This is a genomic window from Streptomyces sp. NPDC093111 (assembly GCF_040683955.1).
In the GTDB taxonomy this organism is placed as follows: domain Bacteria; phylum Actinomycetota; class Actinomycetes; order Streptomycetales; family Streptomycetaceae; genus Streptomyces.
The window spans coordinates 56727-114397 of the sequence record NZ_JBFBNW010000017.1; the positions used below are offsets into that span (position 1 = coordinate 56727).

Annotated in this window: 42 protein-coding genes and 1 pseudogene (2 of these 43 cut by a window edge); 33 read left to right on the plus strand and 10 right to left on the minus strand. The window is 74.3% G+C overall.

Annotated features, from left to right (window positions below; all coding sequences use genetic code 11):
- The 9 genes from AB0Q96_RS28430 to AB0Q96_RS28470 form a co-directional block, all read left to right on the plus strand.
- On the plus strand, window positions 1-723 hold the 3' portion of the coding sequence (locus tag AB0Q96_RS28430; RefSeq protein WP_365330328.1) for a hypothetical protein. The gene continues 399 nt to the left of window position 1, outside the view; 723 of the gene's 1122 nt are visible here — the last part of the coding sequence; its start codon lies off the left edge, out of view; it ends in the stop codon at window positions 721-723.
- Window positions 720-2093, plus strand: coding sequence for a hypothetical protein (locus AB0Q96_RS28435; RefSeq protein WP_365330330.1), 1374 nt, complete (start codon window positions 720-722; stop codon window positions 2091-2093). The genes AB0Q96_RS28430 and AB0Q96_RS28435 overlap by 4 nt, the downstream gene beginning before the upstream one ends.
- 67 nt (window positions 2094-2160) lie before the next feature.
- Window positions 2161-2751 (plus strand): SLATT domain-containing protein, encoded by a 591-nt coding sequence (locus AB0Q96_RS28440; protein ID WP_365330332.1) that lies wholly within the window; start codon window positions 2161-2163, stop codon window positions 2749-2751.
- Between the two features lie 310 nt (window positions 2752-3061).
- Entirely contained in the window at window positions 3062-5725 is a 2664-nt protein-coding gene (locus AB0Q96_RS28445) for a DUF6603 domain-containing protein (protein WP_365330333.1), read from the plus strand.
- Window positions 5722-9285, plus strand: coding sequence for a hypothetical protein (locus AB0Q96_RS28450; RefSeq protein ID WP_365330335.1), 3564 nt, complete (start codon window positions 5722-5724; stop codon window positions 9283-9285). The genes AB0Q96_RS28445 and AB0Q96_RS28450 overlap by 4 nt, the downstream gene beginning before the upstream one ends.
- A 12-nt stretch (window positions 9286-9297) precedes the next feature.
- Window positions 9298-13926: a hypothetical protein gene (locus tag AB0Q96_RS28455; RefSeq protein WP_365330336.1), complete on the plus strand. Its 4629-nt coding sequence runs from the start codon at window positions 9298-9300 to the stop codon at window positions 13924-13926.
- 2 nt (window positions 13927-13928) lie between these two features.
- Entirely contained in the window at window positions 13929-15653 is a 1725-nt protein-coding gene (locus AB0Q96_RS28460) for a hypothetical protein (RefSeq protein WP_365330338.1), read from the plus strand.
- Window positions 15650-16603, plus strand: a complete 954-nt coding sequence (locus AB0Q96_RS28465) for a WD40 repeat domain-containing protein (protein ID WP_365330340.1) — start codon at window positions 15650-15652, stop codon at window positions 16601-16603. The genes AB0Q96_RS28460 and AB0Q96_RS28465 overlap by 4 nt, the downstream gene beginning before the upstream one ends.
- A gap of 133 nt (window positions 16604-16736) precedes the next feature.
- Entirely contained in the window at window positions 16737-18095 is a 1359-nt protein-coding gene (locus tag AB0Q96_RS28470; RefSeq protein WP_365330342.1) for an Ig-like domain-containing protein, read from the plus strand.
- A 39-nt stretch (window positions 18096-18134) separates the two neighbouring features.
- Here AB0Q96_RS28470 and AB0Q96_RS28475 read toward each other — a convergent pair whose 3' ends face one another.
- The 5 genes from AB0Q96_RS28475 to AB0Q96_RS28495 form a co-directional block, all read right to left on the minus strand.
- Complete coding sequence (locus AB0Q96_RS28475; RefSeq protein WP_365330344.1) at window positions 18135-19355, minus strand: neprosin family prolyl endopeptidase; 1221 nt, start codon at window positions 19353-19355, stop codon at window positions 18135-18137.
- Between the two features lie 392 nt (window positions 19356-19747).
- Window positions 19748-20668, minus strand: coding sequence for a peptidoglycan-binding protein (locus AB0Q96_RS28480; RefSeq protein WP_365330346.1), 921 nt, complete (start codon window positions 20666-20668; stop codon window positions 19748-19750).
- A 31-nt stretch (window positions 20669-20699) separates the two neighbouring features.
- Window positions 20700-21656, minus strand: coding sequence for a penicillin-insensitive murein endopeptidase (locus AB0Q96_RS28485; RefSeq protein ID WP_365330348.1), 957 nt, complete (start codon window positions 21654-21656; stop codon window positions 20700-20702).
- 211 nt (window positions 21657-21867) lie between these two features.
- The gene (locus tag AB0Q96_RS28490; RefSeq protein ID WP_365330350.1) at window positions 21868-22941 is read right to left on the minus strand and encodes an N-acetylmuramoyl-L-alanine amidase; all 1074 of its coding nucleotides are present in this window, start codon (window positions 22939-22941) and stop codon (window positions 21868-21870) included.
- 274 nt (window positions 22942-23215) lie between these two features.
- Window positions 23216-24487: a DUF2690 domain-containing protein gene (locus AB0Q96_RS28495; RefSeq protein WP_365330351.1), complete on the minus strand. Its 1272-nt coding sequence runs from the start codon at window positions 24485-24487 to the stop codon at window positions 23216-23218.
- A gap of 381 nt (window positions 24488-24868) precedes the next feature.
- Between AB0Q96_RS28495 and AB0Q96_RS28500 the strand changes: the two genes are divergently transcribed.
- On the plus strand, window positions 24869-25594 hold the full coding sequence (locus tag AB0Q96_RS28500) for a peptidoglycan-binding protein (RefSeq protein WP_365330353.1): 726 nt from the start codon (window positions 24869-24871) through the stop codon (window positions 25592-25594).
- Between the two features lie 69 nt (window positions 25595-25663).
- Here AB0Q96_RS28500 and AB0Q96_RS28505 read toward each other — a convergent pair.
- Window positions 25664-26430, minus strand: a pseudogene (locus AB0Q96_RS28505) (transposase); the annotation flags it as partial.
- 94 nt (window positions 26431-26524) lie between these two features.
- Here AB0Q96_RS28505 and AB0Q96_RS28510 point away from each other — a divergent pair.
- Window positions 26525-27076 (plus strand): hypothetical protein, encoded by a 552-nt coding sequence (locus AB0Q96_RS28510; RefSeq protein ID WP_365330355.1) that lies wholly within the window; start codon window positions 26525-26527, stop codon window positions 27074-27076.
- 110 nt (window positions 27077-27186) lie between these two features.
- On the opposite strand, the gene AB0Q96_RS28515 is transcribed toward AB0Q96_RS28510, so the two are convergent.
- A complete protein-coding gene (locus tag AB0Q96_RS28515) occupies window positions 27187-28023 on the minus strand; it encodes a LysR substrate-binding domain-containing protein (RefSeq protein ID WP_365330461.1) in 837 nt (278 codons plus the stop codon).
- 94 nt (window positions 28024-28117) lie between these two features.
- Here AB0Q96_RS28515 and AB0Q96_RS28520 point away from each other — a divergent pair, with 94 nt between their 5' ends.
- From AB0Q96_RS28520 to AB0Q96_RS28550, 7 genes are all read left to right on the plus strand, one after another.
- Window positions 28118-28630, plus strand: coding sequence for a cupin domain-containing protein (locus AB0Q96_RS28520; RefSeq protein ID WP_365330357.1), 513 nt, complete (start codon window positions 28118-28120; stop codon window positions 28628-28630).
- 95 nt (window positions 28631-28725) lie between these two features.
- Window positions 28726-28893 carry a hypothetical protein gene (locus AB0Q96_RS28525; RefSeq protein WP_365330359.1) on the plus strand — a complete coding sequence of 56 codons (168 nt, stop codon included), beginning with the start codon at window positions 28726-28728 and terminating at the stop codon, window positions 28891-28893.
- Between the two features lie 383 nt (window positions 28894-29276).
- Window positions 29277-29927, plus strand: a complete 651-nt coding sequence (locus AB0Q96_RS28530; protein WP_365330361.1) for a TMEM175 family protein — start codon at window positions 29277-29279, stop codon at window positions 29925-29927.
- 162 nt (window positions 29928-30089) lie between these two features.
- The gene (locus tag AB0Q96_RS28535; RefSeq protein WP_365330363.1) at window positions 30090-30674 is read left to right on the plus strand and encodes a TerD family protein; all 585 of its coding nucleotides are present in this window, start codon (window positions 30090-30092) and stop codon (window positions 30672-30674) included.
- A 34-nt stretch (window positions 30675-30708) separates the two neighbouring features.
- Complete coding sequence (gene tatA / locus AB0Q96_RS28540) at window positions 30709-31002, plus strand: twin-arginine translocase TatA/TatE family subunit (protein ID WP_365330364.1); 294 nt, start codon at window positions 30709-30711, stop codon at window positions 31000-31002.
- Between the two features lie 83 nt (window positions 31003-31085).
- Entirely contained in the window at window positions 31086-31289 is a 204-nt protein-coding gene (locus tag AB0Q96_RS28545) for an antitoxin (RefSeq protein WP_365330366.1), read from the plus strand.
- A 274-nt stretch (window positions 31290-31563) separates the two neighbouring features.
- Window positions 31564-32463, plus strand: coding sequence for a GNAT family N-acetyltransferase (locus AB0Q96_RS28550; RefSeq protein ID WP_365330368.1), 900 nt, complete (start codon window positions 31564-31566; stop codon window positions 32461-32463).
- A gap of 59 nt (window positions 32464-32522) precedes the next feature.
- Here AB0Q96_RS28550 and AB0Q96_RS28555 read toward each other — a convergent pair whose 3' ends face one another.
- Entirely contained in the window at window positions 32523-33098 is a 576-nt protein-coding gene (locus tag AB0Q96_RS28555) for an EF-hand domain-containing protein (protein ID WP_365330370.1), read from the minus strand.
- 240 nt (window positions 33099-33338) lie between these two features.
- Here AB0Q96_RS28555 and AB0Q96_RS28560 point away from each other — a divergent pair, with 240 nt between their 5' ends.
- From AB0Q96_RS28560 to AB0Q96_RS28570, 3 genes are all read left to right on the plus strand, one after another.
- Window positions 33339-33902, plus strand: a complete 564-nt coding sequence (locus tag AB0Q96_RS28560) for an SMI1/KNR4 family protein (protein ID WP_365330372.1) — start codon at window positions 33339-33341, stop codon at window positions 33900-33902.
- A 122-nt stretch (window positions 33903-34024) separates the two neighbouring features.
- Window positions 34025-35533, plus strand: a complete 1509-nt coding sequence (locus AB0Q96_RS28565; RefSeq protein WP_365330374.1) for an MFS transporter — start codon at window positions 34025-34027, stop codon at window positions 35531-35533.
- Window positions 35530-36111: a TetR family transcriptional regulator gene (locus tag AB0Q96_RS28570; protein WP_365330376.1), complete on the plus strand. Its 582-nt coding sequence runs from the start codon at window positions 35530-35532 to the stop codon at window positions 36109-36111. Before AB0Q96_RS28565 ends, AB0Q96_RS28570 begins: the two co-directional genes overlap by 4 nt.
- Before the next feature lie 11 nt (window positions 36112-36122).
- Here AB0Q96_RS28570 and AB0Q96_RS28575 read toward each other — a convergent pair whose 3' ends face one another.
- On the minus strand, window positions 36123-38306 hold the full coding sequence (locus tag AB0Q96_RS28575; RefSeq protein ID WP_365330377.1) for an FUSC family protein: 2184 nt from the start codon (window positions 38304-38306) through the stop codon (window positions 36123-36125).
- A 159-nt stretch (window positions 38307-38465) separates the two neighbouring features.
- Here AB0Q96_RS28575 and AB0Q96_RS28580 point away from each other — a divergent pair, with 159 nt between their 5' ends.
- The 11 genes from AB0Q96_RS28580 to AB0Q96_RS28630 all read left to right on the plus strand — a co-directional run bounded on the left by AB0Q96_RS28580 (window position 38466) and on the right by AB0Q96_RS28630 (window position 56890).
- Entirely contained in the window at window positions 38466-38978 is a 513-nt protein-coding gene (locus tag AB0Q96_RS28580; RefSeq protein WP_365330379.1) for a GNAT family protein, read from the plus strand.
- 744 nt (window positions 38979-39722) lie between these two features.
- Window positions 39723-41780, plus strand: a complete 2058-nt coding sequence (locus AB0Q96_RS28585) for an AfsR/SARP family transcriptional regulator (protein WP_365330381.1) — start codon at window positions 39723-39725, stop codon at window positions 41778-41780.
- Window positions 41781-42028: 248 nt separating this feature from the next.
- Window positions 42029-44284: a TOMM precursor leader peptide-binding protein gene (locus tag AB0Q96_RS28590; protein ID WP_365330383.1), complete on the plus strand. Its 2256-nt coding sequence runs from the start codon at window positions 42029-42031 to the stop codon at window positions 44282-44284.
- Window positions 44285-44379: 95 nt separating this feature from the next.
- A complete protein-coding gene (locus AB0Q96_RS28595; protein ID WP_365330385.1) occupies window positions 44380-46359 on the plus strand; it encodes a TOMM precursor leader peptide-binding protein in 1980 nt (659 codons plus the stop codon).
- A 41-nt stretch (window positions 46360-46400) separates the two neighbouring features.
- Complete coding sequence (locus tag AB0Q96_RS28600) at window positions 46401-48029, plus strand: nitroreductase family protein (protein ID WP_365330387.1); 1629 nt, start codon at window positions 46401-46403, stop codon at window positions 48027-48029.
- 12 nt (window positions 48030-48041) lie between these two features.
- Window positions 48042-50879 (plus strand): lantibiotic dehydratase, encoded by a 2838-nt coding sequence (locus AB0Q96_RS28605; RefSeq protein ID WP_365330389.1) that lies wholly within the window; start codon window positions 48042-48044, stop codon window positions 50877-50879.
- Window positions 50867-52033, plus strand: a complete 1167-nt coding sequence (locus AB0Q96_RS28610; protein ID WP_365330391.1) for a lantibiotic dehydratase C-terminal domain-containing protein — start codon at window positions 50867-50869, stop codon at window positions 52031-52033. The genes AB0Q96_RS28605 and AB0Q96_RS28610 overlap by 13 nt, the downstream gene beginning before the upstream one ends.
- Window positions 52030-53136: a M50 family metallopeptidase gene (locus tag AB0Q96_RS28615; RefSeq protein ID WP_365330393.1), complete on the plus strand. Its 1107-nt coding sequence runs from the start codon at window positions 52030-52032 to the stop codon at window positions 53134-53136. Before AB0Q96_RS28610 ends, AB0Q96_RS28615 begins: the two co-directional genes overlap by 4 nt.
- A gap of 21 nt (window positions 53137-53157) precedes the next feature.
- Entirely contained in the window at window positions 53158-54147 is a 990-nt protein-coding gene (locus AB0Q96_RS28620; RefSeq protein ID WP_365330395.1) for an ABC transporter ATP-binding protein, read from the plus strand.
- A gap of 2 nt (window positions 54148-54149) precedes the next feature.
- Entirely contained in the window at window positions 54150-54905 is a 756-nt protein-coding gene (locus AB0Q96_RS28625) for an ABC transporter permease (RefSeq protein WP_365330397.1), read from the plus strand.
- Window positions 54906-54967: 62 nt separating this feature from the next.
- The gene (locus AB0Q96_RS28630; protein WP_365330463.1) at window positions 54968-56890 is read left to right on the plus strand and encodes a TOMM precursor leader peptide-binding protein; all 1923 of its coding nucleotides are present in this window, start codon (window positions 54968-54970) and stop codon (window positions 56888-56890) included.
- Between the two features lie 90 nt (window positions 56891-56980).
- Here AB0Q96_RS28630 and AB0Q96_RS28635 read toward each other — a convergent pair whose 3' ends face one another.
- A complete protein-coding gene (locus tag AB0Q96_RS28635) occupies window positions 56981-57151 on the minus strand; it encodes a thiazolylpeptide-type bacteriocin (RefSeq protein WP_030757923.1) in 171 nt (56 codons plus the stop codon).
- A gap of 210 nt (window positions 57152-57361) precedes the next feature.
- On the opposite strand from AB0Q96_RS28635, the gene AB0Q96_RS28640 reads away from it, so the two are divergent.
- Window positions 57362-57671 carry the beginning of an amidohydrolase gene (locus AB0Q96_RS28640; RefSeq protein ID WP_365330465.1) on the plus strand. 920 nt of this gene lie beyond the right edge of the window, so only the first 310 of its 1230 coding nucleotides appear in the window; it begins with the start codon at window positions 57362-57364; its stop codon lies beyond the right edge, outside the window.

Here is a 57671-nt window from a genome sequence, read left to right on the forward strand (position 1 = left end):
GCCGGCCACCACACCTGGGTGAGCGGAGGCGCCCCGCGCGACCTGCTGGCCGGCGGCGACCCGCACGAGGTCAACGACCTGGACCTCACCGGCACCGCACCCGCCGGGGCCTTCACCGAGACGGCCCGGCGCGTCCTGGACAGCGAGGGCACCGGGGCGGAACACCCCCAGCGGTTCAGCCCCGACACGCTCGTCTGCACGGTCCTCGACCCGGTCGCCCGCACCGCCGGGCCGGGCCTCGACTACCGGGGCCTCGGCCTCGCCGGCACGGTCCTCCCGGCCACGGGCACGGATCTCCTCCAGGACAGCCGGCAACGCGACCTCACCGTCAACACGCTGCTCTACGACCCCCGGAGGAACCTGGTCCTCGACCCGCTGGGCCGGGCGCTCGACGACCTCGCCGACGCCCGGGGCGGGCGCCGGATCGTCCCGGCCAACACATCGGCCGATCCGCTGGTCCGTGCCGAAGTCCTCCTGCGCGGGCTGAAGTTCCGGCTGCGCTGGGCCGGCGCGGACGTGGACGACGAACCCCTGCGGGCATGGGCGCGGGCGCTGCCGGCCGATCTGCTCTCCTCGCTCGACGAGGAGGCCTGGCACCGTCTCGCGACGCTCTGGACCCAGTGCGTCCCCGACGCCGGCGCGCCCGCCGTGGACGAGGCCGTCCGGCGACTCGGCCCCGTCGCCGTCGCGCTCCGCGCACGCTGCGAGGAGGCCGCGTCATGACGACGCCACCCCCCGAAGGGCACGCGGGGACCCCGCACCGCCCCCTCAGCGACTGGATCGCCCGGGTCCGGCCCGGCGCGCCGGGGCAGCCGCCGTCCCTGGGCCGCATCAACGACGGGGACGAACGGGCCGACGCCCGCGCGATGCCACGGTTCGCCACCCGGTCCTGGACCCGTACCAGCCTGGTCGTCGAACGGGCGGGCTCGCTCAGCCGCTCCCTGGCCCTGCGGGCACCCGACGGGACCACCGTCGTCGAACTCGACGACTTCGGCGCGCCCGTCGGCGTCTCGGAGCGGGGCGCCGCGCTGATCTCCCGTCTGGAGGAGCAGTGGGCCGATCCCCCGGCCGGTGCCGACGTCGTCGACGGGCTGCGCGCCGAGAGTCTCCCGCTGCGCTACTTCCTTCTGCACCGCCTCGGCCGCGAGACCGCACCGCCGCCACGCCTCTTCCACTGCCTCCCCTGGGAACGCGTCGACGCCGCCGCCCGCTCCGCCGCCGCCCTGCTGCGCGCGGAGACGGACACCGCGACGCCCACCGCCCCCGCCCCGCCGCCCGACGGCGAGCTGCGCCACTGGTTCACCCCGGCCGCCTCGTCGCTCGCGGGCCCCCTCCAAGTCCTCGAAGCCGGTCTGCGCACCGGCCGGACCGGCCCCTGGTACGGGCGGGAGGCCGCGAGCCTGCTCGGCGGCCTGCTCGCCGCGCGACCCGAGCGGCTGCCCGCCACCACCCGGCGCGCCCTCGCCGAACTGGCCGACGCGCTGGGCGAGTCGGACCGCGCCCTGCGCCACCCGGCACGGCTGGCGGCCACGTGGCTCACCGGCGTGGGGCCGATCGCACCCGTCACCCTGCGCAGGAACCTCGACTCCGACTTCGCGCTCCAGGCGTCCTCCGGCGAACAGCGCTCCGGTCAGGGCGAGTTCCTGGAGGCGTGGCCGGTCGCCGCCGCCCTCACCGTCACCGGCGGCGGGCTGCTCCAGGTCGAGCTGGAGATCGAGGATCATCCCTCCCCGCCGGTCCGGCGCCGCACCGACGGGCCGCTCTGCCAGCCGGTGACCGTACGGTCCCTCGGCGGCGCGGACGCCGCGTCCGCCACGCCGATCAGCCGGTACTGGATGCTCCTCACCCCCTCCGGCGGCACCCTCCAGGGCTTCGTCGCGGTGCCCGTACCGTCCGGCTCCTTCGAGGTCGACCTCGACGCACCCCCCGTACCCCTGCGCTTCCTCGACCGCGTCCCGGCGGGGGAACTGGAGGCGTCCCTCCCCGCCAACGAACGGGTCACGCTGACCCAGTGGCACACGGTGATCGACCCCCTGGACCCGCACCACCCGGCCCGCACCGCCCTGACCGCCTACACGGAGCGGCGCTCCTGACCTCAACTCACCTGGGTATGGCGGCGATTGAGCCTCATCGGCAGGAATCCGCCGGTAGCGTGACCCTGTGGACATTGAGGATCCGATCGACCCCGGCCCCGATACCGGCCCCGGCCCCGGCCCGGATACCGGCTCCGGCTCCGGCTCCGACACCGACACGCGCCGCCGTCGGGCCATCGCGGCCGAGTTCCGGCGGATCGAAGAGAGCGCCATGTACAGCGCGCAGTCCCAGTTCGAGGAGACGAAGCGCTGGCGTGCCGTGAACCTCCTCCTCGGAGTCCCCGCCACCCTGCTCGCCGCCGTCGCCGGCACCACGGCCCTCCTCGACTCCGCCGGAGCGACCACCGCCGGCATCCTCGCCCTGCTCTCCTCCGGCCTGGGCGCCGTCCTGACCACCGTGAACGCACCCCAGCGCACCGCCCAGGCGGCGGCATCGGCCAACTCGTTCCTGGAGATCCAGACAGCCGCCCGGCAGCACCGGGAGATCGACCTGGACCACTGGACCCCGGAGGAGGCCCGCCAGGCCCTCACCGCCCTGACCGCGCGGCGCGACGAGGGGAACGCCAAGGCCGAGGTCCCCAGCCGCCGCGCCTACCGCAAGGCCCAGGCGAACCTGAGGGCGGGGACGCAGACGTACGAGGTCGACGGCGAGACCTGAGCGGCGCCGGCGATCGCGCCCCCAGCCGCCCCACCACCCCACCACCCCACCACCCCACCGCCCCACCACCCCACCACCCACCGTGCGCACCGTCGCGTGCGCCGAGGGGGCGCGCGCCCCTGCCGGTCGGGTGAAATCCGTACCGGACCGGCCGCACACCGCGGTTCACGGCGGTGTGCGGCCTCTCGCCCGGCGCTAGCGTCGGGGCGTTCCCGATCCCTATCCGCCCTGGTGGTGGTCCCCTCCGTGGACCGCGAGCGGAGAACGGCGCCGGTCAGTTGAACGCTCCCGACACCCCCACGGCCTCCTGATGCCGACTCCCCTGCAACAGCTGGCGGACGAGCTCCGCGCGGGGCTCGGCCCGGTCCTTCCCCGCCTGCCCGGTCTCGCCGACGCCGCCGCCAGGCCGCTCGTCGCGCAGGCCTTCGGCCTTCCGGGCTCCGCGCTCACGCCCGAGGCGCTGCTCGTACGCCTCGCGGTGCCGGGCGCCGCGCCGCGCGGGGACCTGTGGCCGGTCCTCGTCGACCTGCTGGGGACGGCGGTCCGCCAGGCGGCGCCGACGTGGTCGCTGACCGTCCCGGGCGTCCTCCAGGTCAGCCCCACGCTGGTGAAACCGCTCGCCACGCAGCTGCCCGAGACGATCGCCCTCTCCTTCGACCTGACCGGCGCCCTCCCCCTCGTACCCGGTCTCGCCGTACGCGACGGCCTCGGTCTGACCCTCTCCCTCTCGTCGACGGCGCCGGACGCCTCCACGCTCTCCTTCCGCGCCGACGGCGTCGAGTTCTCGCTGATCGACAGCGAACTGCTCAAGCTGCTCGTCCCCGGCGGTCTCCAGCTGAAGGGCAGCCTGGCGGCCGTGCTGGGCAAGGACGGGCTGCGCCTGGCCGGCGGCGGCCAGGGCAAGGGGGTCGCCCTTCCCCTGAGCAAGGCGCCGCCCGGGCTGCGCGCTCCCTCGCTGTACGTGTCCTCCCGCGATGGCGGGCTGCGGCTCGACGCCTCGTTCCGCGCCTCGCTGCTCGGCCTCGCGGACGCGGCGGTCGACGGCGCGGGGCTCGAAGTCCGCCCGACCGGCGGCGGTTACACGGCGACGCCCGTGGCCCCGAAGGGGGTCGGGCTCACGATCGCCGCCGGTCCCGCCCGGGGCGGCGGGTTCCTGGGCGAGCAGGACGGGCAGTACCGCGGCGCGCTCGCGCTCAGCCTGGGCGTCGTGGAGGTGCGCGCCTTCGGGATCCTGGACACCCGTCCGGTGTCGGTCCTGGTGTCGCTGAGCGCCGAGTTCACCCCGGCCATCGAGCTCGGTCTCGCCTTCACGCTGAACGCGGTGGGCGGGATCCTCGGCATCGGGCGCGCTCTCGACCGGGCGGGCCTCGCCGAGGTCGTCCAGGCCGGGCATCTCGACGACCTGCTCTTCCCGGCGGACGCCGCCGCGGCGGCGCCCCGGATCCTCGCCACCCTGGGCTCGGTGTTCCCGGCCCGGTCCGGGAGCACGATCGTGGGGCCGATGTTCCGGGTCGGCTGGGGCCGCCCGGTGTCCTTCCTCACGGCGGACGTCGGGGTGGTGCTCGAACTGCCCAGCGGCGTGGTGGGCATCCTCGGCCGGCTGCGGGTCGCGCTGCCCGCCCCCCAGGCTCCGGTGATCGATCTGCGGGCCTCGGTCGCGGGGGTCGTCGACGCCGCGAACGGCCTGGTCGAGATCACCGCCAACCTGGCCGGTTCCCGGCTGTTGACCGCCTCCATCGAGGGCGGGCTCGCGCTGCGGGCGAAGAGCGGCCAGGACGCGACGTTCATCCTCACCGCGGGCGGCTTCCACCCGAGGTTCACCCCGCCCGCGGGCTTCCCCACACCGAAGCGCCTGACGATCTCGATCGCGGACAGCCCGCTGCTGCGGATCGTGTTCACCGGCTACTTCGCCCTCACCCCCGGCACCGTCCAGGCGGGCGCGGAGCTCTCCGCGGTGATCGGGTCCCGCAGCACCGGGGTGTCCGGACGGCTCTCGTTCGACGCGCTGGTGCGCTGGGAGCCCAGCTTCGGAGTGCAGCTCGACCTGGGCGGCTCCTTCGCCCTGCGCTTCGCCGGCGAGACGCTGTGCTCGGTCGGGCTGCGGGTCCACGTGGACGGGCCGACGCCCTGCTGGCACGTCGCCGGCCGGGCCAGTGTGTCCTTCCTGTTCTTCGACGTCAGCTTCCCCTTCGACGAGCACTGGAACTGCACGGGCGCGGTCACGGCCCCACCTCCTCCGGACGTCTGCCGGCGTCTGGAACAGGCCCTGGACGATCCGCGCAGCTGGGAGCCGGTCCTGCCGGACGGGGCGCGCACCATGGTGTCGCTGCGCGCCGACGACGCGGCGGGCGGGCGCCTGCTGCACCCGCTGGGCCGGCTGCGGTTCAGCCAGCGCACGGTGCCGCTGGGCGTCAAGGTGGTCCGGTTCGGTCCTGGGCGGCTGCCCGCGCCGACCTCCTTCGACGTGAGCGTCGCGTTCTCGGGAGGCGCGGGGACCGCGGCGCCGGTCCAGGAGGACTTCGCGCGGGCCGACTTCTTCGATCTCACCGACGACCAGAAACTGACCCAGCCCGCCTTCGAGAAGCTGCGCTCGGGCAGTGAGCTGACCCCGCCGACGCCGACGGTGACCGCCCCCCGGTACACCGTGCCGGTGGAGTTCGAGACGAAGTGGCTCGGCGGCCCCGTCCCCACACCGGCGGCTCCCTGGCCGATCTCGGACCCGGCGCTGACGGCCGCGCTGCCCTTCGGGGCGGTGGGCCGCAGCCTCGTGCACGAGCTGCGCACCCGCTACGTGACCCCGCCGATCGCGCCGGTCGTGCACGCACGGGCGTACGCGATCGTGTTCGCCGGATCCCTCAAGGACGCCGGGTTCGCCCGGACCACCACGTTCACCGAAGCCACCGCCGCGCTGCGGACCGTATCGGGCCGGTCCGCGCTCCACCAGGTCGTGCCCGCCTACGAGGTGCTGCCATGACCGCGTACACCTTCGCGTCCTGGGACCGGGCCGGGGCCGCCGCCTCGCTGACCGACCCCGACGACCTGGTCCGCACCACGCCCGTCCGGGGCGCGCTCGCGGCGACCGCCTCGGTGAACGGGCGTCCCGGGCGCCCGGTTCCGGTGCCCGCGATGCAGGTGTACGGGCCGGGCGACGTGCGGGCGGTCGACCCGAAGGAGATCGTGCGGCTCTTCCCGCTGCCGGGCACCCCGGACGCGGAGACGACGCGGTTTCCGATGGTGGAGTTCGAACGGAGCGAACTGCCCTGGCTGTTCACGCCGCTGGCCCCCGGGCCAGCGGGTGAACTGCGCCCCTGGCTCGCCCTGGTCTGCGTGCCGTTCGCGGCGGGCCGGCCCCAGCGCCGGCCCGGCACGCCGCTGCCCGTGCTCGCCGTCCCGGGCGGCGAACTGCCCGATCCGGCCACGCTGCACCTGTGGGCGCACGCCCAGACCCTCCCGGGGTACGAGAGCGACCCCCGGCGGTCGGTCTCCCGCGTGCTCGCTCCCCGCCGGCTGCTGCCCCACACGGACTACACGGCCTGTCTGGTGCCCGCCTTCGAGGCGGGGCGGCTGGCCGGGCTGGGCCAGGACACCACGGGCGCGGGGCTCGCGCCCGCCTGGGTTCCCGGTGCGGACACGCGGGAGCTGCCGGTCTACTTCTCCTGGACGTTCTCCACCGGCGAGGGCGGCGACTTCGAATCGCTGGCGGACCGGCTGCGGGCCCGCCCGCTGCCCGCGCACGCCGGACGCAGGCCGCTCGACGTCGGCCGCCCCGGGCTGTTCGCCACCGGCCCGGGTCCGGTCGTCCAGGAGGTGGAGAGCGCCCTGCGCGCCCCCGGCGCCACGACGCGGGACCCCTGGCCCGTCGGCCCGCAGAGCGCGCGGTGGCAGGAGCGGCTGGCGGAGGCGCTGGTCCCGGTCGCGGACGGCCTCGGCGACGAGGACCCCGACGTCCTTCCCCCTCTCTACGGCGGCTTCCACGCCTTGCGGAAGCGGGCCGACCCGGCGTCGCCCGGCTGGCTCGACACGCTGAACCTCGACCCGCGGTGGCGGGTCGCGGCCGGTCTCGGCGCCCGGTCCGTGCAGGCCGAGCAGGAGCAGCTGATGGCGTCGGCGTGGCGGCAGCTCGCCGACGTGCGGGCGGCGAACCGGCTGCTCGACCTGGCGCGGTTCGCCCGGCTGGTCTCCGGCCGCCTGCATCTGCGGCATGTGCGGCCGCTCTCCGCCGACGAGGTGCTGCGGCTGGCCACCCCGGTGCAGAGCCGTCTCGCGCTGACGGCGGACGCCACCCTGTGGTCGTCGATCCGCACGAGTCTGCTGCCGAACGCCATGGCCACCACGGCCTTCCACCGGGCGGTGCGTCCGATGGGCGCCCTCAGCCGGCGGGTGGGGCTGATCGCCGGGCGGGCGGTGGACGCGCCCGAACCGCCGCCGTTCGCCTCGGTGCTGACCGGGGTCGCCGCCTCGCCCACCGGGCTCGCCGTGCCCCGGCGCGACCCGGACGGCGCGGTGGCCTTCGCCGTCGCTCCGGAGCGGGTCGTCGACGACACGGAGCGGCTGGCGGCCGTACGGAAGGTCTTCGCACCGCAGGACGGGGCGCCGGACGCCTGGCGGGCGGTGGCGGCCGAAGCGGCCGGGCGGGCCCTGCGGCGGCGCGTCACCACCGAGCAGCTCGCCGCCACCGAGCCGCTGCCCGCGGTCACGCTCAACCGCGCCTTCCGGCTCGCCGCGCTGCCCGAGGCCGCGGCCCCGGACGACTTCCTGGCGCGGACCAAGGTCACCCCGCACGGCGATCTGGTGTTCCCCGGCGGCCGGACCGGTCCCGGCGGGCTCGGGCTGTTCACCGAGGAGCCGGATCCCGGGCGGCCCCCGGGACGGTTCACCGGCTTCTGGACCGGGCCGTGGACCGGCCCGCCGGGCGACCCGGAGCCGGCGGGCGACTGGAAGGGCTCCTGCGACGGGACGTGGACGGCGGGCCGCGGCCTCTCGGGCCGCTGGAAGGGCGCCTTCTCGGGCCTGTGGAGCGACCTTCCGGGGCAGGACGGCGGGGACCCCACCTGGTTCGCGGTGTACACCGGCACCTGGGAGTCGGACGCGGAGCGCGGCACGTGGCGGGGGGTGTGCACCGGCACCTGGAACCCGGACAACATCACCTCCGACGGCGTGTTCACCGGGACCTGGCGGTCCGACTCCCGGCACGGCACGTTCCGCGGCGACTGCCCGGGCACCTGGGACTGGAACGAGGATCCCGCCGGCAGCGCCGGGGCCTGGTGGGCGGACTGCGGGGGCGTGCTCCTGCTGACGGGCGAGGGCCCGGGGCCTGAGCAGAAGCCGTGGGAGCCCGACGCCCTGCCGGGACTGGCCGACGGGTGGCAGCGGTCCGGAGGGCTCGGCCTCGGCCTGTTCACCCACCCGGGGCCGCTCACCCGGGAGAACGGTCTGCTGCCCGTCCCCACCGTGCTCGGCGCCGGCCCCGGGGACGTCAAGGACATGGTCGTCTCGGCCCACGACCGGGTCCTCCAGCCCTCCGACGCGCCCACGATCCCGCCCCGGGACGCCTTCCCGGCTCAGGACACGCAGCGGCGGATCGTGGATCTGACGGACCCGGCGGTCACCGTACCCGCGGTGGTGAAGGCGCTCGTCGAGGTCCCGGCGGGCGGCGCGCCCGACGTCCCGGTGCAGTGGGCCCCGGTCTTCCACGACGCCATGTGGCCCCCGCTGTCCGCACAGTCCAACGAGTGGCTGTTCGGCGGGCTCGACCACGTCCCGTCGGACACGGCGGTCCTCGCGCTGACCAACGCCCCCTTCGTCGCGGCCTACATGGTCGGCCTCAACCACGAGTTCGCCCGCGAACTGCGCTGGCGCGAGTACCCGACCGACCAGCGCGGCACGTACTTCGCGTCCTTCTGGGGGTACGGAACGGACCTGCCGGAGCTGCACACCTGGGCCCGCGAACTGCCCCTGGGCGCGCATCTGACCGCCCCGCCCGACCGGGTCGTCCTGGTGCTGCGCAGCGCACTGCTGCGCCGCTACCCCGGGTGCGTCATCTACGCCGCTCCCCTGCTCGGCACCGAACCCGACGACGCGCACGCCCAGTACCCGGTCTTCCGCGGCGGCCTGGATCCCGACACCGCCATGGTGGGCTTCGCCCTGACCGAGGCCCAGTTGCTGGCGTCGCCGTGGTGCTTCGTCATCGCGGAGCAGCCCACCGAGCCCCGGTTCGGTCTCGACGATCCGCCGGAGGCCGCGCTCACCGAGCCCCCGGCCCCCGGGCTGTGGGGCCGCGCCTACGCCCCGCCGCCCAACACCCCCAGCACGGCGGACGACTGGAACAACCTCGACTGGAGTCACCTCTTCGACTCCAAGGAGGCGTATCTGGCCTCGACCCACGCCCCGGGGAACCTGCGGCCCAACGTCGCCTACGGCGGGCTCGTCTGGGGCGCGAGCGCCGCGGGTACCGCCCGCCAGTGTTTCCAGCAGCCCGTCAGGGTCGTCCTGCCCGCCGCGCGACTCCTGGCCCCCGAGGCCCCTGCCCCCTGAGGAGAACGACAGATGACCGATCTCGGCGCGCTGCGCCGGGCCGTGGCCGAGGCCGAGGAACGCCGTTCCCTCCTCGGTGCCGAGGCCACCGCCACCGAACGGCGGTCGGCCTTCGCCCGCATCGAAGCGGCCCGGCGGGCTCTGCACGAGGAGGTGCGCGCGTTCTCCGAGAAGGGCTTCGGCTCCTTGCTGGCGGGGCTCGATCCCGAGGTACCGCTGATGCTGCTGCCCGTCCGTCTGGAGACCCGTCTGCGGACGGACGGGCCGGGCCCGGACGAACTGCTCGTACGGATCTTCCCCGACGACGTCCACACCGAGTCCCACGAGCCGCGTCCCACCGACGGCGAGGTCCAGCAGGCCCGCCGCTACTGGCGGACCGTGTGGCGGGCCGGGCGTGCCGACAACGCGGACGGGGACCGGGCGAGGCTGCTGCTCGCCGCCTGGGGCCAGCTGTGCGGCACGCTGGGCGCGCAGCGGGCGCGGATGCTCGTGCGCCTGCTGACCCCGGTGGCGGACACCCGGCCCGCGACGCCGCTGCCCGACGCCGACCCGTGGCCGGAGCCGACCTGGCCGGAGGTCCCGGTCCGGGGGCGCGGCTGGAACCGGGCGACGACCGCCTCGACACTCCCCGACCTGTTCCTCGTACGGGCCTACCAGGGCGGTCTGCTGGTGGGCGAACAGCCCGGCAAGCCGGTCCCCGACGTGGTGCAGCTGGGCCCCGACCCGGACGCCCGGCCGGCCTCGGGCGGGCCGCACATCGATCCCGGGCTGCGGTGGCTGACCGAGTACGGGGCGGCGGAGGACAGCGGGCTCGCCGTCACCGTCCGGCTCGACAAGGACGGCTACGACCGGGACCGCTCGCCGCTGCTGACCCGCGTGGTCGCGTTCGGCGTCCGCGGCTCCCTCGACGCCGAGGCGTCCGCCGCTCGGCTGGAGAAGCTGCTGTCGGGCCGCGACGGGGACGGCGAGGCCGCGTTCGTACCGCTGGGCACGCCGACCAACAACCGCCCGGACCACGAGGCCGCCCCGCCGCCGCCCCCGGACGTCGACCTCCTGCTGGGCGCGGCCGCCCCCGCCGAGCCGCCCGGGCCGTGGGCGAACTCCACCCGGGCCGCCGCCGCGTTCGGCGTCCCGGCGAAGACGCTGGCGGCCCTGCCCGGCGCCGACGAACCGGAGCAGGCCGACGCCCGCAACCTGCAACTGGCCCTGTGGAGCGCCACCGGGGACTTCTTCCTCGACGAGCTCCTGGAGAGCGACCGGGGAGGACAGGAGCTCGGCGTCGACCGGGCGTGGCTGCGCCGCCACTTCTTCGAACACGTACGGGCCCGTGGGCCGCTGCCGGTGCTGCGCGTCGGCAAGCAGCCCTACGGCGTGCTGCCGGTCACCGCCACCGCGCACTGGCGGCTCGATCCGCAGCACGAGCCGTCGGGCCTCACCGGACTCCACCGCGTCCTCGGCGTCGTACGCCCGTTCTGGGAGGCGGGCGCCGGCACGCTGCCCCGGGTCGGCGGCCCGGACCAGCCCGGCGATCCCCTCACGCTGGCCAAGCCCGAGCGGGACACCCTGCGCGCCCTGGGCATGGCCCCCGTGTCGCGGTCCCTGTCGGTCCGGCCCGTGCAAGCGGGGCTGAACGCCTGCTTCAAGGACCTCGGGCTGGGGCTCGGCGCCGGCTTCGGCACCACCTTGGGCTGTGTCTCCGGCACGCCGGAGGACCGGCAGTCGAGGGCCCTCGACGCGGCCCTCGGCATCCCCTACCGGCCGCGGATCAGCCACCACGTCAACGGCGTGGCGGGCCGGCTCTGGCTGCCGTACGTCCGGCGGACGGACCTGCCCGCGGGCGTCGACCCGGCGACGGCGCTGAGCGGCTTCCTCAACGAGGTCGTCGAGCGCTTCGAGCTGCCCCTGCTCACGGTCACCAAGGAGACCGCGCACACCGTCCTGGAGGCGCTGCTCCGGCATGCCGCCAACCTGGAGTACGGGCGGGCCGCCGCCGGCGCCAGGGAGCCGGAGGTCGTGGGGCCGCGGCTGCGGTTCGCCGACACCTGGCTGAATCCCGCCCACGCGGCGGGCACGATCGGTGCGGCCGGTCTGCTCGCCCGCGCCTTCACCCTCTCGTCGGTCATGGCGCTGCCCGCCGGCGGGTCCGCCGACCGGGCGACGACGGTGTTCCAGGCCGTCCTCGACTCCCGCGTGGCCCTGGCCGGACAGGTCGTCGAGGCCGCGCGGAGCCGCAACGGCGTGCTCCTCCTGCTGGGCACCGAACGGCCCTGGAGCGTGCGCCTCGCCGAGATCGACGCCGCCCTCCAGTACCTGGCCGGCCGGGTGAGCACCTGGAGCAGGCGGGGCGAGGACCCGTTCGCTCCGATGGAGCGGCTGCTCGGCGAATGCCTCGACCTCGTCTCCCACCGGCTCGACGCCTGGATCGGCTCGCTGGCCACGGCCCGGCTCCAGGCGCTGCGCTCCCCCGACCGCCGCCCGACGGGGATCCAGCTGGGCGCCTACGGGTGGGTGGAGAACCTGTCACCGCGCACCACCCCCCGCAGCGCGGGCTGGGTGCTCGCGCCGTCCCTCCCGCAGGCCGCCACCGCGGCGATCCTGCGCAGCGGCTGTCTGTCGCACCCCACCGATCCCGGCGCCTTCGCCGTCGACCTGTCCTCGCGGCGGATGCGGGTGGCCCTCGGCGTCCTCGACGGGGTCGCCCAGGGCCAGCCGCTCGGCGCCCTGCTCGGCTACCGGCTCGAACGACGCCTGCACGACGCGCGGGAACGGACCGACGCCCCCCTGGAACTGGACCGGTTCATCGCTCCGCTGCGCGCGAAGTGGTCGGTGCAGAACGCCCAGCACACGGGGGCGGGAGCGCAGGAGTTCATCGGCGCCCACGACGTGACGGACGGCGCACGGCTCGCCGAGGTGCCGGTGGACGACGTCGTCACCGTGCTGAAGACGACCTCGGGCGGGCCGCCGATGAACGCCAAGGAGGAGAAGGCCGTGCGCGAGCACCTGGGCGCGCTCCGCGAGGACCTCGACGGCGTCGCGGACCTGCTGCTCGCCGAGAGCGTCCACCAGCTCGCGCGGGGAAACCCCGACCGGGCGTCCGCCACGCTGGAGTCCCTCGCGGCGGGCGGGCAGCCGCCGCCGCGGCCCCAGGTCCTCGACACGCCGCGGCGGGGCGTCCCGGTGGGGCACCGCGTCCTGGTCGTCGTACCGGAGGGGGCGGCCCGCGCGACGGGCTGGGACAGCGGCCCCCAGACCGCCCGGCCCCGCGCGCTGGCCGAACCACGGCTGGACGTGTGGGCCGGGCACCAGCTGGGCGCCACCGGCCGGATCCGGCTGCGGGCGGCGTGGCTGCGGCCGGGCCAGGATCCCGGGGCCCCGGGGGCCACCGTCACCGAGCACGCCTGGCCGCTGGCCCGGTACTGCGCCCTGGACGTGGTGGCCCTGGCCGCCGCGGGCCGGCTGCGGGCGCTGCTCGCGCACGAACTCCTCGGGCAGCGCCCGTCGAACGTGCCCGCCGACGCGGTCCCCGTCCTGCGTCCCGGCCGGGCCCAGGACTGGGCCTCCTCGGTCCTGGACCTCGCGCAGGTCGAGGCGCTCGGTACGGCGGTCGCCCAGGTGATCGGCATCGGCCGGCCCGGCACCGCGGCCGATCTGGCCTCCGCCTACGACGTGCCGCAGGCGGCCCCAGCCCCGGACCCGGAGTTCGCGGCCCGCGCGCAGCAGGCGCGCACCGGCCTCCAGGCGGCCGTGGACGCCGCCGACCTGAACGCGCTCGCCGCCTACGGGGTGACGGGACCGCCGTCCGGGTCGGCCGGGGAGCCGGCCGAGCAGCTGGCCGCCGCCCTGCGCACGGCGCGGGAACGGCTCGAACTGGCGCGGCAGGAGTCGGAGCAGGGCGGGGCCGGGGCCGCCGCCTCGGTCCTGGAAGCGGTGTTCGGTCCCGGCTTCCGGGCCGTGGGCCTGTCGACGCCGCCGGATGCCGCGGCGCTGGACGCCTCCTTCGGCACCGGTCTGGACCGCGGCGGCGACGCCCGGCTCGTGCCGGGCGACTGGGTGGAGCGGATGGGCACGGTCCGGCCGGGCACCGGCGCCCTGGCGGATCTGCTGCTGCACGGCGAGGCCGCCGGGACGGGAGCCGGGTACGCGCTGCGGATCGGGCAGGTGCCGTTCACACCGAACGACCGCTGGGTGGGCGCCCTGCGCCGGCCCGAGGACGAGGAGCGGCCCGCAACCGGCCTGCTGGTGCACGGCCCCGACCGAGCGCCGGCGGCCGGGAGGTCCGCCGTGCTCGTGGTCGACGCGTGGTCGGAGCTGATCCCCGCTCAGCGGCACACGGCCGGCGTCACGTTCCACTACGACGCTCCCGGGGCACGCGCCCCGCAGGCCGTGCTGCTCGCCGTACCACCGGTGGTCGGCGCGCCCTGGACGCCGGACCTGCTGGACGCCACCGTCCAGGAAGCCTTCGACCTGGCGAGGCTGCGGCTCGTGGACCTGGACGCGCTGGGCTGGCTCGGGCGCTATCTGCCGGCCGCGTATCTGCCCGAGACCGCGATGGGGACGGCGCCCGGCGTGAACATCAAGGACCTGATGAAGCGGACCGATCTGAAAGCCGTCGTGGCCCAGCTGATCGAGAGGGAGTCCTGACGGTGTACGACCTCATGCACTTCGGCCAGTACCACCGTCTGGAGCCGGTGGTGCGGCCGAGCGGCACCGGCGGCCAGCTCGACGAGGCCCTCTCCGCGGGGGTGGCCGACCCGCTGTTCCTGCTGGCTCGGCAGTGGCAGCTGGCGGAGTTCGCGGGCGAGGACGGCGGTTCGCCCGTGTGGTGCCGGATCGGCACCGAGAGCACCCCGCTCGACGCCTTCCGCCCGTCGGTCGACGGGACGGGCGTCCCCCTGACGAAGGGGGTGCCGCTGGAGTACCTGGCGGAGGCCGGGGCCTCCGAGAGCGAGGCCGCGAAGGGGCTGCCGCTGCGGGACGCGGCCCGCGCCGGCCAGCGCTTCCTCGCCACCCTCCGCACCCAGGACCTGGCCGACTCCGTGCTCGACCGGATCGACGCGGCCGTACGGGACAAGGCGCCGCTGCCCGAACCCGCGACGCCGGAGAGCGATCCGCTGGCCCGCGACCCGGCCGGGCGTGCCCTGCGCGAGGTGCTCGCGGGGCGGACGCCCGACGGGGCGGCACTGGCCGGGCAGCTGGCCGGCGGCTGGCGGCCCCCGGAGCTCACCTCGGACCAGCGGGCCGCCTTCGACCGGGCGGCCGAGCTGTGGCTGGACTGGTTCGCGGAGCGCCACCGGCCGCCCGTGCCGTCGAGCTGGGCGCGGGAGCGTCTGGAGCACCGCTTCGCGGTGACGGCCGCGCCGGGCGGCCGGCCGGTGACCCTGACGGCCCCCGAGTACCCGGGCGGCGCCGCCGAGGCGTACCACTTCGACCTCGACACCGGAGGAACCCCCCTGCCCGCGCCGGCCGCCGGGGCGACCGCCGGCCTGCTGCCGACCCGGGTCACCTACCCGGGCATGCCGGCGGAACGCTGGTGGGAGTTCGAGGACACGACGGTCAACCTGCCCGCCGTCGGGGCGGGCGCGCCGGACCTCGCCCGGCTCCTCCTCGTCGAGTTCGCGAACATCTACGGCAACGACCACTGGATGATCCCGGTGGAACTGGACACGGGGGCACTGCACCGGATCGCCCTGCTGACGGTCGTGGACACCTTCGAGGAGACGACCGCGCTCGACCCGGTCTCGGACCCCCGCTGGTCGGTGTTCCGGCTGACCGACAGCCACGACGGCGCACCCGGGCCGCCGCTGCTCCCGCTGCTGCCGACCGCCTCGGCCCGGCTGGAGGGCGTCGCCGTCGAGGAGGTGCTCTTCGCCCGCGACGAGATGGCCAACCTCGGGTTCGCGATCGAACGGACCGTGCGGAGCGCCACCGGCAGGCCACGGGTACGGGGCGACGAACCGCCCGACGAGGACCCCCCGTTCCCGCCGCCGGCCGACCCGTCGGCGCTCTCGTACCGTCTGCTCACCCCGGTGCCGGCGCACTGGATCCCGCTGGTCCCGGTGCCGCTCGCGCAGGGCTCGGCCGCCGTGTGCCTGCGGCGCGGGCAGATCCCGCGGTTCGGGCCGACGGGCGACCGGCTCCCGCAGGTCAAGGCGGCGGGACGGATCCTGGAACCGGAGGTGAAACGGGTGTTCTTCCGCGACGAGGAGGTCCCCCGTTCGGGGGTGACCGTCAGCCGGGTCCCGGTGGTGGCCCGCGGGGCGGACGGCCGGGTGTACGAGTGGATCGGCCGGCGCGTCCGGGCCGGGCGGGGCGAGGCGTCCAGCGCCCTCGCGTTCGACGGGGCCGTACCGCCGAAGGAGCCGCGATGAGGGCCTACGGGTTCCTGTCGGTGATCGCCCTCGCCGCCGGGGACGCGGAGATCGTCGGGGTGGACATCAACGGACGGATGCTCCGCTGGGACCGGCTCACCGGGAACGTCCTCGGCGGCCCCTTCCAGCTCCACCTCCGCACCATCTGGGGGATGGTGCTCACCCCCGACGACCGGGAGGTCGTCACCGCGAGCAGCGACGGCACCGTGGGCCGTTGGGACCGCACGACCGGCCGGCCCCTGGGCGAGCGCTTCACCGCCCACGCGGCGCCCGTCCTGGCGCTGGCCCGCACCCGCGACGCCCGGGAGCTGATCACCGCCTCCCTGGACGGCACCGCACGCCGCTGGGAGCGGACGACGGGCACCCCGCTCGGCGCCCCGCTGCGCGGACACGTCCACGCGGTACGGGCGGTGGCCCTCACCCCCGAGGAGGACCGGATCGTCACCGCGGGGCAGGACGGGACGGTACGGCTCTGGGACCGGGAGTCGGGCGAGCCGGCCGGAACGCCGCTCGCCGGCCACACCGGACCGGTCCAGTCGCTCTCCGTCGGCCCCGACGGCCGGGAGCTGGCCTCCGGCGGACAGGACGGCACCGTCCGCCGCTGGGACCGCGGTTCCGGCCGGCCCGTCGGCGGCCCGCTCGTCACGGGCTCACCGGTGCGGGCGGTGCTCCTCACCGCCGACGGCGAGATCACCGCGGGCTGCGCCGACGGCACCCTGCACCACTGGGACCGGACGGGGCAGCGCGTCGGCTCCGTCATCCCGGCCCACCAGGCGGCGATCTGGAGCCTCACGGCCACCCGGGACGAGTCCGAGCTCCTGACGGCCGGGTACGACTCGCAGATCCTGCGGTGGCGGCACCTGACCGGAACACCCCTCACCCCCGCGCGCACCACGACCCGGATCGAGCTCGTACCGCGGCTGGAGATCCACGGCACGACACCCTTCTAACGCCCCGGCACGGCCCGTCGGCGCCCGTCGGCGCCCGTCGGCGCCCGTCGATGCCCGTCGATGCCCGTCACCTCCCGTTGTACCCGTCCGTCCCTCCGCCCTTCCGCCCCTCCGACCCCTTCCGGGAGAGCCGATGCCGGCCATCGCCATCGACACCTCGCAGTTGACGTTCCCCCTCGTGTCGGTCCCCGGGTCCGGACGGGGGTTCGTCGACGGGTCGGCCGACCCGCCGCCGGAGCTCCCTCTCCCCGCAGGCACGGGCTACCGCCTGGCACTCGCCGACGGCACGAGGTCCGGCCTCGCCTTCGACGTACGCGAAGACGGCACGCTCGACTTCGCCGCCGAGGACGACGCGTTCCTCGCCGGCCGCGGTGGCCGCCGCCTGACCGTGCGGGGGCTGCCCGTCACCGTGGACGCCCGGGCCCTGGCCCTGCCCCTCGCCCTCGATCTGCCGGGGGCCGCGCCCCTGTCGGGCGACCGGGTCCACACGCTGTGGCTGCTGCCCTCGGCCGGGTACCGCCTGCGGGTGGAGGCGGGTACCGCCGACGGCGGACTCGGCTTCTCCGTCTCGCGCGACGGCACCGTCCGGCTCGACCGTGAGTCGGCGGCGGGCGGCTGCGGGGTGGCGGTGGGGAACGCGCTCACGGTCCACGGGCGCACGATCACCGTCGACGGGCGGGCGCTCTCCCACGGCCTGCTGCCGGTCGGCGTGCCGGACACCGGCGGGGGCAGCTACCTGCCCCGCGACCGGGTGCACCGGCTCACACTGCTGCCCGCCACCGGGTACGGGTTCCACGCGGGGCCCGGGCTGACCGCCGACTTCGCGTACACCGTCCGCCCGGACGGGACGGTCGACTACGAGGAGTCCTGCGACGCCTTCCTGTCGGGGCGCGGCACGGACCGGCTCGTCGTGGGCGGGTTCGCGGTGGCGCTGTCGGCGGCCCGCGCGGACAGCGATCTCGTCGGCGTCACCGCGCTGGACGGCACGCCCCGGACCCCGCGCGAGCTGGCCGCGGTCCTCGCTCCCGCCGACGGGTACCGGCCCCGGACCGCGCACGGCCTGTGCGGCGGGTTCCGGATCGGGCGCGACGGAGGGATCGCCTTCGACCCGGCGGGCGCCCGCTCCTTCGTCCTCCGCCCGGCGGGTTCAGAGCCGTACGGGACGGGGGCGGACGTGGTGGGGACGGACGTGGTGGGGGCGGACGTAGCCGCTACGGAGGCGTACGCGGTGGTGGGCCAGGTGCCGCTGACGGTGCGGATCGCGCCGGCCGTCGCGGGCGGGCCTCCGCCGCGGGGCGGCGTGACCTTCTCCGTGGCCGGGCGCGTCCTCGCCTCCGGACGCCTGGACGAGGTGGGACTCGCGACCTTGTGCTTCCCGGACCGACTGACGGGCGATCACGAGCTCGTCGTCGCGTACGAGGGGGACGAGGAGCACGCTCCGTGCACCGCGACGGTCCTCCTCCGGGGCGACCGGCCCTCGCACGCCGACTGACGCGAGGACCGGCGGGCCGCGGGACGACGGGCGGTCCTGTCACTCGACGCCGCCCGGTCCTCCCCAGTAGAAGTTCGATCCCCAGGTCGTCGCTCCGCTGAAGTCGACGGAGATGTCATAGGCGTTGGGGTTGGTCACGTGGGTGAAGCCGGCGAACGGCGTCATCGTCCCCGCCGCGTCGGACTGGTAGGCCAGGTTGCGCATGTAGGCCGCGCGGGTCCAGCCCTCGAAGGGGAAGTGGCCGCTGCCCATCTGGGTCCAGGTGGGCTCGGGGTGGAAGGCGACGTCGTCGATGATCTCGCCGCCCCAGTCCACGATCGCCGCCTGGTCCTGGAGGCCCGCGGCGTTGAACAGGCTGGTGGGGTAGCCGCCCAACCACTCGTTGCCCACGCGGATCCACCACTTGCCCGAGTACAGCATGACCTTCACGGCCAGTTCGTACTGGGCACCGCCGTAGACGCTCTCCGCCATCCGGACGCCCGGGTAGACCGTGCTCGACAGTTGCTCCCAACCTCTGACCTCGTTGTTGTAGCCGCCGATGAAGTCCCCGTACAGCTTGTAGTTCTTGGTGGTGAAGAAGATGAACAGGTGCGGGTACCAGTCGCCGTACTTGTCGTAGTAGACCTGCGAGCCGACCTCTACGGTCTGCAGATCGAATCCGGCGCCCGAGCCCCGCGTCTCCCACAGCTGGCCCAGGGAGAACTCGTTCGACCACTGGACGTAGGGGCGCCAGGTGTTGATGAACCCCTCGGTGCCGAAGTTCGTGACGAACTGGAGGGCGTGGGCGTACTTGTGCACCGGTTCCGCGGCCGCCCTGGGCGAGAGGAGGCCGGAGTCGTCGGGCGGTGTCAGCCGCTTCGCCCGGCCGCTCTTCGACAGGTAGTCCTGCAAGGTGCCGGTCGGGGTGATCCGGTCCAGCGGCTTGCGCAGCATCGGAACGGTGCCGGGCGGGCCCGACTCGGCATCGGGCTCGGCCAGTTCGAAGGGCTGGGGCCGCGTGGGCCGGTCGGGGTCGTAGGGCGGCTCCGGCGCCTCGATGTCGGGGGGCTCGTCCGGATACTCGACGGGGACCCAGTCGAGTTCGTCGCCGGAGCGCGTCGTGGTGCGGGTGATGACGTTGCGCTGCGCGTACTGGTCCTTGAAGTACTGCCGGATCTCGTCGAGCCGGTCGGCCGCCGCGCGGTCCACCTCACGGCCCGACCGCACGCGTGGCGGCGGGTCGGGAACGTCGGGGTTGCGTTGGATCCTGCCCGATTCCATCGTTCTCTCCCTCGTGTCGCGGAGATGACCTCATGGTCGCGGAGAGAGCCTCGGATCGCGGAGCCGGCCGAGGCCCGTACGTCCGGAGGTTGATGGCCCGGCACCCTGCGCGGACGGGCCCGGCTCACGCCGACGGCGGCCCTGCGGCAGGGCGACGGTGTCGGTGCGGTGCGACGGGAGGAATCGGTGCGGGGAGCCGGCCGTCAGCGGCGGACCCTTCCTTCTGCCCCCTCTTCACCGTACGCGCGAATCGGGCCACCGGCATCGTGAAGACCACGGTCCTTGTTCCCGGAGGTACCTTCCCGTCCTGTCGGCCAGGTCGACGAACGGCCGACGCCCGTGGTGGTGGGCGTCGGCCGTGTCGTGCACGTGGAGGGGGGTGGGCCGGGTGGCTACTGCCAGGCGCAGTGGACGTGGTTGCCCTCGTCGAGCGCCTCCGTGGCGCCGTACGCGCGGCAGGCGCTGACGAAGGTGGCGTTGCTGACGGACATGTTGTCCGCGTCGAACGCGATGCCCCTGTAGTGGTTGGAGTTGGACGAGTGGTCACCGCCGGCGATCTCGGTGACCAGGAAGGTGTAGCCCCGCTCCGTGGCCAGCTTCAGCATGCCGTTGAGCATGGCCGTGGAGAGCCAGACCTCGCGCTCGCCGACGTCGCTGTAGTTGCTGGTCTCGGCGGTGGTGCCGTTCTTGGTGTCGGTGATGTTCGCCTGGGCCGTGGAGTCGTTGTCGACGACGCCGCTGACGTGGTACGTCAGCAGCGAGATCCGGGAGTTGGCGTCGATGGACGCGGCGAGCTGGGCGCGGCTGGTGCCGCCTCCGCCGCTGCCGGAGCCGCCGACCAGGGCGTTCCAGGTGTTGGCGCCGATGATGCCGTCGGGAGTGAGACCGTGCTTGGACTGGAAGTCCTTGGCGGCGTTGGTCGACGCGGTGCCGAAGTCACCGTCGACGGCGAGCCCGTATCCGTACCGGTTCAGCTGGGTCTGGGCCGCCTTGGCCGCGCTGCCGGTGCTGCCGCTCCGTACCGTGTCGACCAGCTTGGGCCAGGTCAGCGGGCCCACCGAGCCGTCGGCCGTGAGGCCGTTGGCGGTCTGGAAGGACGTGACCTTGGACTCGGTGGCGGGTCCGAACTGCCCGTCGGCGGTCACGGCGTGCCCCCGGTGGGTGAGCAGGTGCTGGACCGTGGTGACCTGCGGTCCGCTGTCGCCGTTGGCGATGACGGGCCAGGTGGCGGCCGACGCGGTGCCCGGACCGAGCAGGACGGCCACCATCGCGGCGAGGACCGCGGCGATCAGCGCCGGGAGGGTTCTGCGCATTTCTCTCCTTCGCGTGCTGCGCCGACCTGCGTCAGCGGTAGCGGATGTGCAGGTGGTTGTCGTGGTTGGGGTACTGCGTGGTCAGGCCCTCGGCGATGAGCGTCGGGTCGTTGAAGTAGACCAGCTCGACGTGCCCGGGGGCCGCCGCGCGGATCGCCTGCACGAGCCGGCGGGTCGCCGCCCGGTCGTAGGTCCCGGACTGCCAGGTGATCCGGCCGGCGGTGCACTGGGCCGAGTCGGTGCGGATCGGCCAGATGTCGATGTCGAGCCCGACCTCGTGGCTGGCGTGGCCGGGGATGTCGCCGCCGTGCTCGAACCCGGCGTCACCCATCGGCACCCTGCCCTGGCCGGTCGAGGCGAAGGAGGACGCGGCGGATTCGAGCTGGGCGACGGCCGCGGCGGTGGCCCAGTTCGCGGAGGCGTTGCCGTCCGGGTTCTGGTCGCAGAGGGTGGACGCGAAGGTGACGAGCTCGTAGTGCCAGACGAGATTGCGCCAGGTGTCGGGTCCGACGACGCCGTCCGCGGAGAGACCGGCGTGGCTCTGGAAGGTCTTCACCGCCGTGACGGTGGCGGGCCCGAAGTCGCCGTCGACGGTGAGCCCCGCCGCGCGCTTGGCGTTGAGCAGGTACTGCACGGCCTTCACGGCGGACCCGTTGTCGCCCTGGCGCACCGTGACGACCAGCCGCCCCCAGGTGTCGGGTCCGACGACGCCGTCCGCGGGGAGACCCGCGGCGCTCTGGAACGCTCGGACGGCGGACGCCGTGCCGGAGCCGAAGACCCCGTCGGTGGCCACGCTGTGGCCGCGCGCGCCCAGCAGGTGCTGGATGGCGACGACGTCGCTGCCCCGGTTGCCCGAGCTCTGCAGGTGGAAGACGGCGCCGGAGAACGCCTGGGCCGGCGCACCGGCCTGGACGAACAGGGCCAGGATCATGGCAAGGAACAGGGCGGTCCGGGAGCTCTGCCTCCGCAGACCGGATGATCGGAACATGGCGCGATCCCTCTCGTGACGGAAAGCATGGAAAGTTTTCACAGGGGCGTCCGCCGCACCGCGAGGAGCTCCTCCCGACGCGTCGTCCGAAAAACCGTTCGGCGGGTGATGTGCACGGGTTGCCGTACGTCCTCCAGCGGGGCCGTGCACGTGGCGTACGCGGCTCCGAGGGCGCGGGGACGGGCGCTCCGTACGCGAGGACGACGGGGGTTCAGGCGAGGAGACGGCTCCAGGTGCGGGCGTCCGCGACGCCGTCGACGGGCAGGGCCACGGAGGTCTGGAAGGTCCGGACGCCCGCTTCGGTGCCGGATCCGAAGCTCCCGTCGACGACGAGGACCTGACCGTGCGCGTTGAGCTGACTCTGCAAGGCCCTCACCGGGTCGCCCTGCGCGCCGTTGGCGAGCGGGGTGGCGAGCTGGTGCCAGGTCTGGTTGCCGGCGACACCGTCGACCGAGGCCCTGTTGGTGGTCTGGAAGGCGCGTACGGCGTTCTCGGTGGCCGACCCGTAGGACCCGTCGACCGCGAGCGTCGCGCCACGGGAGCCGAGCAGGTACTGGAGCGACGTCACCCGCTCCCCCGTGTCACCGGGACGTGCCGTCGTCCAGCCGCTCCACGACGGGCTGCCGCCGATGCTGGCGGCGACGTCCGCCCTGAGCTGCGGCAGCATCGCGTAGAGCCGGTCGCCGGGGCAGTCGGTGGTGTTGAAGTCCCGGTGCCCGAAGATCTGGTAGGCGCGCAGCCCGTACTGTGCGCAGATGTACGCGCACAGGTCGACCAGCTTCGCGTACGCGGCCGACAGCGGCTCGACCGTGTTGTAGGTGCCCTCGTTCTCGATGCCGACGGCGACGGTGTTCTGGCCCGTGCAGTGCGCGGACTCGACCTGCTGCGTACCGCCGCCCAAGGCGGCCACGCTGGAGTGCCGGCCCTCCGTGATCCACCCGCCGCGGCTGACGGTGAAGTGCTGCCCCGAGTCGATCCAGCCGTTCTCGTCCATGTGGCTGTTCTGGATCGACCGGGACAGCGCGAACGCGTGCGCCTGGGAGAAGTCGCCGCTGTTGGGGGTTGCGGTGTGATGGACGATGATCTTCTGGGGGGCGGTGGTCAGCAGCTTGACCGGGGCGCTCGACGCCCGGGCGCCCCAGGCCGCGCACCCGGAGATCACGGGCCCGGCGGCGGCCCGCGCGGTTCCGGGGAGCCCGACCCCCAGCACGGCCCCCGCGCCGAGGGCCAAGGCTCCGGACAGCACCGCACGCCGTCGCGGATACGACGAGGGCAGGTCGCTCATCTCACTCCCAGGTGTTCGGCGGGGCCGCCCGCACGACGTGGAGCGGCGACCGCATGCTACGAGCAACAGGCCCGTCCCATCGGAGGGTCGCGCGGCTCAGGGTCGGAGGAGCGCGCATCTCGGGACGGTGCGGGCGCAGGTCGGGACGCGGGGGGCGAATGTCGGGACGGACGTGGCGCATATCGGGGCGGGGGCGCGTGTCGGGGCGCGTGTCGGGGCGCGTGTCGGGGCGCGTGTCGGGGGCGCGTGTCGGGGCGAGGTCGGGGGCGGTCCGTCAGGGCTGCGGGGTGGCCTGTGCGGGGTCGCACTCCTGCTCCTTGGCCTGGGGGATCACCCCGCAGAGGGAGATCGTCGACAGCGGGTATTCGGCCACGGAGAGCATGCGGGTGTACGTGTCACGGTCGACCCGGATGGTGGACTCCTCCGTGCGGCTGCCCCGGTCGGTGATGATCACACCGTCGCCGATCGCCCCGTTCTCCAGACGGCCCCAGACCGCCTTGCAGGCGGGGCTGTGCCGGAGCTGGATCCGCAGGCCGCGCAGGTACAACAGGCGGACGGTTTCCGCGTCCCACTGGCAGTTCATGGTCTGCGGCTCGCGGCCGAGGCAGCTCTCGCCGGAGCAGCCCGGTCCGGGATGGTCGGACGCGGCCGAGGGGGCACGCTCGGACGCGCCCTGCGCCGCCACGCCCGAAGCCCACGCACTCGACGTCGGCTTCCCGGCCTCTTCTGCCGGGCCGCCCGTCGGGGTGGTCACGCCGAGGACGGCGAAGACGATCAGGGCCCCGAGTACCGCGCCGATCGCCATGTGGACGAGCATCCGCGCACGCCCGTGCGGGGAGTCCGGCCACAGCGGCGACGCGGGGTCGCCGGGCCGGGGTCGACGTACGCGCCGAGGTACGGGCAGGGCCTGAGCGTGGGCTCCCTCGCGGGCTTCCGCATGCCGTTCGGGTCCGGCCTGGCGTTCGGGTCCGGCCTGGCCTTCGGGCCCGCCCTGGCCTTCGGGTCCGGCCTGCCATTCGGGCCCGCCCTGCCGTTCAGGCTCGCCCTGGCCTTCGGGTCCGGCCTGGCCTTCGGGTCCGGCCTGGCCTTCGGGTCCGGCCTGGCCTTCGGGTCCGGCCTGGCCTTCGGCCTCGCCCTGTCGTTCGGCCTGGCTCTGCCGTTCGGGTCCGGCGGGCGCGTGGACTCGGGCGGCCGGCTCCTCGGGGCCGTGGTCGGGCGCGGATCCGCCCGCGTTCGCCCGCCCGCGTGAGCGTCGGCTCCCGCGTGCCAGCTCCTCGGCGCGCTCCCAGAGCCCGATCAGCTCGTCGGGCTCCTCCCCCACGACATCCGCGAGTTGCTGGATCGCGGCGCGGCTCGGCCACTGCTTCCCGTTGAGGAAGCGCTCCCAGGACGAGCGGCTGTAGTGCGTCTTCTCGGCGAGCCGGCCGTAGCTGAGCTCGTACTCCTCCTTGATGCGGCGCATCCCGGCCACGACCCGTTCACGGACGGCCCTGAGCTCGGCGTCCCGCCCCTGCTCGTCCCGGGCCTGCTTCACGACAGCAGTCATTCGAAGCACCTCCCCGTCATGAACCTCCCTTGCCAGCAAGGGAGTTCACCGACAACTTCCCGCTACCCGTCGGGCAGGACTTTGTCACACCAGCACACCGGAGACACAGCGGACCCCGACCCCTCGAAGTCCCACGCCACTGACGTACGCCCCATCCGCCACCACCGCGCGAACCCGTCCCACGCCTCCCCCTCCCACCCCCACCGAGCATCCCGCGTGTCCCGCCCCCATCCCGTATCGCTCCCAGGGGGCTCCGGACCAACCACCCCGCCAGCACCATGGCTTCGGCCACCACGCCGTCGAGACATCGGGCTCGACCCGCGAAGAAAAGGACAAGGACTCGGAGTGATACCCACCGGTACAACCCTTCCGGACTCCCGGGTGACGACCCCCCGGCGACCCCTCGCCCACGCGGCACTCGTCCTGTTCGCCGCCCTGCTCGCCGTACTGGCACTGTCGGCCCCCGCGCACGCCCTGGACTCGACCACGTGGCTCCAGCGCAATCTCGCGGGTGTCGGCTATCTGTCGCCGAGCGCCGTCGACGGCGTCTACGGCCCCCAGACCAGCGCCGCGGTCCGCTCGTTCCAGCAGGACAACGGGCTGGCCGAGGACGGCGACTACGGCAGTCGCACCGAACTCGCCCTGCACAACAAGGTGAAGGAGGTGCAGCGCAAGGTCGGATCCACCGCCGACGGCGCCTACGGCGACGGCACCACGTCCAAGGTGACGGCCTGGCAGCAGGCGAACGGCCTGTCCGCCGACGGCATCACGGGCCCCGCGACCATGGGTGCGATGCGCATCGCCCGCACGGTGAGGACGACCGGTCAGTGGAAGACCGCCGAGCACGGCTGGTCCGTGAGCGGTCAGTTCGGCTGCCTGGACAACCTCTGGATCCGCGAGAGCAACTGGAAGGTGTACGCGACGAATCCCTCGTCCGGCGCCTACGGCATCCCGCAGTCCCTGCCCGGCGACAAGATGTCCGCGGCGGGAGCGGACTGGCAGACCAACCCGGCCACCCAGATCGAGTGGGGCCTGGACTACATCAAGTCGCGGTACGGCACCCCGTGCGCGGCCTGGTCCTTCTGGCAGTCTCACAACTGGTACTAAGGGCTGTCCCGTAAATGATCTCCGGGTCGCCTCGGGCATGGTTGGCCCGATGTGCAGCCCGCTTGCCCATCCGGCGAGAGCGAGGTTGTGCATCCGTGCGATACCGAGCATGGCGTGGTGGACGCCGTCGCCCTTGAGGGGACAGTCAACGCAGGATCTTCCAGGTCTTCATCCGGGCGAAGACGTGCTCGACGCGGGCACGGACCTGCTTGTGGGACTGGTTGTGTTCCTCTTTCCAGGCCGGGAGTTCGGTCTGGCCGCGCTGTCGGCGGTGCGGGATGACGAGGCCGGTGCCCGGGTAGCCGCCGTCGGCGATCGTGGTGGTCTTGCCGACGGCGGCCTTGGCGCCGGACTCCTCCCATGCCTTGCAGTCGTTGCGGTGCCCAGCGAGCGGCCGACCGACCACGATGACCAGGCGGGTATCGGCGTCGATGACGACCTGGTGATTGGTGGAGGACCGGTAGTTCTTCGACCGCTCGGCGATGGCGTGGTCGCGGGTGGGGACCAGAGTGCCGTCCACGATGAGCACGGTGTCATTGGCGAACCGCTTGCGGGGCTGGAGTGCGAGCAGGGGGCGAGGTGGTTCATGACTCGGCCGGCCGTGGACTTCGAGACGCCGAACAGCGGAGCGAGTTGCCGCAACGTCAGGTTGGCTCGCCAGTAGGCCGTGACCAGCAGCACTCGGTCCTCCAGCGGCAGGCTCCACGGCCTCCCTTGATGGACACATCTGCTCCATGGCGCCGGAGCGTGGTGAGCAGTTTGCCGAAGCAGCGGGGGCTCTGCCCTGCGAATGGGGTTATCCAGGACGGCTCCGATGCCGTGATCACACTCGCCACATCGTGATCATCGCGCAGGCCGGCCTCATGCCGAGACAATCCCACAGCTACGCTGCTCGGGTCAGTCCACAGTGAGCAAGACCCGGGGGAAACCGTGAACCGACCGCTGCTGTTCCTCGACGTGGACGGGCCGCTCAACCCTTATGCGGCCAAGCCGGAGAGGCGTCCCGACGGCTACACCACCCTCCGAGTTCCCCGGAACGATGCCCATGAGGACGACAGGGGCCTTGCGTCCCGACGGCGCCCCCTGCGGGTCTGGCTCAACCCGGAGCACGGACGAACCCTGCTCCAGCTCGGCTTCGAACTGTGCTGGGCCACCACATGGATGGACGACGCCAACCGGTGGATCGCACCGGTCCTCGGCCTTCCGGAACTTCCCTTCGTGGACTTCGGCGACGCCCTGCTCCAAGAGCGCCCTGATGGAGTCCACTGGAAGACCGGACCGTTGGTGAGCTACGCAGGCGGCCGCCCCTTCGCCTGGGTGGACGACGAGCAGAGTGAGCTGGATCAGACCTACGTGACCGCCCACCACCAAGGCGCCGGGCTCCTCCACCACGTCAACCCGCGGATCGGCCTACGCGAGAACGACTTCCACACACTCGCCGACTTCGCCCAGTCCCTGGACACCTCACGAACCACCGGCTGAGCACCTCGCCAGCTCGGCAGGCCGCTCCGCACTCGAGACCGAGATCTTTGCGGGACAGCCCTCAGGCACGGTCACCGGTGGCGGGATCGCGGCGCCCGGGGATTTGCCGCTCATATGCGGTAGGCGGCTGTCGCGGTCTCGATGAAGGACCGGACCAGCGGATTGGGGTCGCCCTCGTTCCAGACCGCCACCACGCGGCTCGGCGGCATGTCGAGCAGCGGCACCACGGCCAGCTCCGAGGGGACGTCGTGTCCGAGGGGGGCCAGGCCCACCGTGCCGTTCCACAGCACGGCTTGCAGGCACTCCTGGACGGCGCGCACCACGGGGCCCTCGCGCGGTGCGCCGCCGTTCCAGTACGTCTGCCAGAGGGGGTCGATGCCCGGCGGGAACTGGAACCAGCGGCGATCGCTCAGCTCGGCGAGCCGCAGCCCGTCGCGGTGGGCCAGCGGATCGTCGGCGCGCAGGACCACGCCGACCGGATCGTCTCGCAGCGCCCGAACGGTCAGGGCGGTCTCGTCGAACGGCGCTCGCGTCAGCGCGACGTCGACCAGGCCGGCGCGCAGCCCGCAGGTGGGGTCGGTGAGGTCGGTCTCGCGGACGCGGATGTCAATGCCGGGGCGGCTCCGGCGGTAGGCGGCGGCCAGCCGGGCCACTCCGGGGTCGGTGCCGTCGCCCAGGATGCCGATCGTGAGGGTCGCGGCGCCGGCCGCGGCGCTCACGCGTACCCGCACGCGGTCGGCGTGGTCGAGGAGGGACCGCGCCTCCTCCAGCAGCACGCCGCCCACCGGGGTGAGCGTGACACCGGTGGACGAGCGGACGAACAGCGGAGCCCCGACCTCGGCCTCCAAGCGTTTGACCGCCCGGCTCAGCGGCGGCTGGCTCATGTGCAGTCGGGTGGCGGCCCGGCCGAAGTGGAGTTCCTCGGCGACCGTCACGAAGTAGCGCAAGGTGCGTAGCTCCACGCCGCAACGATACCCACGGGGTATCGGCGCCGTGGGATGAGTCTTGGACACGGGCGGGCCCCGGCGGTGCACTGTGAGCATGACCGAACAAACGCAGACAAGCGTGCCGACCACCGCTCCCGCCGCCGCCGTGTCGGTGGTGGGTCCCGGCGAAGGCGAGACGATCGTTCTGGGCACCACGCGCATGCGCGTCCTGGAGGACGGCAGCCACACCGGGCACCGTCTCGCGATCGCCGAGTCCGTCCTCGCCCCGCACACCCAGGGACCGCCGCAGCATCGCCACGGCCTGCACGACGAGGGCTTCTACGTCCTGTCCGGCACCGTGCGGTTCACCGTCGGGGACGAGGACCACGACGCGAGCGCGGGCACGCTCGTGATGGTGCCGCCCGGCACCCCGCACACCTTCGCCAACGTGACCGACCGACCCGCCGTCATGCTCAGCACCTTCACCCCCGACCTGTACGTGCAGTACTTCCGGGACCTCCAGAAGACGCTCGCCGACGGCAGGCCCCTGACCCCACAGGCCAACCGCGCCGCGATGAGCCACTACGCGACCGAACCCGCGACCGGCCCCTCGACCAGCCCCGCCTGACAGCGACGCCACGGCTGCTCCCGCCCTATCAGGTCAGCGTCGGCCACTTGGGCCCCGTGGCGCCGTGTCGATCCGACTTCAGCAAGGAGCCGACGTTGTTCACCGCCGTCTTCCAAGACCACTACGGCTATCTCGCCGTAAGCGCCCTGATCGCCCTCGCCCTCGGAGCCGCTGCCTGGCGGCTCGCCCGCCGCCGGCACAACCCCCGCGGGTTGTGGCTCGCCGGACTCGCGGCCACGGACACGATGGCCCCCAACGGGTGACAAGGCGCGGCTCGGTTGGATCACCAGCTGGCAGTGGGTCGATTCCGGCGTTCTCATGCCCCGGACGCTCGACGTGCGGGTGAGCCGCAGCGGGACCGTCTCACGGGTCGACGTGGCCCTCGGGCCCAGAGGGTGGCGGCTGAGTTGAGTGCGGCCGGGGTCCGGGCGGCCGGGGAAGGCTCTGGGGAGCCGCGGTCGGCCGGACGCGTCTGCAGGTGGTTCGCCGACGGCGGCCAGGCCCCGAAACACCGGCGGGTCGTCGGCGACGACATCCTCGTCCCGGCAGTCATGATCGTCCTGGCCGTGCGATCCCGGCGCCTGGCGGCCAGGCCCCGGACGACGGCGGAAACCGGCGCCTGAGCCACAGGGAGTTGTTCCTCACCATGACGACCCACACCGGCCACGAGCCCGACGGCGGGACCGACGCGGCGGGAGCGCGCGCCGCCGACCGGCTCACCGCGTTCGTCGACGCGGCGATCGCGATCGCGCTCACCCTCCTCGCGCTGGACCTTCCCCTCCCCTCCGGTGACACCACTCGCGCCGTGCTCGACTCGATCGCCGACCACGGCAAGGAGTACCTGGCCTTCGGGATCAGCTTCGTGGTGATCGCCGCCCACTGGCGCGCCCACCACGAGATCTTCCGGTACGTCCGCACGCTGAACAGTCACCTGACCAGCCTCACCCTGGTGTGGTTGTTCATGCAGGTCCTGATGCCGTTCGCGACCCGGGTGATCACCTCCGACATCGCCTTCCCGTCGCGGTTCAGCCTGTACGCGCTCGTGCAGGTCCTCGCCTCCACGACGTTCGCGCTGATCATCCGGGAGATCCGGCGCGCACACCTGTACCGAGCGGACGCGCCGTCCCGGGTATTCGCCGAGAGCCTGGTCCGGAGCGTCTGCCTGGCCGCGGCGTTCGGGGTGTCCATTCCCCTCGCGTTCCTGCTGAGGGGCCCCGGCGCGTACCTGTGCTGGCTGGCGGCACCGCTCGTGCTCGCCGTGGCCCGCCGCGTCCAGCGCCGCGCCTCCGCCCCGTAGCGGACCGGGGTGCGACGGTGCGGGTGCGGTCCGCGCCCCCGCGGGCATCCCGGGAGGTGGACGCATCCCTGACTTCGTTTCTACATTGCTGTAGATTCAGGTGTGTTGTCGACGGACGTGATCGGCCGGTGGGTCCGGTCCTGGCTCATGAGGAGGAAACCGGTGGGTGTCGATCTGACCAAGGGTCAGCGGATCAGCCTGGAGAAGAGCGACGGCGGGCAGTTGAGCGTCGTGCGCATGGGGCTGGGCTGGCGGGCCGCGCCTCGCAAGGGGTTCCTCGCGAAGCTCACCGGCGCCCGGGAGATCGACCTCGACGCCTCCGCCGTGCTCTTCGCCGAGGGGCAGCCGGTCGACGTCGTCTTCTTCCAGCACCTGGTCAGCAACGACGGCTCGGTCCGTCACACCGGCGACAACCTCGTCGGCGGCGCCGGACAGGGCGGTGACGACGAGTCCATCCTCGTGGACCTCGCGCGTCTGCCCGTCCACATCGACCAGATCGTCTTCACGGTCAACTCCTTCACCGGGCAGAGCTTCGCCGAGGTGCAGGACGCGTTCTGCCGCCTCATCGACGAGACCACCGGTCAGGAGCTCGCCCGGTACACCCTCTCCGGCGGCGGGCAGTACACCGCCCAGATCATGGCCAAGGTGCACCGCTCGGGCGGCGGATGGCAGATGTCCGCCATCGGGGAGCCGGCCACCGGCCGCACCTTCCAGGACCTGATGCCCTCCCTCACCCGCCACCTCTGAGCGCCTCACCGCCACCACCGGGAGACCCACGGACATGTTCGGCATCAGCGAACTCGCCATCCTGCTCATCGTCGTCATAGTGATCTTCGGAGCGAGAAAGCTCCCCGAACTGGCCCGTTCCATGGGCAAGTCGGCCCGCATCCTCAAGAGCGAGGCCCGCGCCATGAAGGACACCCCGGCAACCCCGGCCGCGGCCGGGGACCCGTCCGGCGGGGCCGCGGCGCCGCGTGTCATCCAGGTCGCCCCCGGCGATGTCACCCTTCGCCACGAGGCGGGGCCGGACACCGCCACGGGTACGGGCATGGGCACGGGCACACCCCGATCCTGATCAACTCCCGCAACCGGCCGGCGCAACGGCCCGGAACCTCTCCCCGTCAGGGGCACACGCGACATCGGAAGGACGTCACGGACATGTTCGACAACCTGAAGGACCTCAAGGACAAGGCGATGGACCTCGCCGCGGAACACGGCGGCCTGGTCAGCCAAGGGCTGGAGAAGGTCGCCGACTTGGTCGACGAGAAGACCGAGGGCAAGTACAGCGACAAGATCGACACCGGCGTGGACAAGGCGAAGGACTTCATCGAGGGCCTCGGCGAGAAGCGCGCTTCGGACTGAACGGCCCCAGGGCGGCCCCATCGGCCGCCCCCGGTCGTCCCACGACTTCTGCCGCCCGCGGTGATGTCGCGCGCGCCCTCCGGAGGCGGGTAAATGCGTGGACGGTCCCGCTGGAGTTCACGTACGCTGTGGGTCCACGCTCTGAGACGGATGGAAGGAGGCGAGTGCCGTGCAGTTCACACCTTTCCCGCGCTCCCTCTTCCGATGCCCCGGCGTGGCTCTTCAGTTCTGACCGGGAGCGCTCCACGCAGCAGCCTGTATCCCGGAGGAATCCTTGACCGCTACGGTCATCCGCACGCTTTCCACGAGCGACGCGCATCTCTTCGACGCACTCCCCGACCCGCTGGGCGCCCGTGAAGGGCATCGGCGCACCCTGTTCCGCCCCGACTGGAAGCGCGTCGCCCTGCGCGACGGCGAGGTCGTCGCGCGCGGTGCGTGGTGGGGCGGCCCCGACGACTCGGAGCCCGTCAACATCAACTGGTTCGACGTGGCCGAGGGCGAGGAGGAGGCCGGGGCCGAGCTCCTGCGCTCCGCTCCCTGGCAGGTCGAACTCGAGATCAACCTGCCCGGCGACTGGCGGGAGAAGCCCGACCTGCGCGCCGGCGCCGAGGCCCGCTTCGCCGCCGCGCGCGCCGCGGGGTACGAGCCCCTGGTGGAACGTTTCCTGTACCGCTGGACCCCGGAGCGCGGCCTGCCCGAGCGGCCCGGACGCCTGCGTTTCCGCGCCGAACCCGACGACAGCGTGTTCCTCGACGCTCTCCGCCGCATCCACTCCGCCACCCTGGACGCCCACGCGCTGAGGGCCGTCGAGGAGGGCGGCGTCGACCAGGCCGCCCAGGAGGAACTCGACTTCTTCCACTGGTGCCCGTCTCCACGGGAGTGGTGGCAGGTCGCGTACACGCCGGAGGGCGAAGCGGCCGGCATCCACATCCCGGCCCACAACCCCTCCGGCCCCACCATCGGCTTCATCGGAGTCGTACCGGAGCAGCGCGGTCACGGCTACGCCTACGACCTCCTCGCGGAGTGCACCCACTTCCTCGTCGAGCAGGGGGCGGAGTTCGTCAGCGGGGCGACGGACCGGGGCAACTTCCCCATGGCCGCGAACTTCGCCAAGGCCGGCTACCCCGTCGTCAGGGAACGCGTCAACTTCCACCTGCCGGGCCGCGCGGTCTAGCGAGAAGCAGCGAGGAGCAGCGGGAAGCGGCGAGGAGCAGCGAAGTGTGACGCGTGCGGTCAGCGGTCCGGTCCGGAGGAGGGTCCGGGCCGCCGGCCCGTGGCGACGGGGCCGCACAGCTGATTGCCGGGTTCGGACGGGTCGTCGCTGATCCAGAACTGGATCCACAGTTCGGTGAACTCCGGGCGGCTCAGGTAGCCGTCGGCGTCCCGGTCGAGATGGGCGAAGGTGTCCGCGACGTCGACGGACCCGCCGTGCCACGTGTCGACCAGCCGCTGGTGCTCGGAGGGGGAGATGCGTCCGTCGCCGTTCTCGTCGACGGCGTCGAACACCGTCTCGGCGGTCGCGGCGACGACCTCGCGCATCGTGGGCAGCAGGTCCACCATGGCCAGGAGCTCGTCCAGGTCCACCTTGCCGTCCCCGTCCGTGTCCACGTGGGCGGCGAGGTGGTCCCACCAGCCGAGCATGACCGACTCCACGCGCGCCGACAGTTCGGATCCGGGTCTCACGCGCGGCATGCGCTGCCAGCGCTCCGCGAGGGCCTGGAAGTCACGCCGATCGAGGTAGCCGTCGGCGTCGGCGTCGAACGCGCGGAACATGGTGACGAGCTTGTCGCGCTGGAACTCACTTGCCACGGTCGGTCCGCCTTCCGCCCAGATCATCCGGTCCCCGGCGATCCTGCCCGCGCACGCCCGCGCCCCAACGGCGCCCGGGGGTGCGGGGAGGCTTACGCGAGCCCTGCGCACGCCCTCCTTCCGCGGCTGTACGCAGCCCGCGGCTGTACGCATCCCGCGGCTGTACGCATCCGGACGGACGCCGAGACGCAGCCGACGGCGCGGTGCGTGCGGCGGGGGCGGCCTTGTTACCGTCGCCGGATGGACAGCTGGGACGCGGACGGCGTACGCGCACGAGTACGGGCGATGGCGGTACGAGACCCCTTGTGCGGGCGTTTCGGGGCGGGCACCCACCGGTACGTGTTGTCGCCCCGTCTCCCGGAGGCGGAGGTCCGGGCGTTCGAGCTCGCGCACGGGATCGAACTGCCCGCCGAATACCGGGCGTTCGTCACGGAGGTGGGCAACGGGCCCGCCGGCCCCGGCCATGGGCTGATGCCGCTGACCGCCGCCCGCCCCGAGGCCGACGAGGAGTGGGCCGTGGACGACGAGTGGCGGGAGGACCGGCTGCCGGGCCGGCTCGCCGGGCCGTTCCCGCTCACGGACCCCCTGCCCGGCCGGCTCCGCACCCCCGCCCACGCGCTGACCCCGGGCACGCTCATGCTCGCCGAACTGGGCTGCGGCATGTTCGTCCGACTGGTCCTGAACGGCCCGCGGGCCGGCCAGGTCTGGGAGCTCGATCCGGACTGGGGTGGCTTCGTGCCCGTCAGCCCCGGCTTTCGCGCCTGGTACACCCACTGGCTGGACACGGCTCCGGCGACCCCCTGAGCCGACGTCGGGACCGGCGGCCTTGGCAGGGGGTGTACAACTGTTTACCCTGAGGGTGAACAGTTGTGCACCCCCCCGCCCCCGGGCTCCCCTCCCGGCTCACGCACCGCCTCTGGAGCACGATGCCTCCCGCGATATCCGCGCCCGGTACGCCGTCGGGCACGACGCCCGGCCCCGCCCGTTCCCGGCTCGTCGTCCCCGTCCTCGCCTTCTGCGGCATGGTCGTCGCCGTCATGCAGACCCTCGTGGTGCCGCTCCTGCCGCACGTGCCCGCGCTGACCGGGGCGAGCGCCGGCGCGGCGGGGTGGCTCGTGACGATCACCCTGCTCACCGGCGCGGTGTTCACGCCGGTCCTCGGCCGGGTCGGCGACATGTACGGCAAGCGCCGGGTCCTGCTCGCCTCGCTCGGCGTGCTGACCCTCGGGTCCGTGCTCTGTGCGGTCAGCTCCGACATCGGCGTACTGATCACCGGCCGGGGCCTCCAGGGCACGGCTCTCGCGGTGATCCCGCTGGGCATCAGCATCATCCGCGACGAGCTCCCCGCCGCGCGCATCCTGCCCTCCATCGCGCTGATGAGCTCCACCCTCGGCATCGGCGCGGCGATCGGAGTGCCGCTGGCCGCCGTCGTGACCGAGAAGTTCGACTGGCACACGATGTTCTGGGCCTCCGCCGCGCTCGGCCTGATCGACCTGCTGCTCGTGCTGTGGATCGTGCCGGAGTCCGCCGTGCGCTCCCCCGGACGCTTCGACGTGCCGGGCACGCTGGGCCTCACGGCCCTGCTGGTCGGTGTGCTCCTGGCGATCACGCAGGGCTCGGCCTGGGGCTGGACCTCGCCGCGGACCCTCGGCCTGCTCGGCGCCTCGGTCGCCGTCGGACTGCTCTGGGGCTGGTACGAGCTGCGCACCTCGTCCCCGATCATGGACCTGAGGGTGTCCGCCCGGCCCGCCGTGCTGCTCGCCAACATCGCGGCGCTGCTCATCGGCTTCTCCTTCTACGCCAACTCCCTGGTCACCGCGCAACTGGTGCAGGAACCCACGAGCACCGGCTACGGCCTCGGCGCGTCCCTCGTGGTCAGCGGGCTCTGCCTGCTGCCCGGCGGCCTGTCGATGGTGGCCCTGTCCCCGCTCTCGGCCAGGATCTCCGCCACGTACGGGCCGCGCACCGCGCTCGCGCTCGGGGCCCTCGTCATGACCCTCGGCTACGTCGTGCGCGTCTTCACCAGCCACAGCCTCTGGCTGATCGTCGCCGGCGCCACCGTCGTCTCCTGCGGCACCGCCCTCGCCTACTCCGCGCTGCCCGCCCTCGTCATGCGGGCCGTGCCGGTCGGCGAGACCGCCTCGGCCAACGGGCTCAACACGCTGATGCGCTCCGTGGGCCAGGCCTGCTGCAGCGCCGTCGTCACCGCCGTACTGGCCCACCTGACCTTCGTGGCCGCCGGCCGCACCGCGCCGACGCTCCACGCCTATCTGCTGATCTTCGTCGTCGCCGCCGGAGCGGCCCTCGCCGCCCTCGTCGTCGCCTCCTTCCTGCCGTCCGACCGCCCGGGCCGTGACGCCGTGCGCGACGGCGGCCCGCCGGGCGGTACGGTCGCGGTGTCACCGCCCACCCGCGCCGCCCGAGGGAACGCATGAGCACCGCCGACGAACCCACCACCCCGGCCCCGGACGGACCGGAGACCGGACGCGAGGCCATCATCCGGGCCGCGCGGCGGGCGTTCACCCTCAAGCCCTACGCCGAGGTCACCATGCGCGGCATCGCCGCCGCCGCCGGGGTGAGCCCGTCGCTGATCGTCAAACGGTTCGGCAGCAAGGAGGTCCTGTTCAACACGGTCGTCGACTTCCGTCCGGCCGCCGCCGAACTCTTCGCCGCCCCGCTTCCCGACCTCGGCCGGCACCTCGTCCTGACCATGGTCGACCTCCGTGACCGGCTCCGCGGCGACCCGCTCCTCCGCGTCGTCTTCTCCCTCGGCATCGAGGACGAACGCACCCTCCTGCGCGCCCGCTTCCGCGAGCAGGTCACCGACCGGCTCACCGGCCTCCTCACCGGACCCGACGCCCGGCTGCGCGCCGAACTCGTCGCCGGCCAACTCCTGGGCCTGGGCGCCACCCTGAGCCTCCACCGCCCCGACGGCGCCACCTCCCGCACCACCGCCGCCCGGCTCGCGGACCTCTACGCCCCCGGCATCCAGCACCTCGTCGATGGGACCTGAACGGGTGCCGCTCAGCCGGCACCAGGACCGACGGCCATCCCCGTATCCGTCCCCGTATCCGCATCCGTATCCGCCCCGGTCACCGTCCCCGCCTCCGCCGCGAGCCGTTCCAGGTCCGTCGTCAGCGAGGCCAGCCACGCCACGGTCGCGTAGTACGCGCGGGGTGCGCCCGGCGGCTCGGCGGCCGTGACGGCGGAGGCCGTCGGGAGGCGGAGCGGTACCGGGGTGTCCCCCGTGTCCCCGGTCGGGTCCATGCGGGCGGAGGTGAGGAGCATGCCCGCCGCGACCCGGTCCCCGGCGCGGATCACGGATTCCGAGGAGTCGCGGCCCAGCGGCGGCACCACGACCGGCTCGGCCGGTACGAGGAGCCGGTCGGCGCCCCACAGCGTGTGGTGCCCGGCGATCAGCGCGGCCTGCCAGTCCCGGCGGACCGGCCGCGGGCCGGGGCCCACGGGTTCGCTCTGGTACTGCGCGTACGCCGACTCCGCCATGACCAGGGCGTGTTGCAGGCTGCGGTGCCCCGGCGCCGTGGCCACCGGCACGCGCCGCCCGCCGGCCGCGACCTGCGCCGTCGTGCCCACCACGATCTCCGCCGCGATCCGCAGCAGCACCGCGACCGCCCGCCGCAGTTCGTCGTGGGCGCCCCGCGGCCAGGCCAGCAGTCCGAAGACGGCGCCGATCGCGCTGCCGGTCAGCACGTCGAGCAGCCGGAACTCGGCGAGCTGCCAGGTCGCCGGTGCCAACTGCGCGAAGACCAGCGCGACCACCACGGTGAACAGCGCCTGCGCCCAGCCGACGCCCTTCACCGGCCCCAGCGTGAAGGTGACCAGCATCAGCGGCGGGAGCGCCACCGCGTACACCTCGATGTCGGTGCCGACGAACGCCAGCAGCGTCGCCGCGACCAGTGCGCCGACGAGGGTGCCGGTCAGTGCCTTCCGTTCCGTCGTACGGGTCTCCCGCACCGTGGTCCGGGTCAGCGTCAGGGTCGCCAGCAGCACCCAGAAGCCGTGCGGGAGCGTGTCGACGCCCGCGATCAGCCGGGCCGCCGCCAGGGCCAGACTGATCCGCACGGCGTTCTGGAAGAACACCGACCGGCCGCCCGCGTGGCCCGAGAGGCGCCGCCACCACAGGCGCGGTGCCCGTTGCCGCGCGTACCAGAACCGGCCCGGCGCCGGCGGGTCTGCCGCCCGGCCCCGTACGGCGATGTCGGCGGCCGTGGACATCGCGAGCGCGGCGTCCGCCACCTCCAGGAGCGCCGCGTTGCGGCGCAGGACGGCGGGCGGGCCGTCCTCGGTCGCGGCCAGCTCCTGACGCGCCCGCCGCAGGTCGTCGTGCGCCCGCCCGTCTGGTGTCCGGCCGCGCAGCCGGGCGGCCGTCTCCCGCGCCACCTCCGTGACCGCGCGCAACGGGTCCGGTCCCCCCGCCCCGGCGTCCGTCGGAGCGGGCGGCGGCAGCACCGTCAGCCGGCCGAGCAGGGTGCGGGTCGCGAGTCCGGTGTGGGCCAGCGCCCGCTGCCGTACGCCCGCGCCAGCCGGGCGTTCCGCCTCCGGTACACGGGAGGAGCGGAGCCCCGTGCTCAGGGCCCGGGCGGCGCCGAGCTCGGCCTCCGGGAGCGTGTACGGGGCGGTGCGCAGCCGGTCCGCGCAGTGCGCGGCGCCGTCGGCGGCCCGGGCGGCGCGTTCGCGGTAGGGCAGGGCCGCCGGCTCGGGCAGCAGGGTCAGCTCCGCGACGGTCAGCAGAGCGAGCCCGAACGTCGCGCCCGCGAGGCGTTCGCCCAGCGAGCCGGGGTCGTACGGGGGGAAGGACGGCAGGATGTACATCAGTTGCAGCCCCGTGGCCGCGCCCGCGAACCGCGGCCCGCCGACGGCCATGAACGCGAGCGCGAACCCGACGGCCAGCATCCCGAGCACCGCGCTCCACGTCCGCACGGACAGGTAGGTGCCGAGCGTGATCAGCACCCAGCACACCGGCGTCGCCGCCACCAGCAGCTGGGCCCGCTGCCTACCGGAGCCGGGGAGGTGCGACAGCCCGGCCATGGCGATGGCGCCGAACAGCGCGTACGTGGCACCGACGGCCAGGCCGAAGCCGTAGAGCAGCACGTAGAACCCGGCCCCGGCGGCGATCGTGACGCGCAGCGCCCTGCGCGCCGCCGCCCGGTAGGCGGGCGGCAGCCCTCGCGGGAAGCGGCCACCCATGTCCTCAGGATCGCCCGCGCGGCGGCGCCCGGCACGACGGGGCCGCGCCCCGGGCCCGGTGACCGGGGCGTCGGCGCCGCGCGGCGGATCGCCCAACGGCCCGGCGGACCGGCGCACCCGGGTAGCCCGCCGGGTGGCGTCCGGGGCAGGCTGGTGCCCATGAACGAGTTGCGTGGCGCGGGCGTCGTCCTGCGCCCTTCCGAGGCCGGGGACGCCCCCGCGCTGGCCGCCATCCGGAGCACCCCCGAGGTCAGGGCGCGGTGGCGCGGCGGGGACGACATGGTGGCGGAGGTGACCTCCGACCTCGCGGATCCGGGCACCCACTGTCTGACGGTGCTCCACGAGGGCCGGATCGTCGGAATGATCCAGTGGTACGCCGAGGAGGAGCCCGACTACCGGCACGCGGGGATCGACCTCTTCCTCGATCCCTCGGTGCACGGCAGGGGGCTCGGCACCGACGCCGTCCGCACCCTCGCCGGCCATCTGGTCGACGACATCGGCCATCACCGGCTCGTCATCGACCCGGCGGCCGACAACGTGGCCGCGATCCGCTGCTACGAGAAGGCGGGCTTCCGGCCCGTCGGCGTGATGCGGCAGTACGAGCGGGACGCGGACGGCGGCTGGCACGACGGGCTGCTCATGGACCTGCTGGCGTCCGAGCTGGTGCGGTGATCACGGCCCGCCCGGCTCCCTGACCGACCCTTTCGCGCCCTGTTGGCCTGAAGCCGCCGGGACCGTCCGGCTGCCAGTGACGTTCCGGGGTCTCCGGCGGCGCCGGTTCTCAGCTCATCCACTGTTCGCTTATGGGACGTTTCGTCGAGATACGTCGTTCATGCTGGTCACGGGCTGCCGGGCGAGCCGCCGGGAGCGGGCGACGGGACCCCGGCCCCGGGAGATCCCGGGGCCGCAGTCGTTCACGGCCACCGAGGCCGGTCCCGGACGGTCGGAAAGCGGCCATTCTTTGCCTCCGGCGTACCTCGATGGACGATCTCCCGGGGGCGGCGGCTCATTCCCGATGCTCATCCGGATACCGGACGGACGGTGTCATGACCTCATCACCGTGCGTCCCGGCCCCTCGCGCCCGCGCCCGCTGCACGCCCCACCGTCCACGTCAACCACGTACCGGCGGATGTCCGGAAGGGATCAGGCCCCGTCCCCCGCGCGGCACCTCCGCTGTACCTTCCTCCTGACCCGGCGCCGACCCGGGTCGCCCCCGCTCCCACCCCCACCCAGGCCGCTCCGGCGACCGCTTCGGCCCAGCGCGCGCACATCCCCCGTACCCCCCTCTGCCTTCCCCGGTGGTCCGCCATGCCCGCTGCACCCGCCCGGCCCCCGACCTCCCGCTCCCGGCCGCACGACCACGGCCACCCGTAGGGACCCACCTGGCACCAGCGGACGAGGAAGGCGAACACGACGGTGCGATTCCACTTGCTCGGGCCTCTGAGCGTCACCGACGGACGGGACGTCGTGATGCTCCCGCCCTCCAAACCGACGGCCCTGCTCGCCGCGCTGCTCATCCGGCCGGGTTCCATCGTCTCCGCCGACCGCCTGCGCGACATCGTCTGGGGCGAGGAGCACCCCACGACGGCCAAGACCGCCCTGCAGAGCTGCGTCCTGCGCCTGCGGCGGCTGTTCGCCAAGTACGGCATCGAGGACCAGGCCGTCGTCGCCGTGGCCGGCGGCTACCGCATCGACGCCGACGCCGAGACCCTCGACCTGCTCCACTTCCGCCGGCTCGTCGAGCGCGCCGCCGCCTCCGGCGCCGACTCCGAGCTGTACACGCTGCGCAGCGCGCTCGCCCTGTGGCAGGGCAGCCTGCTCTCCAACGTCCCCTCCGACCTGCTGCACCGGGACGAGGTGCCCCGCCTCGCGGAGGAGCGCCTGAGGGTGCTGGAACGGGTCTGCGACATCGAACTGGGGCACGACCGATGTCGCGAAGCACTCGTTGATCTTTGGGAGGTTACGCGCGTATACCCGGCCCACGAGCGCTTCGCCGAGCAGCTCATCGAGGCCCTGTACCGGACGGGCCGGCAGACCGAGGCGCTCGCGGAGTACCGCAGGGTCAAGGGCCACCTGCGCGAACGGCTCGGCGTCGACCCGCGAGCCCAACTCCAGCGCCTGGAACTGGCGATCCTGCGGGGCGAGGAGCTCGGCCGCGACGAGCCGGCGCGAAGACCGGCCGAGCGGACGACGGCGCCGATCACGGTCGGCGCGCCCCTTGACCGGGGCCCGTCCCCGGCACCGTCGCGGGACCTGCCCCAGGCCCCGGGCCCCGTCCCGTTCCCGGTTCCGGTCCCGGTCCCGGTCCCGGCTGCCGTCACCGTCGCCGTCGCCTCGCCGTCGGAGCCGGGCGCGGCCCTCCACCGTGAGGGCACTTCCGGCTCCGACATGCCGCACCCTCACCCCTCGACTCCGAATCCGACTCCGAATCCGACTCCGCCGCTTCCCACCGTCCCCGGCTTCACCGGCCGGGAGCACGAAGTCGATTCCCTGGTAAGGATGTTGACGAGCGGGGGGCCCGACGGCGGTGCCGAACGGGCGCCGTTCGCCGTCCTCTCCGGAGCGCCCGGCATCGGCAAGACCGCCCTCGCGCTGCACGTCGCCCACCGGGTGAGCGGTCACTTCCCGGACGGTTGCCTCCTGGTGTCGCTGACCCGCCCGGACGGCAGTCCGCGCCCGGCGGAGGAGGCCGCCGAAGAGCTCCGCCACGCGCTGCCCGCCGGCCCCGCAGCGGGCCGGAGCCGTGCCCTGCTCGTCCTGGACGACGTCGTCCACCCGGATCAGGTACGCCCGTTGCTCACCGCGTACGCCTGCGGCGCGGCGATCGTCACCAGCCGGATGGGGCTCGCCGCGCTCGTCGCGACCCACGGGGGCACCGTGCACCGGCTCGGAGCCCTCGATCCGGCGCAGTCGCGGGCGCTGCTGACCGCCGTCCTCGGCCGGGAACGGATGGCCGCCGAGCCCACCGCGGCGCTCCCCCTCGCCGCCGCCTGCGGCCACCACCCGCTCGCCCTCCGCATCGCCGCCGCCCGCCTGCTCACCCGGCCCCGGCTCCGGCTCGCCGACTACGCCGACTGGCTCCGGCACGACCCCGTCGGCCGGCTGAGCCTCGCCGACGACCCCCGGATGTCGGTGCCGCAGCGGCTGGACGAGGCCCTGGGGCGGCTCCCCTCCGCACTCGCCGAGGCCCATCTGCGCCTCGCGGCGTCGCCGCAGGACCCGCTCACCACCGCCGGGGCGGCCGGACTCCTCGGCCTGCCGGAGGACACGGCGGAGCAGGTCGTCGAGGGCCTCCTCGACGCCGGTCTCCTGGAGGAGGGGCAGCCCGGCGTCTTCTGGACGCACGAACTCCTGCGGGCACACGCCCGCCGCGCGGCGGGCTCCTCCGCCGGCCACGCCCCCGCACTGCTGCGCCCGCCCCGGCAGGGGGAGTTCCCGCAGCGGGACGGAACCCGGCCGGCCGCCTTGAGGTGACGACGGGGGCTCCTCCCCCGCTCGCCGCACCCAGCCCGCCCGACGCACCGAACGGACACGCCGGACACCCGTCGGGCCCCACATACCCCACCTGACCCACGCGCCCCGCTATCCGCTATCCGCCCCATCCCCGCTCCGCAAACTCCTCCCGCAGCATCCCGCTCCCCCCGCAGCATCCCGAGCAGAGCAGTCGGCCCACCACCCCGGGCTCCGTCTCGCCACCCCGTATCGAGAGGTGTGACGCACGCATGACCCTTACGTCGTACGCGGAGATCGCCGGAACCCGGCCCCGAGTCCGTCGAGATGTCCTGTTCACCCAGACTCCCAACGGCGTGATCTTCCACAACGCCGACGGCGGATTCCAGCTCACCGCGAAGTCCGGCTACCGCTTCGCGACGCTCCTCATGCCGTACCTGGACGGCAGCAGAGCCGTCGAGGAGATCTGCGCGGGATTCGGAGACGCGCAGAAGGCCATGGTGGGCGAGCTGGTGCAGGCGCTCTACGGGCGGGGCTTCGCCCGCCCGGTACCCCCGCCGGACCAGGCGGACGGGGCGGACGCCGGGCCCGCGCCCTCCCCCGAGGCCGCGGTCCGCTTCGCCCCGCAGATCGCGTACATCGACCACTACGCCGACGGCGCCGCGAGCCGCTTCGCGCGCTTCCGGGAGACCCGGGTCGCGGTCCTCGGCTCCGGTCCGGTGGCCCGCTGGTGCGTGCTCTCCCTCATCCGGAACGGCTGCGCCACCGTCGGGGTCGAAGCGGCCCTCGCCGAGGGCACCGGCGGGGTGACGCCGGAGGAGTTCGCGGCCGTCCGCGCGGAGGCCGCCGCCCTCGCCGGGGACACCTGTCCCGTCGAACTGCCGCTGATGCCTGGGCGGGACGCGGTCCACGGCCCGGCGGCCTGGTCGACGTACGAGGGCTACGACGTGGTGGTGGCCGCCGCCGGGGCCGACGTGCCGGGGCTGGTGCTGCCGCTGCTGCGCGAGGGCGTGCCGCGCGGGCGTACGCTGCTGCCCGCCTGGACCTTCGGCGGCTCCGCCGTCGTCGGCCCGGCGGCGACTTCGGACGCGTCGTCCTGCTGGTCCTGCGCCGCGCTCCGGCTCGGCGCGGCCGGTGGCGCCGCCGCGTCGGACGCCGCCGACCTGTGGAGCGGCCTCGCCCTCGGCACCGGGACGCCCGGGACCCAGCCGGCCGGGCCGCTCGCCGCGATGCTCGGGAACCTCCTCGGGTACGAGGTGTTCCGGCTGGTCACCGAGGCCCTGCCGGCGGAGACCCGGGACCGGGTGCTCGTGCAGTCCATGACCAGCCTGGACGTCGCGTCGGAGCCGCTGCTCGCCCACCCGCGCTGCCCGTTCTGCTCGTCCGCCGCGGGCCTGCCCGAGCCGGTGGACGTGACGTCGGCGCCGGCGCGTCCCGCGTTCCTGCCGACGGTCGCCACCGCCCCCGACGACGACGCCGCCCAGGGGCCGCTCGCCGAGCTGGAGCGCCGATCGGCGCTCGTCCGCCCCTTCACCGGGGTGTTCACGTCGTACGCCGACGAGCCGCTGGCGCAGACCCCGCTCAAGGTGGGCGCGGTCGTCCTCGGCCTGGGGCCGCGGGGCACCCGTACGATCACGGCCTTCGACGTGCACCACACCGCCGGTGCCCGCCTGCGGGCGCTGAACGCGGCGGCGGTGGTCTACGCCGAACACGTGGTCCCGTCCGCCGCGTTCGCGGAGCCGCTGGACACCCTGCCGCCGGTGGCGGCCGACGCCCTCACCCTCGCGTCGGGCACGGGCGGCGCCGGCGGAACGACGGCCTGGACGCCGGCCACCTCGCTCCTCACCAAGGAGCTCGTCCGGGTGCCCGCCGGTGCCGTGCGCCCCTTCGGACCGGACAACGCCGACCGACGCTTCGAGCCGACGCGGGCCGGCGCCGGGGCCGGGTCGGACCTGCCGGAGGCAGCGGCGGCGGGACTGCTGTCGGCGCTCGCCCACGACGCCCTGCGCCGGGCCGTCGCGGGCTCCCGTGCCACCTCCCTGATCGCCCCCGAGGTCTTCGGCGCGGACCCGGAGACGACGTTCCTGCTCCGGTCGGCCGCCCTGCTCGGGCTCCGCGTCGAGCTGCTCGACCTCGGCGAGCGGGCGCACTCCGGCGCGTCCGTCGTCCTGGCGAGGACGGCGGCCGATGACGCGGCCCCCGGCCGGTGGGCCGTCGGCGCCGCCCTCGACCTGACCTCGGCCGCCGTCGACGCGGTCCGGGACCTGCTGGGAGGGGCGCAGCTCGCCGGGGAGGAGCTGCCCACGGACGAGGGCGACCCGCTGCTGAGGGATCTGGCCGCCGCTCTCGTGCCGGTCACCGGGAACGAGCCGGCGCGGGCGCCGGGCGACCCCGTGGAGTGGCCGCACGTCCTGGAACGCCTCGCCGCCGCCGGCCGGGACGCCTTCGTCGTCCCGACGCACGCCGCCGACCTGCCGACGGCGGGCATCCACACCGTGCGGGTCCTGCTCACCCGGGGCGACCGATGAGGACGGAGCCCGTGGACCGGCCGGGGCCCGGGACCGTGCCCCGGCCGCAATCCCGCGCCGCCGCCGGCCCCGCCGGGGCGCCCGGGGCGCCAGTCGTGCTCGCCCGCGCCGGGTCCGCTTCCCGGTTCGCCGAAGCCCTGCGCGCGGCGCTCGACGAGATCGGAGGCGGCGCGAACGGCGCGGCCGGACGCGGCGGTTCCGTACCGGCGGTGACGGTCGCCGCTCTCGGCGTCCAGGACGCGTTCGCGGGCACCGTCGACGGGCAGGGCCCTCCCCAGGGCTCCAGCGCCGACGGCGACCCGGCCCCCACGGGCGGCCCCACCGCCCCCACGCCCCGCACGCTCCCGGTGCATCTGTACGGACGGCAGGTCATCGTCGGTCCGTGGCCCCCGGCGCCGGGAGAGCCCGGCCGCGCCGGCTGCGCGACCTGTCTCCGGCGGCGCTGGCAGGGAGTGCGCTCCGTGCCCCTGCGGGAGGGGCTGGAGCTCGGTGCGGAGACCCGGGCGGCCGGTGACTGGCCGTTCGGCGTCCCCTTCGCGGCCGGCGCCGTCGCCGCCCTGGTCGCGGGGCTCGCGGAACAGGGGGGTCCGGGGACCGGCCCGTACCCGCGGGTCCATCTGCTCGACCTCGACACCTTGACCGTACGGAGCCATCCGCTCGTACCCGACCCGGAATGTCCGTCCTGCGGGACGCCCGAGGAGGACACCGCCGAGGGCGCCGCCCTGACGCTGCGGCCGGCCCCGAAGTACCGGCCCGGTGTCTTCCGGGTCCGCCGGATCGAGGACTACCGGCTGCCCGTCGACGCCTTCGCCAACCCCCACTGGGGCGCGATCGGCCCGTCCGTCGTCTGCGACGTCGCCTCGACCACCACCTCCGCCACCGTCGGCTGCTTCTCGTCCCGCTCCGGGGAGTACCTGCGCGAGACGTTCTGGGGCGGCCACGCCGACACCTACGCGCACAGCCAGCACATCGGGGTGCTCGAAGGGCTGGAGCGGTACGCGGGCATGCGCGCCCGGACCCGGACGGCCCGTCTCCGGGCCTCGCTCGACGACCTCGGCCCGGTGGCCGTGGACCCGCGCGGGACCGGGCTGTACGCGGACGCCTTCTACCGTGACAACCCCCGGGTGCGGCCCTTCACGCCGGACCGGGAGATCCCCTGGGTGTGGGGCTGGTCGCTGCGCGACGCGGCGGCGCGCGCCGTGCCGGAGATCCTGGCGTACTACCACGCGTCGGGTCTGGAGAACCGGTTCGTGCAGGAGAGCTCCAACGGGTGCGCGTCCGGCGGCAGTCTGGAGGAGGCCGTCTACTTCGGCCTGATGGAGGTCGTCGAACGGGACGCCTTCCTGCTCGCCTGGTACGGGCAGGCGCCGCTGCGCGAGATCGACCCGTCGACGAGCACCCGGGCGAGCACCCGGCACATGGTCGACCGGCTGGCCATGTACGGCTACCGGGCGCGCTTCTTCGACACCCGCGCCGACCTCCCCGTGCCCGTGGTCACCGCGTGCGCCGAACGGTTCGACGGGGGCGTGGGCCGCATGTGCTTCGGGGCGGGCGCGGGCCTCGACCCCGAGTCCGCGCTGGACTCGGCGCTGTGCGAGATCGCCACCGACTCCGTCAACCTCGTCGGCCGGACCCGGCGCGACGAGACCCGACTGCGGGCGATGGCCGCCGACTTCGACCGGGTCACCACCCTCCACGACCATCCGCTGGTCTACGGCGTCCCGGAGATGGGGCGGCACGCCGACTTCCTGCTGCGCCGGCCGAACCCCCGGCCGCCCCTGGCCGTGGCCGACCTCGCGTGGCCGGACACCGACGGCTCCGCCGTCGCCCCGGACCTGCGCCGGGACCTGCTGCGCGCGGTGGGCGCGGTCACCGCGGCCGGCTTCGACGTCGTGGTGGTCGACCAGACCCTTCCCGAGCAGCGCGCCCTGGGGCTGCACACCGTCAAGGTCCTGGTGCCGGGTCTCCTGCCGATCGACTTCGGCTGGTCCCGGCAGCGGGCCCGGCACATGCCCCGGATGCGCGCGGCCCTGGGCCCCGCCGGTCTCCACCCCGCACCCCACCCCTTCCCGTAGCGGTGCCCGTCCCGCACGCCGTCCGAAAGGAGGCCGCCCCCATGGGGTACGCCCATGAGTACGCCGATGCCGTCCTGCACCGCGGCCGCGTTCCGATGGAACCCGCCGACTTCGTCCCCGACTGGCCCGACGGGCCGCGCCGGGCGAAGTTCTATCCCGGTGCGGAGTCCTACGCCCTGCCCGACGGGAACGACCTGGCCGACGCGCCCGCGCGGGCCGGTCTGCTCCCCCGGCCCGACGGCGGAGCCACGGCCGCCGGACCGTCCGGTGCGCCCGCCGGCTTCACCCTCCCGCTGCTGTCCGCGATGCTCAAGGACTCGTACGGGCTGACCGGCCGCCGTCTCGGCATCCAGGCCAACAGCGACCTGTCCGGGCTGCCGTTCTACACCCACGCCAACTGGTCCCGCGGCACGGCGGGCGGCGGCGGCCTCTACCCGGTCGGCGTCTACTGGGCCTCGGGCCCGTCGGGCCCGCTCACTCCCGGGATCCACCACTACGACGTCCACCGGCACGCGATGCAGCGGCTGTTGACGGGGGACGTGACGGCGCGGGTGCGCGAGGCGCTGGGGCCGGACGCCCCCGCCGAGGCCCTGGAGAGCGACCAGTACCTGATCCTCGGCGTCAAGTACTGGCAGACGGCGTTCAAGTACAACAGCTTCGGCTACCACGTGGTCTGCACGGACGTCGGGACGCTCGCGCAGACCTGGCGGATCTGGGCCGCCGCCCACGGACTGCGGACCGCGCCCGTGCTGTGGTTCGACGAGCCACGGCTGAACGGTCTGCTCGGCACGGCCGGCGAGGAGGAGGGCGTCTTCGCCGTCGTGCCCCTGCGCTGGGACGGCGCCGGCTCCGCGCCGCGTACGGCGGTGGCCGACGGCCCCGATCCGGCGGTGCGGCACCGGGACGTCGAACGCTCCCGGACCGTCATCGAGTTCCCCACGGTGCTCGCGATGCACGCGGCGACCTCGGCCGGCGCCGCCGACCGGCCCGCGCCCGGGGCGCTCGCCCCGGCGGCCGCCCGGCCCGTCCCCGAGGGCGGCACCCGGGTCCCGCTGCCCGCGCCCGCCTTCCCCGAGGTGCCGGTGCGCGGCGTCCTGCGGGCCCGGCGCAGCAGCTTCGGCCGCTTCGACGCGGCCCGGCCGGTCACGCCCGGCCAGCTGTCGTCCGTGCTCGCGGCCTGCGCGGCGACCTCCTTCGGCGGGGAGGCCGACCCGGACGGCGCTCTCCGGCAGGTCCGGCTGTACGCCTTCGTCAACCACGTCACGGGCCTCGCGCCCGGCGCGTACGTCTACGACCCCGAGGCGGGCGAGCTCGCGCTCGTCGTCCCCGGGCCGCAGGCGGCGTTCCTCCAGGAGAACTACTTCCTGGCCAACTACAACCTGGAGCAGGCCGGCGTCGTCCTCGTCCCCACGGTGCGGACGACGGCAGTCCTGGACGCCGTCGGGGACCGCGGCTACCGGCTCGCGGTGGGGACGGCGGGCGCCGTGGCGCAGACGTTCTATCTGGCGGCGTCCGCCCTGTCGCTCGGCGCCGGAGTGGCGCTGGGCTTCGACAACGTGTCGTTCGTCGAGCGGCTCGGCCTGGAGGGCACCGCGGAGGCGCCCCTGCTGATCATGCCGCTCGGCAACGAGCGCCCGGGGCCCGCCGACTTCCGCCACGAGATCGCCTGAGGGGGACCCACGATGACTCTGCTGACGAACACCGACAACGGCACGGACGGCGGGACGGGCACGGGCCCAGGCACGGGCACCGGCACTGATGCGCCGCCCCCGCGTCCGGCCGCGTGGGAGCTGGGCCGGCGTTTCCTGCTGCGGGCCGCCGGGCTGCCCGTGGAGACCGTGCACGGGCTGCGCTGTCCGGGGACCCGCGCCTGGGCGGACGAGGCCCTGACCCGTGAACGCCGGCTCGTCGAGGGCGGCGCCGCCGTGAGCGACGAGCTCCACGCCCTGGTGGAGGCGGCCGACGCGGTCGGCGACGGGGCCCGGCGGGCGCTCCTCGCCCTGCGCCGCCAGATCTTCAACAACCGGCTGCCCGCCGATCCGGCGGCGGCCGTACGGCTCGTGACCGGACTCGACGGGCCGGCCGGAGCGCGGGTCGCCGCCTGGCTGGAGGACCGCGTCGCGTACGACGGGCTCCTCGGCGAAGGTCCGGCGCTCCTCGCGGACGAACTGCGCACCGCACGCGCCGAGTTGCGGACCGCGCTCTCGCGCGATCCGTTGCGCCGCGGCCTGCTCCTGGCCTCGCCGGTGCTCGACGGCCGGCTCGACGCCTACCTCGGCGACACCCGTGACGACCCGGGCAAACGGATGCGCAAGATCGAGCGCTCGGCGCTCGCCTACCTCTACCGAACGGCGTGCAAGACCAGCCCGTTCAGCACGCTCACCCCGGTCGCGACCGGGGTCTTCGACGCCGCGGCGGGCGAAGGGTCCGCCGTGCGCGTCGGCGGTCCCGAGACCTGGACCGGTCACGTACGGCTCAATGTCGTCGCCCTGGGGCGGCTCGCCGAGCTGATCCTCGCCGACCCCGTGCGCCGCCGGGACCTTCCCGTCGTGCTGTCCCCGGGCTGGGGCCGGGACGAGGACCGGATCCGCTACGTCCGCCAGTGGGTGACGAGCGGCGACGACGACGCGGCCGTCACCTTCGACTCCGTCCGCGACCGGCTGTTCTACCTCCGGGGCAGTGGCACCCTGGAACGCCTGCTGGCCTTCCTCGACGCGGGTACCGGGCTGCGCCACCGCGACCTGGTCGAGTGGCTGGGGAACGAGCACGGGGCCGACCCCGCCGAGTGCGAGCGGTACGCCGCCGCGCTGTTGCAGCTCGGCATGGTCCAAGTGCCGTCCCTGCGCACCGATGTGCACAGTCCGGACCCGCTGGGGTCGTTCCAGCGGGCCCTGCGTGAGCTCGCGGTCCCGTGGGCCGAGGCGGTCGCGGACGCCCTGGACGGCCCGGCGGCCTGCCTGGCCGCGTACCCGGCCGCCGGGCTCGCCGAACGGCGGACACTCCTGCGCACCCTGCGCGCCCAGCTCCAGGACGTGCAGAGGGAGTTGGGGGCCGGGGAGGCCACGCTGCCGCGCACCCTCCTCTACGAGGACGTCAGCGCGGGCGACGACCTGCCCTGCGGAACGGGACTCCTGCCGGAACCGACGCGACGGGCCCTGCGGGCGGTCGAGGGCGTCCTGCCGATGTTCGACCTCACCCTGCCCCACCGCGTCACCCTGCACGGCTTCTTCCTGGCCCGCTACGGGCGCGGGGGCCGCTGCGACGACCTGCTCGGCCTCGTGCACGACTTCCACGAGGACTTCTTCGACCAGTACGTGTCCTTCGCGGCGAAGCGCACGCCGTTCGACGCGCACGGGGAGTACGTGCCCGAGGAGAACTGGCTCGGCCAGCCCGCGCTGCGGGGCCTTGACGACGCCCGCCGGCACTTCGTCGCGGGCATGCGGGAGCTGTGGGAACGGCACGGCATGGAGGACGAACTGCGGCTGCCCGCCGACCTGCTCGACGCGGTGTCGGCGCGCCTGGATCCGCTGGTCGGCGACTTCGTCCCGCGGAGCCATCACCTCCAGGTGGCCCGGCCCGGCCCGGGCCCGGAGGCGGGCGCCCGTGCGGTCCTCAACCGGTCGTACGGCGGACTCGCCTTCCCCTTCAGCCGGTTCACCCACGTCTTCGACGGGGTGACGGGATCCGGGCCGCCCGACGGGGACGGGCTGTCGGAGCGGTTGCGCGCCGAGTTGCGCGACCGTCCGCCCCGGGGGGCGGTGTTCGCCGAGCTGACCGGTGGTCCCGTCACCAGCAACCTGAACCTGCACGGCAGGCTGACGGACTACCAGATCGTGTGTCCGGGCGAGACCGCGACGGTGCCGGAGGAGGCCCGACTGGACCTGAGCGACCTCTCGTTGGCGCACGACGAGGAGACCGACCGGCTCGTGCTGCGCTCGCGTCGGCTCGGCCGCGAGGTCGTGCCGGTCTACCTCGGCTACCTCGTGCCGGTGGCCCTTCCGGAGATCCCCCGCACCCTGCTGCTGCTCTCGCCGAGCTCCATGACCCCGGCCGAGGTGTGGGGCGGGGTCCCCGAGGGTCCGGCCGTCGACGGGGTCACGAGCCGTCCCCGGGTGGTCCACGGCGACCTCGTGCTGAGCCGGCGTGCCTGGACGGCCGACGCCGCCGTGCTGCCGGTGCGCCGTCCCGGCGCGGACGAGGCCGCTTGGTACCTGGAGTGGCGGCGCTGGCAGCGCTGGCACGGCCTGCCCGACCAGGTGTTCGCCACGGTGCTGCGCGAGGGCCGCAGGGCCCTGGGCGCCAAGCCCGTGTACGTGGACTTCGAGAGTCCGCTGTCGCTGACCTCGTTCGACGCCCTGGTGGACCGGGAGCCGGGCTCCGGCGTGGTGCTGCGCGAGATGCTCCCGGCCGAGGACGCCCTGCACCTGACGTCCGGCCAGGGCCGGCACGTGGCCGAACTGGCCGTGGAGACCTTCACTTCCCGCCACCGCACGGAGGACGGCCAGACATGCCGGAACTGATCTCGCCCCGCCCCACCGCCGCGCCCGACCTCGTGCCCGGACCGGGCGCGGGCCCGGCCGGCCCGCCGGCCGGGGAACCGGGGGACTGGATCGCGCTGCACGTCTTCTACGCGGCCAGCCCCCGCCCGATGCTGGTGGACTGTGTCCGGCCGCTCGTCGCCCGGCTCACCGAGGAAGGGCTGCTCTCGGGGCACTTCTTCATCAACTACTGGCTGGAGGGCCCGCACGTACGGCTGCGGCTGCGCCCGGCGAGCCCCGCCGCGGCGCCCGAGGTGAGACGCCGTGCCGAGGAGGCGCTCACCGCCTTCCTCAAGGGCCGGCCCGCGCTGTACGAGGTCGACTCAGGTTTCCTGAAGGACTTCTACAACGCCCTGTTCGACATAGAGTTCCCCGGGGAGGACCGGGGGCGGTACATGGGCGACGACGGCCGGATGCGGCTGCGACCGAACAACTCGTTCAGCGAGGAGCCGTACGCCCCCGAGTACGCGAAGTACGGCGGCCCGGCCGGGGTCGAGCTCGCCGAGTGGCACTTCCGGCACTCCAGCGACCTGGTCGTCGACGCCTTCCGCACCATGAACCTGCACCTGCGCACCGTGCTGCTCGGCACCTCCGCGCAGCTGATGATGGTGATGGCGAGCTGCTTCCTGCCGGAGGAGGACCGGCTCGCCGCCTATCTGGACGGCTACTACGCGTTCTGGCACCGGGCGTTCCCCGGGACCGGGTTCATCGGCTCGGCGGAGTACGAGCGGAACTACGCGGAGATGGCTCCCGCCCTGGGCCGCCGGTTCGCCGCCGTCCGGGCCGCGATCGCGGGCGGCGAGCTGGGGCGGCTCCCGTCGTTCCTGCGGGGCTGGGCGGAACACTGCCTGGAACTCCGGGGCCGGATCGCGGAGTTGACCGAGCGGGGCGAGCTCCACTTCCCGCTGCACGAGGGGCCCGCCCGCGAGGACACCGGGCAGGTGCGCGCACAACCGGCGGACGCCGTCCCGACGGCGCCGCTCACCCATCTGCCGTCGGTCCTCCCCCGGCTCCTCTCCCCGTACATGCACATGACCAACAACCGGCTGCACGTGACGATCCGCGACGAGGCCTACCTGTCCTTCGTCCTCGGCCAGGTCCTCAGAGACCCGCACGGCACGGCGGCGGACGCGTGACCGCCACCGCCGCACGGGCCTACCGCCCCGCCCTCCGCCCCGGCGTGCTCCTCAGCCCGCCCCTCCTGCGCGGCCCCCGGACCGTCCACCTGGTCCGGCACCCGGTCACCGGGGACGCCTTCGAGGTCGGGGTCAAGGAGCACTTCCTCATGGCGCGGCTCGACGGGACGCGCACCCTGGACGAGCTCGCACCCGCGTACGCGCAGGAGTTCGGGCGCCGGCTGGGCGAGGGGCACTGGAACCGGCTCCTCGGCCTGCTCGGCACCCGGGGCCTCCTCGTCGGCGCGCCCGACCCGGCTCCCCGGCCCGTCGCCCCCGCACGCCCCAACTCCTTGTGGCGGGGCACCCGTCCGATGGTCGCCGACGCCGACGCGACCACCGCACGCCTCCATCGCCTCCTCCGGCCCCTGCTCCACCCCGCCGTCCAACTCCCCCTCCTGGCCGCCGTGCTGCTGTTCCTCGGCGGGCTCGCGTGGCAGTCGGGGACCCTGCTCGACGGCACGGCCGAACTGGTCCGGCAGCCGATCGCGCTGACGGGCGTCGCCCTGTTCCTCTGGGCCGCCATCACGCTCCACGAACTGGCGCACGGCGTGGCCGCCCAGCACTACGGGGGGCACGTCACCGAGATCGGCCTCCGCTGGCGGCTGCCCACCGCCCTCCTCTACTGCACAGTGGACAACTACCTGTTCCTGCCGAGCCGGCGGGCCAAACTGGTCATCGCCGGGGCCGGCGCCTACCTCAACATGCTGCTCCTGCTGCCGTTCGGCGTGTGGTGGTGGCTGCTCCCCGCCGACGCCCCGGAGCGTTCCCCGCTCGCCGGCCTCCTGGTGCTCGGCACGATCCAGGCGCTGAGCAACCTCGTACCGCTGCCGCCCCTCGACGGCTACCGGATGCTCGGGCACGCCCTCGGAGCCGATCACCTCGCCCCCGAGACCCGCGCCTACCTGTCCCTGCGCCGGCACGGCGACGAAGCGGCCGAGGCCCTGGCCGGCTACTCGGCACGGGCCCGGCGGATCTACACGGCGTACGCCCTCGGCTCGACCCTCGTGGTCCTCGTCGCCGCGGCGGCCACGATCGCTCTCGTCCTCCACCTGCTCGGCTGACCCGAAGGAACCACGCACCACATGAGTGAGGTACAGGCCATGTCAACCACATCCGCCGCGGGCGGTTCGCCGTCCGCCGCCGTCCGGGTCCAGGGAGTCTCCAAGCGGTACGGGGACCGCCAGGCCGTGGACGACGTCACCCTGGAGATCCACCGGGGCGAGTTCTTCGGTCTCCTCGGACCCAACGGTGCGGGCAAGTCCACCCTCATCGAGATCATGGAGGGACTGCGCCGGGCCGACACCGGGACGGTCGCCGTCTTCGGCGAGTCGCCGTGGCCCCGCAACACCGCGCTGCTCCCCCGGCTCGGCGTGCAGACCCAGAGCTCGGCCTTCTTCGTGCGGCAGACCGCGCACGAGCACCTGCGGACCGTCGCCGCGCTCTACGGAGCGCCCCGCGGCGCCGTCGACGCCACGCTGGAGTCGGTGGGCCTCACCGAACAGCGGGGCGTCCAGGTCGAGAACCTGTCCGGCGGCCAGCGGCAGCGGCTGGCCATCGCCTCCGCGCTGGTCCACGGCCCCGAGCTGATCTTCCTCGACGAGCCGACCGCCGCCCTCGACCCGCAGGCGCGCCGCGCCCTGTGGGAGGTGCTGCGCGACCTGAAGGCGGAGGGGCGCACCATCGTGCACACCACCCACCACCTCGACGAGGCGGAGGCGCTCTGCGACCGGATCGCCATCCTGGTGGACGGCCGGATCGCCGTGACCGACTCCCCGCACAACCTGGTCGGCGCCTCACGGGCCCCCAGCCGTCTCCTGCTTCCCCTGGGCCGCCTCGACGAGGGCCGGGCGGCGGCGATCGAGGGCGTCGAACGGGTCACCGTCGAGGGCGGCTCGCTGGTCCTGGAGACCCACGCGTCCGGCCGCGTCCTCTCCGCCGTGGACAAGCTGGTCGGTCTCGACGGCGTCCAGACCCGCACCGCCAGCCTCGAAGACGTCTACCTGGACCTGACCGCCCGCCTCACCGGCGCCGGACGGACCGCCCACCCGCACGCCGAGACCACGGAGTCCTGACCATGAGCGCCTACGCCGCACTGACCTGGGCGGGCTACCGGGCCCAGGTCCGCGACCGGACCACCCTCTTCTTCACGTTCGCCTTCCCGCTGCTGTTCCTCGTCGTCTTCGGGCTGATCTTCCGCGGCCAGGCCGTGGAGGAGAGCGGTCTGACCTACCTCTCGTACACCGCGTCCGGGGTGCTGTCCTGGGGTGTCGCGAACGCCGCCGTGTTCGGCATCGCCTTCACCCTCATGCAGTGGCGGACCGACGACATCCTGCGGCTGATCCGCATGTCGCCGGCCCCGCTCTCGGCCGTCATCGGCTCCCGCTACGTGATCGCGCTCGTCGTCGGCGCCGTGCAGTCGCTGCTCTTCGTCGGGGTGGCGATGCTGCCCGTGTTCGGCCTCGAACCGGCCTCCGGCTGGCCGCTGTTGATCCCGGTGCTCGTGCTGGGCATCACGACCTTCCTGCTGCTCGGGGTGATCATCGGGTCGTTCGCCAACACGCCCGAGTCGGTCGCCGCCGTCGCCAACTTCCTGATGCTGCCGATGGCGTTCCTGTCCGGGTCCTTCTTCCCGCTGGACTCGATGCCGTCCTGGTTGCGGAACGTCTCCCTCGCCATGCCGCTGCGCTATCTCAACGACGCCGTGTCCCACGCGCTCGCGGGCCGCGGCGACTCCTCCGACGTGTGGGTGGGCTGCGTCGGACTGCTCGCGTTCGCCCTGGTCTTCGGCGCGGTCGCGGTGAAGACCTTCCGCTGGACCAGGTCCTCGTGAGCACCGCGGGGAGCACCGCGCCGGGCTCGCGGCCGTCGCCGCCCCTGCCGCTGCCGCTGCCGCTGGACGAGGCGCGGGCCGGGCTGCGGGCCGCGCTCGCGTCGCGCCTCGGGCGGGACGTGCCCGTCGTCCCGGTCGGCGCCACGGACGCCGGCGCGCCGCTCGGCGGCCGGGGAGCCCCGGACCCGTGGGCGGCCGAGCGCGCCGCCGCCCGCGTCCACCTCACCGCCTCCGCCGTGCTCGTCGGACCCTGGGGCGGCGACGGCACCTCGCCCGCCTGCGGCCGCTGCCTGGCCCTGCGCTGGCAGCGGCTGCGCAGCCGCAGCGAGCGCGACGCGCTGGAGACCGGCGGCCCGGACGGGCCGCGCCCGGCCGGGATCTGGCCCCTGCTCACCGACCACGTGTACGACACGGTCGCGGCCCTCCACCAGGCGGTGCTCGACGGCCGCCCCGGCGCGGAGCCCGCCGCGCCGGACCCCGCGGACCGGGCGCTGCCGCAGGTGTCCCGCGTCGACCTGACGACGCTCGCGGTCCGCACGTACCCGCTCCTCGCCGATCCGCTCTGCCCGGACTGCGCCCCCGGCCCGGTCCCGGCCGAGCCGCGCACACCGGCCCTCGTCGAGCGCCGGAAGCCCGACCCGGGCACGTACCGGCTGCGTCCCGCGTCCTCGTACCCGCTGCCGCGCGAGGCGCTCGCCAACCCGGTCTGCGGCGCGCTCGGCGGCGGCACCTGGATCAGCGTGACCTCGCCGACCACGGCACCGGTCGCCGGGAGCGTCTTCGTCCGCGGCTACGCCGGTCTCAACGACGTCACGTGGAGCGGCCAGGAGAACACCTTCTCCACCAGCCGCACGCTGGCCTTCCTGGAGGGCCTCGAACGGTACGCGGGAACCCACCGGCGCGGCCGGCGCACGCCCGTGACCGGCTCCTGGAACGAGCTCCGGGACGACGCCGTCGACCCCGCCGTCTGCGGCTTCTACGATCCGCGCACCTACCGCGACGATCCGCTGGTCGACCCGTTCGACCCGGACCGCGCGATCCCCTGGGAGTGGGGCTGGTCGCTGCGCGACGAGCGGCCGGTCCTGGTCCCCTCCCGGCTCGTGTACTACAGCGCGGGACTCGCGGCCGACAACTTCGTCTTCGAGTGCTCCAACGGCTGCGCCATCGGCGGCAGCCTCGAAGAGGCGATCCTGGGCGGGCTGCTCGAACTCGTCGAGCGGGACGCCTTCCTGAACGCCTGGTACGGCGGCGCCCGGCTCACCGGGATCGACCTGGCCACCGTCGGCGGGCGGAGCTCCGCGGCCATGGCGGAACGTGCCGCGCTCCAGGGGTACGACGTCCACGTCCTCGACAACCGCATCGACCTGCCGGTACCCGTGGTCACCGCCGTCGCCGTACGCCGGGACGGCGGCCCCGGCACCCTCTCGTTCGCGGCGGCGGCCTCGCTCGACCCGCGCTCCGCCGTCGAGGGGGCGCTGTCGGAGGTGCTCACCTACATCCCGCACCTCTCCCGGCAGACCCGGGAGCGCGAGGCCGAACTGGAGGCCATGGCCGAGGACTTCCACCTCGTCCGCCACCTCAAGGACCACGCCCAGCTGTACGGGCTGCCGCGGATGGCGGAGCACGCCCGGGACTTCCTGGAGCCCCTGGCGGTACGCCCGTTCGAGGAGGTCTACCGGGACTGGGAGGCGACCGGACGGCCCCGCACGGACGACCTCCGCGACGATCTCCGGGCCGTGACGGGCCTGCTCTCCGCGGCGGGCCACGACGTCGTCGTCGTCGACCAGACCACGCCCGAGCAGGAGCGGATGGGGCTGTGCACGGTGAGCACCCTCGTACCGGGCCTGCTGCCGATCGACTTCGGCTGGAACCGGCAGCGGGCTCCCCTGATGCCCCGGCTGCGGACCGCCCTGCGCCGGGGCGGGCATCGGGCGACGGACCTCGACGACGCGGAGATCCGCATGGTCCCGCACCCGTTCCCGTAGCCGAGGGGCGGAACGGAAGGCGCCCGGTGTCCGAGGAACGAACGGACACCGGGCGCGCGTCCGGCCGCGAAACGGCCGGTGGGACGTCGATCAGGCCGAGCAGGAGGTGGTGCTGGTGGTGGAGCTGCACGTCGAGGTCGAGCTGGTGCTGGTGGAACCGGCCAGGACGACCTCGCTGGCGTCCGAGTAGTCGGAGATCTCGAAGGTCTCGGCCTCGAGCTCGAGGATCTCGTCGGCGAGCGTGCTCAGGTCCTTGTTCATGGCGCCTCCTCTTGACCACGGTCCCGAACGGGACCGCCCGGGGGTGGGTACGTCCCTCATTCCACCGCCACCCGCTCACCGTTCGGCACGTCTCCCGCACGCACTTCGCTGGCACGCGACGCCAGCGGCGTGCCACCTTCCCCTAGGAGTCCCGTGAACGAGCCCGCGCCGCCCGACCCGGCGGCCCCCGCCGCACCCGTCCACCCCGCCCTGGCCCCGGCCGGCGAGGCGCTGCGCCCCGCCCTCACCCTCTATCTGGACGTCCACCGGTCCCCGGAGCGGTCCGGCGAGGAGCGCCGTACGGCGGCGCTGTTCGCGGACCGGCTGTCGGCCCTGGGGCTCGACGTCACCCGGGGCGTCGGCGGCCACGGCGTCGTCGGCGTCCTGCGCAACGGCGACGGCCCCCGGGTGTACCTGCGGGCCGAGCTCGACGCCCTGCCCCTGAAGGAGCGGACGGGGCTGCCGTACGCGAGCGTGAACGGCGCCATGCACGCCTGCGGCCACGACCTCCACCTCGCCG

Excerpts from the sequence above, each read along its gene's own strand:
- AB0Q96_RS28625 (WP_365330397.1), top strand. The coding sequence starts at position 54,150 with ATGAGCGCCTACGCCGCACTGACCTGGGCGGGCTACCGGGCCCAGGTC.
- AB0Q96_RS28620 (WP_365330395.1), top strand. The coding sequence starts at position 53,158 with ATGAGTGAGGTACAGGCCATGTCAACCACATCCGCCGCGGGCGGTTCG.
- AB0Q96_RS28530 (WP_365330361.1), top strand. The coding sequence starts at position 29,277 with ATGACGACCCACACCGGCCACGAGCCCGACGGCGGGACCGACGCGGCG.
- AB0Q96_RS28590 (WP_365330383.1), top strand. The coding sequence starts at position 42,029 with ATGACCCTTACGTCGTACGCGGAGATCGCCGGAACCCGGCCCCGAGTC.
- AB0Q96_RS28575 (WP_365330377.1), bottom strand. The coding sequence starts at position 38,306 with ATGGGTGGCCGCTTCCCGCGAGGGCTGCCGCCCGCCTACCGGGCGGCG.
- AB0Q96_RS28635 (WP_030757923.1), bottom strand. The coding sequence starts at position 57,151 with ATGAACAAGGACCTGAGCACGCTCGCCGACGAGATCCTCGAGCTCGAG.
- AB0Q96_RS28490 (WP_365330350.1), bottom strand. The coding sequence starts at position 22,941 with ATGAGCGACCTGCCCTCGTCGTATCCGCGACGGCGTGCGGTGCTGTCC.
- AB0Q96_RS28470 (WP_365330342.1), top strand. The coding sequence starts at position 16,737 with ATGCCGGCCATCGCCATCGACACCTCGCAGTTGACGTTCCCCCTCGTG.
- AB0Q96_RS28495 (WP_365330351.1), bottom strand. The coding sequence starts at position 24,487 with ATGACTGCTGTCGTGAAGCAGGCCCGGGACGAGCAGGGGCGGGACGCC.
- AB0Q96_RS28485 (WP_365330348.1), bottom strand. The coding sequence starts at position 21,656 with ATGTTCCGATCATCCGGTCTGCGGAGGCAGAGCTCCCGGACCGCCCTG.
- AB0Q96_RS28610 (WP_365330391.1), top strand. The coding sequence starts at position 50,867 with ATGCCGGAACTGATCTCGCCCCGCCCCACCGCCGCGCCCGACCTCGTG.
- AB0Q96_RS28455 (WP_365330336.1), top strand. The coding sequence starts at position 9,298 with ATGACCGATCTCGGCGCGCTGCGCCGGGCCGTGGCCGAGGCCGAGGAA.
- AB0Q96_RS28465 (WP_365330340.1), top strand. The coding sequence starts at position 15,650 with ATGAGGGCCTACGGGTTCCTGTCGGTGATCGCCCTCGCCGCCGGGGAC.
- tatA (WP_365330364.1), top strand. The coding sequence starts at position 30,709 with ATGTTCGGCATCAGCGAACTCGCCATCCTGCTCATCGTCGTCATAGTG.
- AB0Q96_RS28605 (WP_365330389.1), top strand. The coding sequence starts at position 48,042 with ATGACTCTGCTGACGAACACCGACAACGGCACGGACGGCGGGACGGGC.
- AB0Q96_RS28435 (WP_365330330.1), top strand. The coding sequence starts at position 720 with ATGACGACGCCACCCCCCGAAGGGCACGCGGGGACCCCGCACCGCCCC.
- AB0Q96_RS28480 (WP_365330346.1), bottom strand. The coding sequence starts at position 20,668 with ATGCGCAGAACCCTCCCGGCGCTGATCGCCGCGGTCCTCGCCGCGATG.
- AB0Q96_RS28580 (WP_365330379.1), top strand. The coding sequence starts at position 38,466 with ATGAACGAGTTGCGTGGCGCGGGCGTCGTCCTGCGCCCTTCCGAGGCC.
- AB0Q96_RS28570 (WP_365330376.1), top strand. The coding sequence starts at position 35,530 with ATGAGCACCGCCGACGAACCCACCACCCCGGCCCCGGACGGACCGGAG.
- AB0Q96_RS28520 (WP_365330357.1), top strand. The coding sequence starts at position 28,118 with ATGACCGAACAAACGCAGACAAGCGTGCCGACCACCGCTCCCGCCGCC.
- AB0Q96_RS28445 (WP_365330333.1), top strand. The coding sequence starts at position 3,062 with ATGCCGACTCCCCTGCAACAGCTGGCGGACGAGCTCCGCGCGGGGCTC.
- AB0Q96_RS28545 (WP_365330366.1), top strand. The coding sequence starts at position 31,086 with ATGTTCGACAACCTGAAGGACCTCAAGGACAAGGCGATGGACCTCGCC.
- AB0Q96_RS28450 (WP_365330335.1), top strand. The coding sequence starts at position 5,722 with ATGACCGCGTACACCTTCGCGTCCTGGGACCGGGCCGGGGCCGCCGCC.
- AB0Q96_RS28560 (WP_365330372.1), top strand. The coding sequence starts at position 33,339 with ATGGACAGCTGGGACGCGGACGGCGTACGCGCACGAGTACGGGCGATG.
- AB0Q96_RS28475 (WP_365330344.1), bottom strand. The coding sequence starts at position 19,355 with ATGGAATCGGGCAGGATCCAACGCAACCCCGACGTTCCCGACCCGCCG.
- AB0Q96_RS28600 (WP_365330387.1), top strand. The coding sequence starts at position 46,401 with ATGGGGTACGCCCATGAGTACGCCGATGCCGTCCTGCACCGCGGCCGC.
- AB0Q96_RS28565 (WP_365330374.1), top strand. The coding sequence starts at position 34,025 with ATGCCTCCCGCGATATCCGCGCCCGGTACGCCGTCGGGCACGACGCCC.